General features: G+C 59.0%; 51 protein-coding genes (1 of these 51 cut by a window edge). 24 read left to right on the top strand and 27 right to left on the bottom strand.

Translation table 11 applies throughout. The annotated features are described in order from the left end of the window. The 4 genes from J0G10_RS28100 to rpsU form a co-directional block, all read right to left on the bottom strand. On the bottom strand, positions 1–2,166 hold the 5' portion of the coding sequence (locus J0G10_RS28100; protein WP_095050307.1) for a bifunctional diguanylate cyclase/phosphodiesterase. 1,581 nt of this gene lie to the left of the window's left edge; 2,166 of the gene's 3,747 nt are visible here — the first part of the coding sequence; its start codon is at positions 2,164–2,166; its stop codon lies beyond the left edge, outside the window. A gap of 126 nt (positions 2,167–2,292) precedes the next feature. Beyond that, complete coding sequence (gene rpoD, locus J0G10_RS28095) at positions 2,293–4,137, bottom strand: RNA polymerase sigma factor RpoD (protein ID WP_093441990.1); 1,845 nt, start codon at positions 4,135–4,137, stop codon at positions 2,293–2,295. Positions 4,138–4,204: 67 nt separating this feature from the next. Then, positions 4,205–6,169 carry a DNA primase gene (gene dnaG, locus J0G10_RS28090; RefSeq protein ID WP_093441982.1) on the bottom strand — a complete coding sequence of 655 codons (1,965 nt, stop codon included), beginning with the start codon at positions 6,167–6,169 and terminating at the stop codon, positions 4,205–4,207. Positions 6,170–6,654: 485 nt separating this feature from the next. Continuing rightward, on the bottom strand, positions 6,655–6,870 hold the full coding sequence (rpsU, locus tag J0G10_RS28085; RefSeq protein ID WP_002551877.1) for a 30S ribosomal protein S21: 216 nt from the start codon (positions 6,868–6,870) through the stop codon (positions 6,655–6,657). A 199-nt stretch (positions 6,871–7,069) separates the two neighbouring features. Between rpsU and tsaD the strand changes: the two genes are divergently transcribed. Further along, the gene (tsaD, locus tag J0G10_RS28080; protein ID WP_093441977.1) at positions 7,070–8,095 is read left to right on the top strand and encodes a tRNA (adenosine(37)-N6)-threonylcarbamoyltransferase complex transferase subunit TsaD; all 1,026 of its coding nucleotides are present in this window, start codon (positions 7,070–7,072) and stop codon (positions 8,093–8,095) included. A gap of 23 nt (positions 8,096–8,118) precedes the next feature. On the opposite strand, the gene plsY is transcribed toward tsaD, so the two are convergent. Further along, complete coding sequence (gene plsY, locus J0G10_RS28075; protein ID WP_095050308.1) at positions 8,119–8,688, bottom strand: glycerol-3-phosphate 1-O-acyltransferase PlsY; 570 nt, start codon at positions 8,686–8,688, stop codon at positions 8,119–8,121. Between the two features lie 74 nt (positions 8,689–8,762). Here plsY and folB point away from each other — a divergent pair, with 74 nt between their 5' ends. Together folB and folK are read left to right on the top strand one after the other, a co-directional pair. After that, positions 8,763–9,119, top strand: a complete 357-nt coding sequence (gene folB / locus J0G10_RS28070; RefSeq protein WP_064390789.1) for a dihydroneopterin aldolase — start codon at positions 8,763–8,765, stop codon at positions 9,117–9,119. Next, positions 9,110–9,625, top strand: coding sequence for a 2-amino-4-hydroxy-6-hydroxymethyldihydropteridine diphosphokinase (gene folK / locus J0G10_RS28065; protein ID WP_095050309.1), 516 nt, complete (start codon positions 9,110–9,112; stop codon positions 9,623–9,625). The genes folB and folK overlap by 10 nt, the downstream gene beginning before the upstream one ends. 83 nt (positions 9,626–9,708) lie before the next feature. On the opposite strand, the gene J0G10_RS28060 is transcribed toward folK, so the two are convergent. The 11 genes from J0G10_RS28060 to J0G10_RS28010 form a co-directional block, all read right to left on the bottom strand. Further along, positions 9,709–10,932 (bottom strand): multifunctional CCA addition/repair protein, encoded by a 1,224-nt coding sequence (locus J0G10_RS28060; RefSeq protein WP_095126220.1) that lies wholly within the window; start codon positions 10,930–10,932, stop codon positions 9,709–9,711. Between the two features lie 63 nt (positions 10,933–10,995). Further along, positions 10,996–12,558 (bottom strand): SpoVR family protein, encoded by a 1,563-nt coding sequence (locus J0G10_RS28055; protein ID WP_093441957.1) that lies wholly within the window; start codon positions 12,556–12,558, stop codon positions 10,996–10,998. After that, positions 12,555–13,826 carry a YeaH/YhbH family protein gene (locus J0G10_RS28050; protein WP_007910114.1) on the bottom strand — a complete coding sequence of 424 codons (1,272 nt, stop codon included), beginning with the start codon at positions 13,824–13,826 and terminating at the stop codon, positions 12,555–12,557. The genes J0G10_RS28055 and J0G10_RS28050 overlap by 4 nt, the downstream gene beginning before the upstream one ends. Before the next feature lie 121 nt (positions 13,827–13,947). Next, the gene (locus tag J0G10_RS28045) at positions 13,948–15,870 is read right to left on the bottom strand and encodes a PrkA family serine protein kinase (RefSeq protein WP_007910115.1); all 1,923 of its coding nucleotides are present in this window, start codon (positions 15,868–15,870) and stop codon (positions 13,948–13,950) included. 297 nt (positions 15,871–16,167) lie between these two features. Continuing rightward, entirely contained in the window at positions 16,168–16,497 is a 330-nt protein-coding gene (gene glpE, locus J0G10_RS28040; protein WP_016983139.1) for a thiosulfate sulfurtransferase GlpE, read from the bottom strand. A gap of 33 nt (positions 16,498–16,530) precedes the next feature. Then, a complete protein-coding gene (locus J0G10_RS28035; RefSeq protein ID WP_220557077.1) occupies positions 16,531–17,412 on the bottom strand; it encodes a symmetrical bis(5'-nucleosyl)-tetraphosphatase in 882 nt (293 codons plus the stop codon). Beyond that, the gene (apaG, locus tag J0G10_RS28030; RefSeq protein WP_095050313.1) at positions 17,412–17,792 is read right to left on the bottom strand and encodes a Co2+/Mg2+ efflux protein ApaG; all 381 of its coding nucleotides are present in this window, start codon (positions 17,790–17,792) and stop codon (positions 17,412–17,414) included. The genes J0G10_RS28035 and apaG overlap by 1 nt, the downstream gene beginning before the upstream one ends. Positions 17,793–17,905: 113 nt before the next feature. Beyond that, complete coding sequence (gene rsmA, locus J0G10_RS28025; RefSeq protein ID WP_095122616.1) at positions 17,906–18,724, bottom strand: 16S rRNA (adenine(1518)-N(6)/adenine(1519)-N(6))-dimethyltransferase RsmA; 819 nt, start codon at positions 18,722–18,724, stop codon at positions 17,906–17,908. Further along, entirely contained in the window at positions 18,721–19,710 is a 990-nt protein-coding gene (gene pdxA, locus J0G10_RS28020; protein ID WP_220557076.1) for a 4-hydroxythreonine-4-phosphate dehydrogenase PdxA, read from the bottom strand. Before pdxA ends, rsmA begins: the two co-directional genes overlap by 4 nt. Next, on the bottom strand, positions 19,707–21,023 hold the full coding sequence (gene surA / locus J0G10_RS28015) for a peptidylprolyl isomerase SurA (RefSeq protein ID WP_405122766.1): 1,317 nt from the start codon (positions 21,021–21,023) through the stop codon (positions 19,707–19,709). Before surA ends, pdxA begins: the two co-directional genes overlap by 4 nt. Beyond that, positions 21,004–23,817, bottom strand: a complete 2,814-nt coding sequence (locus J0G10_RS28010; RefSeq protein WP_095126217.1) for an LPS-assembly protein LptD — start codon at positions 23,815–23,817, stop codon at positions 21,004–21,006. The genes surA and J0G10_RS28010 overlap by 20 nt, the downstream gene beginning before the upstream one ends. A gap of 130 nt (positions 23,818–23,947) precedes the next feature. Between J0G10_RS28010 and J0G10_RS28005 the strand changes: the two genes are divergently transcribed. From J0G10_RS28005 to J0G10_RS27995, 3 genes are read left to right on the top strand one after another with little or no spacing between them, the layout of a single operon-like run. After that, positions 23,948–24,967, top strand: a complete 1,020-nt coding sequence (locus J0G10_RS28005; protein ID WP_220557074.1) for an aminoglycoside phosphotransferase family protein — start codon at positions 23,948–23,950, stop codon at positions 24,965–24,967. Beyond that, on the top strand, positions 24,964–25,635 hold the full coding sequence (murU, locus tag J0G10_RS28000) for an N-acetylmuramate alpha-1-phosphate uridylyltransferase MurU (protein WP_095050318.1): 672 nt from the start codon (positions 24,964–24,966) through the stop codon (positions 25,633–25,635). The genes J0G10_RS28005 and murU overlap by 4 nt, the downstream gene beginning before the upstream one ends. Position 25,636: 1 nt before the next feature. Continuing rightward, a complete protein-coding gene (locus J0G10_RS27995; protein ID WP_093441918.1) occupies positions 25,637–26,404 on the top strand; it encodes a TerB family tellurite resistance protein in 768 nt (255 codons plus the stop codon). Positions 26,405–26,527: 123 nt separating this feature from the next. Here J0G10_RS27995 and J0G10_RS27990 read toward each other — a convergent pair whose 3' ends face one another. Next, on the bottom strand, positions 26,528–27,511 hold the full coding sequence (locus J0G10_RS27990; RefSeq protein WP_095050319.1) for an alpha/beta hydrolase family protein: 984 nt from the start codon (positions 27,509–27,511) through the stop codon (positions 26,528–26,530). 73 nt (positions 27,512–27,584) lie between these two features. On the opposite strand from J0G10_RS27990, the gene J0G10_RS27985 reads away from it, so the two are divergent. The 10 genes from J0G10_RS27985 to trpE all read left to right on the top strand — a co-directional run bounded on the left by J0G10_RS27985 (position 27,585) and on the right by trpE (position 40,245). Beyond that, entirely contained in the window at positions 27,585–29,981 is a 2,397-nt protein-coding gene (locus tag J0G10_RS27985) for a PAS domain-containing sensor histidine kinase (RefSeq protein ID WP_095050320.1), read from the top strand. 85 nt (positions 29,982–30,066) lie between these two features. Further along, positions 30,067–30,696, top strand: coding sequence for a response regulator (locus J0G10_RS27980; protein ID WP_093441901.1), 630 nt, complete (start codon positions 30,067–30,069; stop codon positions 30,694–30,696). Between the two features lie 352 nt (positions 30,697–31,048). Beyond that, a complete protein-coding gene (locus J0G10_RS27975; RefSeq protein WP_095126215.1) occupies positions 31,049–32,173 on the top strand; it encodes an ABC transporter ATP-binding protein in 1,125 nt (374 codons plus the stop codon). A gap of 48 nt (positions 32,174–32,221) precedes the next feature. Beyond that, positions 32,222–33,265 (top strand): ABC transporter substrate-binding protein, encoded by a 1,044-nt coding sequence (locus J0G10_RS27970; RefSeq protein ID WP_038363355.1) that lies wholly within the window; start codon positions 32,222–32,224, stop codon positions 33,263–33,265. 198 nt (positions 33,266–33,463) lie between these two features. Further along, positions 33,464–34,711 (top strand): ABC transporter permease, encoded by a 1,248-nt coding sequence (locus J0G10_RS27965; RefSeq protein WP_093441896.1) that lies wholly within the window; start codon positions 33,464–33,466, stop codon positions 34,709–34,711. A gap of 12 nt (positions 34,712–34,723) precedes the next feature. Further along, a complete protein-coding gene (locus J0G10_RS27960) occupies positions 34,724–35,548 on the top strand; it encodes an ABC transporter permease (protein ID WP_008084123.1) in 825 nt (274 codons plus the stop codon). A 391-nt stretch (positions 35,549–35,939) separates the two neighbouring features. Continuing rightward, positions 35,940–37,088 carry an iron-containing alcohol dehydrogenase gene (locus tag J0G10_RS27955; RefSeq protein ID WP_095050322.1) on the top strand — a complete coding sequence of 383 codons (1,149 nt, stop codon included), beginning with the start codon at positions 35,940–35,942 and terminating at the stop codon, positions 37,086–37,088. 114 nt (positions 37,089–37,202) lie between these two features. Next, complete coding sequence (gene rpe / locus J0G10_RS27950; protein ID WP_007918813.1) at positions 37,203–37,877, top strand: ribulose-phosphate 3-epimerase; 675 nt, start codon at positions 37,203–37,205, stop codon at positions 37,875–37,877. Then, positions 37,874–38,692: a phosphoglycolate phosphatase gene (locus J0G10_RS27945; RefSeq protein WP_038363360.1), complete on the top strand. Its 819-nt coding sequence runs from the start codon at positions 37,874–37,876 to the stop codon at positions 38,690–38,692. Before rpe ends, J0G10_RS27945 begins: the two co-directional genes overlap by 4 nt. A 71-nt stretch (positions 38,693–38,763) precedes the next feature. Continuing rightward, positions 38,764–40,245: an anthranilate synthase component I gene (gene trpE, locus J0G10_RS27940; protein WP_095112702.1), complete on the top strand. Its 1,482-nt coding sequence runs from the start codon at positions 38,764–38,766 to the stop codon at positions 40,243–40,245. Between the two features lie 172 nt (positions 40,246–40,417). Here the strand turns inward: trpE and estP are convergent, their stop codons facing one another. After that, positions 40,418–42,325, bottom strand: a complete 1,908-nt coding sequence (gene estP / locus J0G10_RS27935) for an esterase EstP (protein ID WP_095050323.1) — start codon at positions 42,323–42,325, stop codon at positions 40,418–40,420. 408 nt (positions 42,326–42,733) lie between these two features. Between estP and J0G10_RS27930 the strand changes: the two genes are divergently transcribed. The 4 genes from J0G10_RS27930 (at position 42,734) to J0G10_RS27915 (ending at position 46,056) form a co-directional block, all read left to right on the top strand. After that, positions 42,734–43,327 carry an aminodeoxychorismate/anthranilate synthase component II gene (locus tag J0G10_RS27930; RefSeq protein ID WP_095050324.1) on the top strand — a complete coding sequence of 198 codons (594 nt, stop codon included), beginning with the start codon at positions 42,734–42,736 and terminating at the stop codon, positions 43,325–43,327. 9 nt (positions 43,328–43,336) lie between these two features. Beyond that, positions 43,337–44,386: an anthranilate phosphoribosyltransferase gene (gene trpD, locus J0G10_RS27925; protein WP_220557073.1), complete on the top strand. Its 1,050-nt coding sequence runs from the start codon at positions 43,337–43,339 to the stop codon at positions 44,384–44,386. Next, a complete protein-coding gene (trpC, locus tag J0G10_RS27920; RefSeq protein WP_095050326.1) occupies positions 44,383–45,219 on the top strand; it encodes an indole-3-glycerol phosphate synthase TrpC in 837 nt (278 codons plus the stop codon). The genes trpD and trpC overlap by 4 nt, the downstream gene beginning before the upstream one ends. A gap of 135 nt (positions 45,220–45,354) precedes the next feature. Continuing rightward, a complete protein-coding gene (locus tag J0G10_RS27915; protein ID WP_220557072.1) occupies positions 45,355–46,056 on the top strand; it encodes a lipoate--protein ligase family protein in 702 nt (233 codons plus the stop codon). 9 nt (positions 46,057–46,065) lie between these two features. Here J0G10_RS27915 and crp read toward each other — a convergent pair whose 3' ends face one another. Further along, on the bottom strand, positions 46,066–46,710 hold the full coding sequence (crp, locus tag J0G10_RS27910; RefSeq protein ID WP_008088598.1) for a cAMP-activated global transcriptional regulator CRP: 645 nt from the start codon (positions 46,708–46,710) through the stop codon (positions 46,066–46,068). Positions 46,711–46,947: 237 nt separating this feature from the next. Here crp and J0G10_RS27905 point away from each other — a divergent pair, with 237 nt between their 5' ends. After that, positions 46,948–47,370, top strand: coding sequence for an OsmC family protein (locus tag J0G10_RS27905; RefSeq protein WP_003228794.1), 423 nt, complete (start codon positions 46,948–46,950; stop codon positions 47,368–47,370). A 237-nt stretch (positions 47,371–47,607) separates the two neighbouring features. Then, positions 47,608–48,402, top strand: coding sequence for an adenosylmethionine decarboxylase (gene speD, locus J0G10_RS27900; RefSeq protein ID WP_095050328.1), 795 nt, complete (start codon positions 47,608–47,610; stop codon positions 48,400–48,402). Between the two features lie 120 nt (positions 48,403–48,522). Here speD and coq7 read toward each other — a convergent pair whose 3' ends face one another. The 6 genes from coq7 to hemJ all read right to left on the bottom strand — a co-directional run bounded on the left by coq7 (position 48,523) and on the right by hemJ (position 53,069). Next, positions 48,523–49,170 carry a 2-polyprenyl-3-methyl-6-methoxy-1,4-benzoquinone monooxygenase gene (gene coq7 / locus J0G10_RS27895; protein WP_008077993.1) on the bottom strand — a complete coding sequence of 216 codons (648 nt, stop codon included), beginning with the start codon at positions 49,168–49,170 and terminating at the stop codon, positions 48,523–48,525. A gap of 190 nt (positions 49,171–49,360) precedes the next feature. Continuing rightward, a complete protein-coding gene (locus J0G10_RS27890) occupies positions 49,361–49,699 on the bottom strand; it encodes a histidine triad nucleotide-binding protein (protein ID WP_003228789.1) in 339 nt (112 codons plus the stop codon). A gap of 57 nt (positions 49,700–49,756) precedes the next feature. Next, positions 49,757–50,545 carry an SDR family NAD(P)-dependent oxidoreductase gene (locus J0G10_RS27885; RefSeq protein ID WP_093441854.1) on the bottom strand — a complete coding sequence of 263 codons (789 nt, stop codon included), beginning with the start codon at positions 50,543–50,545 and terminating at the stop codon, positions 49,757–49,759. 61 nt (positions 50,546–50,606) lie between these two features. Then, positions 50,607–51,557, bottom strand: coding sequence for a DUF805 domain-containing protein (locus J0G10_RS27880; RefSeq protein WP_220557071.1), 951 nt, complete (start codon positions 51,555–51,557; stop codon positions 50,607–50,609). A gap of 78 nt (positions 51,558–51,635) precedes the next feature. Further along, positions 51,636–52,607 (bottom strand): NAD(P)H-dependent flavin oxidoreductase, encoded by a 972-nt coding sequence (locus J0G10_RS27875; protein ID WP_095050330.1) that lies wholly within the window; start codon positions 52,605–52,607, stop codon positions 51,636–51,638. Between the two features lie 33 nt (positions 52,608–52,640). Continuing rightward, a complete protein-coding gene (gene hemJ / locus J0G10_RS27870; protein WP_034155111.1) occupies positions 52,641–53,069 on the bottom strand; it encodes a protoporphyrinogen oxidase HemJ in 429 nt (142 codons plus the stop codon). 133 nt (positions 53,070–53,202) lie between these two features. On the opposite strand from hemJ, the gene argC reads away from it, so the two are divergent. Next, the gene (gene argC, locus J0G10_RS27865) at positions 53,203–54,237 is read left to right on the top strand and encodes an N-acetyl-gamma-glutamyl-phosphate reductase (protein WP_034155112.1); all 1,035 of its coding nucleotides are present in this window, start codon (positions 53,203–53,205) and stop codon (positions 54,235–54,237) included. A 168-nt stretch (positions 54,238–54,405) separates the two neighbouring features. Beyond that, positions 54,406–54,756, top strand: a complete 351-nt coding sequence (gene erpA, locus J0G10_RS27860; RefSeq protein WP_008077999.1) for an iron-sulfur cluster insertion protein ErpA — start codon at positions 54,406–54,408, stop codon at positions 54,754–54,756. Positions 54,757–54,827: 71 nt separating this feature from the next. Here erpA and J0G10_RS27855 read toward each other — a convergent pair whose 3' ends face one another. Both J0G10_RS27855 and J0G10_RS27850 read right to left on the bottom strand, forming a co-directional pair. Beyond that, complete coding sequence (locus J0G10_RS27855; RefSeq protein ID WP_095050331.1) at positions 54,828–55,919, bottom strand: anhydro-N-acetylmuramic acid kinase; 1,092 nt, start codon at positions 55,917–55,919, stop codon at positions 54,828–54,830. Positions 55,920–55,922: 3 nt separating this feature from the next. Then, positions 55,923–57,341 carry a peptidoglycan DD-metalloendopeptidase family protein gene (locus tag J0G10_RS27850; RefSeq protein WP_095050332.1) on the bottom strand — a complete coding sequence of 473 codons (1,419 nt, stop codon included), beginning with the start codon at positions 57,339–57,341 and terminating at the stop codon, positions 55,923–55,925. Positions 57,342–57,507 lie beyond the last annotated feature (166 nt).

Genomic DNA, 57,507 nt, shown 5'->3' with positions numbered 1-57,507 from the left:
TTCGCTTTCGCTGTAGCCGGTGATTTCGGTGAAAGCGCGATTGACCGCACTGATGTGTTGTTGGGTGTCGGTGATCAATACGCCTTCAGCGGTACTTTCGAACACGGTGGCGGCCTGCTGCAGTTTTTCCTGCATCAGATGCCGCTCGGTAATGTCGCGGGCGATGGTCAGCATGCAGTCATCTTCGCCAATCGGCAGCGGACGGCTGGATACTTCACAGAGGCGGATCTGCCCGTCACTGCGGCGGATATGGCAGGTGAAGTCACGGACGAAGCCGTCGCGATGCAACAGATCGAGCATCTGTTTGCGTTCGTTGAGGTTGACCCAGATTCCCAGATCCAGTGCCGAGCGATCCACCGACATGGCGCTATTGAAACCGGTGATACGGCTGAATCCTTCGTTGACCTCCAGCAGCAGGCCGTCGCTCTGGCGTGACAATAACAAACCGTCCGGCGAGGCGTGGAAGGCTTTGGCGAACTTCTCTTCGGAGGTTTGCAGTTGCTGTTGGGTTTCCTTGAGCTGGGTGATGTCGCGCACTACGACAACCAGCGCGGGGGTGGTATCGAGGTCGAACGGCTCGGCGGAAATCAGGCCAGTGAACAACTGGCCATTGTTGCGGCGAAACGGCATCTCCAGATTGCGAATGCTGCCCGCCTGCAAGCGCTGCAGCAATCCGGGACCGACGCCGGGTATCCCCCAGATATTCAGGTCAGTTGCGGTTTGCCCCAGCACTTCTTCGGCTTTCAAGCCGATTTGTTCTTCAAACGCTTCGTTGACCTCCAGCAGGCAGCCATCGGACAGCCGTGCAATCACTAGAATGTCCGGGCACTGCTGGAAGACCGAAGCGAACTTTTGTTCCGAAAGCCGCAGCGCTTCTTCAGTGCGCTTGATTTCGCTGATGTCGATCATCAAACCGCGCATCACCGGCTCGTGGCCATGTTCGATCAGGCTGACGATGTCGCGTACCCACAAACAGCGGCCATCAGCGGTGATAACGCGGTAATCGACGATGTGATCGCGACCCTGGCGAAGCGCTTCTTTGCAGTAATTCTGCGTACGGGTCAGGTCGGCCGGGTGAATAATGTTGTGCCAGAACCCGGGAATCAGCCAGTGCGATTGTGGATAGCCAAGCAAGTCTTCGGCGTGGGGCGACACATAGCTGTAGGTGAAGTCGCTCATCCGCGCTTCCCAGGCGATGGCCGACAGGCTCTCGACCAGGCCACGATAGTGGTATTCGCTGCTGCGCAGTTCCTGTTCGAGGTCGATACGTCGGGCGATTTCCGAACTCAGGCGGCGGTTGATGCGGATCACCACGGCGAGAATCGTCACCAACAGCAACAGACCTGGTAAACCGTAGATCAGCAGATCCGACCAGAATGTCCGATGATCAAGGACGTTGCCGACCCAGTGCTCCTGAATGCTGCTGATTTCATCAGAGCTCATGTCAGCAAGGACTTTGTCGAGAATTCCCACCAGTATCTTGTTGTCACGGGGGACGGCCATTGCCAGTTGGTAGCGATATGGGGTTTCGCCGCTGACGTACAGACCGTCGAGCTTGAGCTGGCGCAGGCTCCAGACGCTGGAGGCGAGGTCGCCGACGACGGCGTCCACTTCGTCGGTCGCCAACGCTTGTAATGCCGAACTGACATTGGGCATGGCCACCAGATTCAGATCGGGGTGGTGGGTGCGCAGCAGTTCGTGGGGCGCGTAGTTTTCCACCACGGCGATCTTCAAGCCGTACAGGTCGTCAAGTTTGCGCGGTTGTGCACCGCCGATGTGCGAGAGGATGACGATAGGGAAGTCGAGATAAGGGCGGGTAAACGACAGGTAAGTCTGGCGCTCCGGTGTGGACATGATGCCGGGCAGGAGGTCGATCTTGCCTGATTTGACCTGTTCGAGCACCACCGTCCAGCTCACCGGTTCGATGGGCGTCAATTTGATTGCCAGGCGTTGGCGAATCACGTCGATATAGTCGGCAGCCAGGCCCTGATAGCGGCTCTGGTCGTCGCGAAACTCAAAGGGCGGCCACGACGCATCGACACCCAGGCGCAAGTCCGGGTGAGCCGCCAGCCAGCTACGTTCTTCATCGGTCAGAGTCAGCGCGTCAGCCGTTGCGGTCCAGATCATCAGTGACAGCAAAAAAAGCACGGACGCCAATCTGGGCATAACGCTCTCGTTATGGCTCGGGGATGATTGTTTCGAGTGTAGACGGGGTATGCGGGGGAGGGGCGTTGCGAAGGATTTAATCTGCCATATAAACAAAACCCCCGGCCTGGGCCGGGGGTTCTGGTATCACTCGTCGAGGAAGGAGCGCAGATGCTCGCTTCGCGTCGGGTGGCGTAGCTTGCGCAGCGCCTTGGCTTCGATCTGACGGATCCGCTCACGCGTTACGTCAAACTGTTTGCCCACTTCTTCGAGTGTGTGGTCGGTGTTCATGTCGATACCGAAACGCATGCGCAGTACTTTGGCTTCACGGGCAGTGAGGCCGGACAGCACTTCGCGAGTCGCTTCTTTTAGGCTCTCAACAGTGGCGACATCGATTGGCGACTGCATGGTCGAGTCTTCGATGAAGTCACCCAGATGGGAGTCTTCGTCATCACCGATCGGGGTTTCCATGGAGATCGGCTCTTTAGCGATCTTCAATACCTTGCGGATCTTGTCCTCAGGCATTTCCATGCGTTCGCCCAGCTCTTCCGGGGTCGGTTCGCGACCCATTTCCTGCAACATCTGCCGGGAAATGCGGTTGAGCTTGTTGATCGTCTCGATCATGTGCACCGGAATACGGATGGTGCGGGCCTGGTCGGCGATCGAGCGAGTGATCGCCTGACGGATCCACCAGGTGGCATAAGTCGAGAACTTGTAACCACGACGGTATTCGAACTTGTCTACCGCTTTCATCAGACCGATGTTGCCTTCCTGGATCAGATCGAGGAATTGCAGGCCACGGTTGGTGTACTTCTTGGCGATCGAGATCACCAGACGCAGGTTGGCTTCAACCATCTCTTTCTTCGCGCGGCGGGCCTTGGCCTCACCGATCGACATGCGACGGTTGATATCCTTGATTTCTGCGATGGTCAGACCGGTTTCGGTTTCCAGCGCGATCAGTTTCTGCTGGCAACGAATGATGTCCGGTTGCACGCGACCAATGGCTTCGGCGTATTTGCTCTTGCCTTTGGCCAGGGCGTCGGACCAGCTTTCGTCGACTTCGTTGCTCGGGAACTGACGCAGGAAATCGGCGCGTGGCATACGTGCATCACGTACGCACAGTTGCATGATCGCGCGCTCTTGCTGACGCAGACGATCCAGGGCACTGCGGACACGCTCGACCAGGCCTTCGAATTGCTTCGGCACCAGTTTGATCGGCATGAACAGCTCGGCCAGTGCGAGCAACTCGGCAATCGCTGCCTTGTTGTTGCGACCGTGCTTTTTCAGGGCCTTGCGGGTGATTTCCATCTGGTCAGCCACGGCGCCGAAACGCTGGGCAGCGATGACCGGATCCGGACCGCTTTCGGCTTCTTCTTCGTCATCGGAAGATTCGGCTTCATCGTCGTCGGTGTCGTCGTCGGCTTTCGCCACTTTAGCTTCGACAGGCGGCGGCACTTCGGCAGGCGGCGCAATGCCGTCGTCCGGGTCGATATAACCGCTCAGAACGTCGGACAGGCGACCACCTTCGGTGGTGACGCGGGTGTACTCGGAGAGAATGTGGTCAACCGTGCCAGGGAAGTGCGCGATTGCGCTCATCACTTCACGGATGCCCTCTTCGATACGCTTGGCGATTTCGATTTCGCCTTCACGAGTCAGAAGCTCGACCGTACCCATTTCACGCATGTACATGCGCACAGGGTCAGTGGTGCGACCGATATCGGTCTCCACCGCTGCCAACGCGGCGGCTGCTTCTTCCGCAGCGGCCTCGTCGGTATCGGCGTCGGCCAACATAAGGGCGTCCGCATCCGGAGCACTCTCGTGTACGGGGATCCCCATGTCGTTAATCATGCGGATGATGTCTTCCACCTGCTCAGGATCTGAAATATCCTCGGGCAGGTGGTCGTTGACCTCGGCGTAAGTCAGATACTTCTGCTCACGACCCAGTTTGATCAACTCAATAATACGAGACTGCTGTTGCGCTTTTCCGGACATAACACCCTATCCACTGAAGGTCTTGGCGGGCAAAAAACAAGCCGAGGATTATACCTGAGCTATGACCTCACGCGCCAGTTGAGGTCGGGTTTGATGCGGAAACATTGCGACTTAGTAGGTCGCGCAGTTGGTTTTTCTCTTCAACGCTCAGTTCGCTTTGACGCGCTTTCCTGAGCAACTGTTCCAGATTTCGCTCGCGTTGGCGGGCTGACAAGCTAGTAATGGTGTCGAAAAACTGTTGTTCAAGGTTATCGCCGTCAATCAGCCACTCCTTTTCTGCCAAAGCCTTGAGCAAGCGTCCCTGTTCAGTGCCGTGCCATCGCGCGATCAACTGAAATGAGTTTAGCTTGGGATTCTTCTGTACAGCTTCGAGCAGGGCCACAAGTAACTGGGCGTTGGTCTGATTCTCGTCCGCAATGTGCCCGGCATCTTCGACGCGCTTGGCCAATTGCGGGTGATGAAGCAGTGTGCGCAGGGCGGTCAGGGTTGGCGACTCGACGCCAATCGGTGTGCGCGGGCGCTGCTGATCGCGATCACCGCCACGTTTGCCGTTCTTGTCCCAGGGCTTTTTGTCCCACTTCTTGCCACCAGCACCGGGCTTCTTGGGCGTCCACTCCTGCTGCGGCACATACATGTCCTGTGCCTGCGGCTGATGGTAGTCGCTGTAGTCAGGCATTGCGTCGTAATCGATGCCCGGATCGTAGGCAGGAGGCGCTTCCTGCGGTGCGCTTTGTGCCAGCTGACTGACGGTTTCGCTGCTCAGGCCGGTGATTTCGGTCAGGCGCTGACGCATCAGAATACGCAGGTTGGCGCCCGGCACTTTGTCGATCAGTGGTGCGGCGAGGGTGGCCATGTGGGCCTTGCCTTCGAGCGAGCGCGGATCGGCTTCTTCGGTCAATTGCTGGAAGAAATAATCCGCCAGTGGCTGAGCATGCTGATTGATCCGGGCCTTGAAGGCGTCAGTGCCTTCGGCGCGCACCAAGGTATCCGGGTCTTCGCCTTCGGGCAGAAACAAAAAGCGCGCCCGGCGGCCGTCTTGCAGGCTTGAAAGCGTTGCTTCCAGGGCGCGCCACGCGGCGTTGCGGCCGGCCTGGTCGCCGTCGAAACAGAACAACACGTTCGGTACGACGCGGAACAGGCGCTTCAAATGTTCTTCGCTGGTCGCGGTGCCCAGCGTCGCGACGGCATTCTTCAGCCCCTGCTGTGCGAGGGCGATGACGTCCATGTAGCCTTCGACGACGATGATTTCGTCGAGGTTGCGGTTGTTCTTGCGTGCTTCATAGAGGCCGTAGAGTTCCTGGCCTTTATGGAATACCGGGGTTTCCGGTGAGTTCAGGTATTTCGGCTTGTCGTCGCCGAGTACGCGGCCACCGAAAGCGATGATCCGCCCGCGGGTGTCGCGAATCGGGAACATTACGCGATCGCGGAAGCGGTCATAGCGTTTGCCGGTTTCGGCGTTCTCGATCAGCAGGCCAGCGTCGATCATGGCCTTCTGCTGCAATGTATCGCTGCTCAAGTGCTTGAACAGATTGTCCCAGCCCGGCGGCGCGAAACCGAGGCCGAAATCCCGGGCGATCTCGCCAGTCAGGCCGCGTCCCTTGAGGTAATCCACTGCAGCTTTGCGTGCCGGATGGCTCTTGAGCGCCTGCCGGTAAAAGTCGGCGGCGGCGGTGAGCAGCGGATACAGCGGCGAATCGGTCGGCTGCCGTGGCTTGCGCTCGCGGCCGCTTTCTTCGCGGGGGATTTCCATACCGGCGGCTTTGGCCAGATCTTCGACAGCCTGGGGGAAATCCAGGTTGTCGTGATCCATGAGAAAGCCGAGGGCATTGCCGCCGGCGCCGCAGCCGAAACAGTAATAGAACTGCTTGTCGGGGCTGACGCTGAAAGACGGGGTTTTCTCTTTGTGAAACGGGCAACAGGCGGTGTAGTTCTTGCCGGCCTTCTTCAATTGCACGCGCGAACTGACCACGTCGACGATGTCGGTGCGGTTCAGCAGGTCGTCAATGAAGCTCTGGGGAATCAGCCCGGCCATGGCGTTCTCGTCGTCTGCGCTGTAATAAGTCCGATGCGAAAGGCTGCCGGACGCGGGTCATTGCTTGAAGCACGCAAAATATGCGGCTCGACCGGTGTCGTCTGCGTAATCGCTGTCGGGAAGTGTATCTGCCGAAAATCCACTGACGTTAGTACTCATCAGTCGTCGACTATTTGAAAGTGTTGCGCTGAATCCGCTGACGGCCGGTTCAGGGCCTCGGATCGCTCAATAAAGCGGGCACGCATGCAGGTGCCTTGGGCTGATCGTCGTAAGAGGAATCAGTGGGTGTGCTCGTCAGTAGCCTTGAAAGGCTCGTCAGAAAAGACGTGCACCGCTGGCAAAAGAGCCAGGTCTGACGCGTGAAGCAGATTTGTCTCGGTCGCGTGTGCGGCTTCGACGGTGAAGCATCAAGCGTTTTACGCAAATGCCATTAGCCCGGCTGAGAGCCGGGCTTAGGCAAGAAGCTTGCTACGAACGTCTGTGTATTAGTACAGACGAACGGCGCGGCGCTGTTCGCGCTGAACTTTCTTGGCGTGACGCTTAACAGCGGCTGCTGCTTTGCGCTTACGCTCAGAAGTTGGCTTCTCGTAAAATTCGCGGCTACGAACTTCAGCCAGTACACCGGCTTTTTCGCAGGAGCGCTTGAAACGACGCAGAGCTACGTCGAAGGGTTCGTTCTCTTTAACTTTGACGGCTGGCATCCAGAGCTACCTTCATTCATTACCGGGGTCAACATCCTCGCGGCAAAAGAGCACTTGAAGACGTCGGTTTTTAAGGGTTGCGGATGTTAACCCCTCATCGCTCGGAATGCAAAGCCTCTGATCGAAAACCGCTGGTCGGGGCATCACGCGGCGACTATTATGCGCGCCTTCGAATTCAGCCTAAACAAGGCGCAAACCCATGCTAGTACTGGGATTAGAAACCTCCTGCGACGAAACCGGCGTCGCATTATATGACAGCGAACGCGGCCTGCTGGCCGACGCACTGTTCAGCCAGATCGACCTGCACCGCGCTTATGGCGGTGTGGTACCGGAGCTGGCCTCGCGTGACCACGTCAAGCGCATGCTGCCCTTGATTCGTCAGGTGTTGGCAGAAGCCGACTGCGTGCCGACCGAGATCGACGCGATCGCCTACACCGCGGGTCCTGGCCTGGTTGGCGCGTTGCTGGTCGGCGCTTCCTGCGCTCAGGCGCTGGCGTTTGCCTGGGGCATTCCTGCGCTCGGCGTGCACCACATGGAAGGCCACTTGCTGGCGCCGATGCTGGAGCCGAAACCGCCCGAATTCCCGTTCGTCGCTTTGTTGGTCTCCGGCGGTCATACGCAACTGGTTCAGGTCGATGGCATCGGCCAATACAGTCTGCTCGGCGAGACGCTGGATGATGCCGCTGGTGAGGCATTCGACAAAACCGCGAAGATGATGGGTCTCAATTATCCGGGGGGGCCGGAAATCGCCAAACTGGCCGAGAAGGGCGTCGCAGGACGTTTTACCTTCCCGCGTCCGATGTGTGATCGCCCGGGTCTGCAATTCAGCTTCAGTGGTCTGAAAACCTCTGCGCTCAACGCCTGGCAGCAGTGCGTCAACGCCGGGGACGACAGCGAGCAAGCCCGTTGCGACATCGCGCTGGCGTTCCAGCAGGCCGTGGTGGAGACTTTGACCATCAAGTGCAAGCGTGCCCTGAAGCAGGCCGGTATGAAGCGTCTGGTGATTGCGGGCGGCGTCAGCGCCAATAAGGCGTTACGTGTTTCGCTGGAAAAGATGCTCGGCGACATGAAGGGCGATGTGTTTTATGCGCGCCCGGAGTTCTGTACCGACAATGGCGCGATGATCGCGTTTGCCGGTTGCCAGCGTTTGCAGGCCGGTCAGCAGGAAAGTCTGGCAATCAGCGTGCAGGCGCGCTGGCCGATGGAGCAATTGTCGGCGTTGTGATGAGTGGCGCTCATGGCCGGTATTTAAAAATGCCGTTCGCGCCCGGCAAACAGGTCGCGTAGATTGCCGCGGTGGCGCCAGACGATCAGCAGTGTCAGCGCGCTCATCGGCAGCAGCGCTTCCGGTTCCTGCCAGGCCAGCAAAGGCAAGGTCAGGGGCGTAGCGATAAGGGCCGCCAGCGAGCTGGTGCGGGTCAGGTAGAACGTCAGCAGCCAGGCGCAGATGGCCAGCAGCGCGGCGGGCGGATACAGGCCCAGCAACATGCCGGCGGCGGTGGCAACACCTTTGCCGCCACGGAAGCGGAAATACAGCGGGAACAGGTGACCGATCACGGCGCACACGCCGATCCACGCCTGATCCTGCAGCGAAAGGCCGGCAGTCGAAGCGATCAGCACCGGCACCAGGCCTTTGCACAGGTCACCCAGCAAGGTCAGGATCGCCAGTTTGCGACCGGCCAGGCGCAGCATGTTGGTGGCACCGGCATTACCCGAGCCACTCATTCGCGGATCCGGGTTTCCGGTCAGGCGGCTGAGCAAAATGGCGAAGGACAGCGAGCCGAGCAGGTAGGCGAGAGTCGCCAGTAACCAAAACATGCTAACTATTCCGGGCGAGGACGCCCTGATTCTAACGGCGCATTGCGCCCTTGTCGTGCAGCGGAGAGAAGTGCTTGGACAGAGTGTTTATCGAAGGCCTGGAAGTCGACACCGTGATTGGTGCCTACGACTGGGAGCGCGGCATCCGCCAGTGCCTGCGGCTTGATCTGAGCTTCGCCTGGGATAATCGCCCGGCCGCGGCCGGTGATGACCTGACCCTGGCGCTCGACTACGCCAGCGTGTCCACGCGAATTCAGGCGTTTGCCGAGCAAGCGCAGTTTCAACTGGTCGAGACCTTTGCCGAACGTCTGGTTGAAGTGCTGATGAGCGAATTCAAGATCACTTGGGTACGCCTGAAGCTGACCAAGCCCGGCGCCGTTCCGGCTGCCAAGGGCGGCGTGGGTGTGGAGATCGAGCGCGGATGTCGCTGACTCAGGTCTACCTCGGGCTCGGTAGCAATATCGAGCGCGAAACCCATTTGCGCGCAGGGCTTGAAGCGTTGGCGACGTTTCTGGTGGATATCCGCTGTTCGGCGGTGTTCGAGAGCCAACCGGTGGGGATCAAAAGCGGGCCGTTCTTCAACTTCGTGGTGTCGGCGTATACCGATCTGCCGTTGATGGAGCTGGACCGACGCTTGAAATTCATTGAGGCGGATAACGGACGTTACGCGCCGGATCGCAAGGGCTTGCCGCTGGATATCGACGTGCTGTTGTATGGTGATCTGGCGGGGAATTTCGACGGACTGGTTCTACCGCGCGCGGAGATTCTGAAGAATGCTTTTGTGCTGTGGCCGCTGTCGCTGATTGCGCCGGATCGCGTGCATCCGGGTGTGGGAAAGAGCTTCGCGACTTTGTGGGCTGAAGCGCAGATTGATCAGGTGCTGGCGCCAGTGCCGTTCGAATGGCGGGGTGAGCAGTTAACCCCGCCGAATCTTTAAAAGCAAAAGATCGCAGCCTGCGGCAGGTCCTGCAGAGAAACGCATATTCCCGTGTGGGAGCAGCCGCAGGCTGTGATCTTGCTTCAGGCGTTCTCTTTGTAAGCCTTCAACGCCTTGAGCCGTTCACGCTTTAGCGCTTCGCCAAGCTCCGGCCCTTTGAATCCCTTCTCCAGCAACGGCTGCACCGCAACCTCTCGCGCAGCCTTCGCCGCACCGCGCAAATAATCCGCCTGTGGATAACTTCTCTGCTCCAGCCCTTTACGGCCTCGGGCGTCCATTTCGCATGCGGCGATAAACTCTTCAAACCGCTGCGGTCGGCGATACACGTCAAAACTCTGCAGCAGGTCAAGCAGCGTCGAGGCCTTCAACTCCAGCGCCCGGTGGCTGTGGGTGTGGTACTTGCCGACCAACAAGGCCAACTCCTGACAATCCTTTGGTGCCTTAAAGCGTTCGTTGACCGCTTTGATCAGCTTCAACCCCGTGTGCTCATGGGCGATGTGTCGCGGCCACTCTTCTTCCGGGGTCAGACCTTTGCCGAGATCGTGCAGCAGGCAAGCCCAGCGAACCGTCAGCGGTTGTTTGTGCCGCGCCGATTGCTCCAGGACGCTAAGGGTGTGCAGGCCGGTATCGATTTCCGGGTGATGCGCTTCAGGTTGTGGCACACCGAAAAGCGCGTCGACTTCCGGCATCAGTACTTTCAGCGCGCCGCAGTCGCGAAGCACCTGAATGAACACTTGCGGCTGATCTTCCATCAGTGCCCGGGAGATTTCTTTCCAGCTACGTTCGGCGGTCAACGCCTCCAGCTCACCGGACTCGCTGAGCTCATGCATCAATTCCAGCGTCTCCGGTGCGACGGTAAAACCCAGCCCGGCATAGCGCGCTGCGAAACGGGCAACGCGCAATACACGGAGGGGATCTTCGGCGAACGCCGGAGAAACGTGGCGCAGAATCCGGGCTTCCAGATCGCGCTGGCCATGGTAGGGATCGGTCAGATTGTGCTCATTGTCCTCGGCCATGGCGTTGATGGTCAGGTCGCGACGAATCAGGTCTTCTTCAAGCGTCACTTCGGGGCTGGCGTGAAAAGTGAAACCGCCATAACCGCGCCCGCTCTTGCGTTCGGTGCGAGCGAGGGCGTACTCCTCGCCGCTTTTGGGATGAAGAAACACCGGGAAATCCGCGCCGACCGGGCGATAACCCTGGGCGAGCATTTCTTCCGTGGTGGCACCGACTACGACCCAATCGATGTCAGTGACTGGTTTGCCCAGCAAGCGATCACGTACGGCACCGCCAACCTTGAAAATCTGCATAAAAAACCTCCGTTAGCCCGACAGAATAACCCTTGCGTCAGACTTTCGGAGGCCGGAACCGGATCAAAGATGAATGACGGCAAGGTCAAGTCGACCGTAATCCCCTTCGCTGTGTTCACTGCGGGGGGGAACGTGGTGGGTTTTCATGATCTGGTCGCCTTGCAGGGTTTCCAGATGGATATCGAAGCCCCACAGGCGATGCAGATGTTTAAGCACTTCGTCAGTGGAGTCTCCCAGCGGTTTGCGATCGTGCTGTTGGTGACGCAAGGTCAGTGAGCGGTCGCCGCGCCGATCGATGCTGTAGATCTGCACGTTCGGTTCACGATTGCCGAGGTTGTATTGCGCGGCCAGCGTTTCGCGGATGATCCGGTAGCCGGGTTCGTCATGAATCGCAGGCACCAACAAGTCGTCCTTCTGATCGTCATCCATGATGCTGAACAGTTTCAGGTCACGGATCACCTTGGGCGACAGATACTGCAGGATGAAACTCTCATCCTTGAAGCTGCTCATGGCGAATTTGATGGTCGACAGCCAGTCGCTCCCGGCAATTTCCGGGAACCAGTGACGATCCTCTTCGGTAGGTTCTTCACACATGCGCCGGATGTCGCGATACATTGCGAAACCCAGCGCGTAGGGGTTGATGCCGTTGTAGTAAGGGCTATCGAAACCTGGCTGGAACACCACACTAGTGTGCGAGGTGAGGAATTCCATCATGAAGCCGTCGGTAACCAGCCCTTCGTCATACAGGTCGTTCATCAGCGTGTAGTGCCAGAATGTTGCCCAGCCTTCGTTCATCACTTGGGTCTGGCGTTGCGGGTAGAAGTACTGGGCGATCTTGCGCACGATCCGCACGATCTCGCGCTGCCACGGTTCCAGTAACGGCGCGTGTTTTTCGATGAAGTACAGGATGTTTTCCTGCGGCTCGGCCGGGAAGCGTGCGTTGTCCTTGTCGCTGTATTTATCCGCGCCTTTGGGAATGGTGCGCCACAAATCGTTGATCTGCTTTTGCATGTGCTCTTCACGATCCTTCTGCCGACGCCGTTCTTCTTCGGCGGAAATCGGGTAAGGACGTTTGTAGCGGTCGACGCCGTAGTTCATCAACGCATGGCAGGAGTCGAGCAGGTCTTCTACTGCATCGATGCCGTGACGCTCCTCGCACTGCATGATGTACTGCTTGGCAAACACCAGGTAATCGATGATCGAGCTGGCGTCGGTCCAGGTGCGGAACAGGTAATTGCCCTTGAAGAAACTGTTATGCCCGTAACAGGCATGGGCCACTACCAGCGCCTGCATGCAGATGGTGTTTTCCTCCATCAGATAGGCGATGCACGGGTCAGAGTTGATCACGATTTCGTAGGCGAGGCCCATCTGCCCACGGCTGTACGACTTTTCCGTGCTGAGGAAGTGTTTGCCGTAGGACCAGTGGTGGTAGCCCAGTGGCATGCCCACCGAGGCATACGCATCCATCATCTGCTCGGCGGTGATCACTTCAATCTGGTTGGGGTAGGTATCCAGCGCATAGCGGGCCGCGATCCGGGCGATTTCGCGGTCATAGGTCTGAATCAGCTCGAACGTCCATTCGGAGCCGGTGGAAATGGGTTGGCGCTTCTGCTCTTTGGCGGTCATGTCACTAACCTGCGCTGGAAGAGTTCACGGAAGACCGGATAGATATCCCCGGCCGAGACCAGTTGCTGCTGGGCAAAAGTGTCAGAAAAGGCTTCGGCGATGCGTTCGTACTCGTACCACAAGGCCTGATGTTCGCGCGGGGTAATCTCCACATAAGTGTAGTACTGCACAAACGGCATGATCTGGTTGATCAGGATGTCGCGGCAGATTGGCGAGTCGTCGTTCCAGTTATCACCATCGGAAGCCTGCGCCGCGTAGATATTCCACTCGTTGCTCGGGTAACGCTCGGCCATGATCTCCTGCATCAGTTTCAGGGCACTGGAAACGATGGTGCCGCCGGTTTCCCGTGAATAGAAAAACTCTTCTTCGTCGACTTCCCGGGCACTGGTGTGGTGGCGGATGAACACGACGTCGATCTTGTCGTAGTTCCGTTTCAGGAACAGGTACAACAGGATGAAAAAGCGTTTGGCGATGTCCTTGGTCGCCTGGGTCATGGAGCCGGAGACGTCCATCAGGCAGAACATCACGGCTTTCGAGCTGGGGTTGGGCTGTTTGATCAGCAAGTTGTATTTCAAGTCGAAGGTATCGAGGAACGGCACACGATGGATGCGCGCGCTGAGTTTCTCGATTTCTGCCTCGAGCTCCTGAATATCGCCGAAGTTATCTGGCTCTTCGCGTCTTAGACGTTCAAGTTCTTCTTTCACTTCACGCAGTTTTGCCCTGCTGCTGCCGGACAAGGCAATGCGCCGAGCATGAGCCGAACGCAGCGTGCGGATGATATTTATCCGCGACGGGTTGCCTTCGTTGCTGATCCCGGCCCGCACGGTTTTGAAGGTGTCGGTACCGCTCAGGTTGCGTTTGACCAGGTTTGGCAGTTCGAGGTCTTCGAACATGAATTCGAGGAATTCTTCCTGAGTGATCTGGAAGACGAATTCGTCCATGCCCTCGCCGGAGTTGCCGGCCTTGCCCGGGCCGCGTCCGCCACCGCCTCCCGGCGGGCGAGCGATGTGTTCGCCGGCGGTGAACTCCTTGTTGCCAGGATGCACCACGGTCTGCTTGCCGCCACGGCCGTGGTGAAGCACCGGTTCGTCGATGTCGCGACCGGGAATACTGATCTGTTCGCCGTGCTCCATATCGGTAATGGAGCGCCGGCTGACCGCCTCTTCGACAGCCTTCTTAATGTGGTCACGGTAACGCCGCAGGAAGCGCTGACGGTTTACCGTGCTCTTGTTCTTGCCATTGAGACGTCGGTCGATCACATAACTCATAGGAAGCCCTCCGGGCAGCTTCAAGTTGTGAGCTTCAAGCTGCAAGTAAAAGCAGGTTCCCGGGCATCAGTGGGTTACGCGCTTTGTTCTTGCAGCTCGTAGCTAAAAGCTTGCAGCTGCTTCACTGCGACTTCCGTACCCGTAGGTACCATTCGGAAAGAAGCCGTACCTGTTTGTCGGTGTAGCCGCGTTCGACCATTCGAGTGACGAAGTCGTTGTGCTTTTGCTGATCCTCTTTGCTGGCCTTGGCATTGAAGCTGATGACTGGCAGCAGGTCCTCGGTGTTCGAGAACATTTTCTTCTCGATGACCACCCGCAGTTTCTCGTAGCTGAGCCAGGTCGGGTTCTTGCCGTTGTTGTTGGCCCGTGCGCGCAGTACGAAGTTGACGATCTCGTTGCGGAAATCCTTCGGATTGCTGATGCCGGCCGGTTTTTCGATTTTCTCCAGTTCTTCGTTCAGCGCGACGCGGTTGAGAATCTCGCCGGTTTCCGGATCGCGGTATTCCTGATCCTGAATCCAGAAGTCCGCGTACAGCACGTAGCGGTCGAAGATGTTCTGGCCGTACTCGCTGTAAGACTCGAGGTACGCGGTCTGGATCTCCTTGCCGATGAATTCGATATAACGCGGCGCCAGGTATTCCTTCAGGTAGCGCAGGTAGCGCTCGCGGGTTTCGGCCTGGAATTGCTCCTGTTCGATCTGCTGTTCCAGCACATAGAGCAGATGCACCGGGTTGGCGGCGATTTCATGCGGGTCGAAGTTGAAGACCTTGGAGAGGATCTTGAACGCGAAGCGGGTCGACAGCCCGTTCATGCCCTCGTCGACGCCTGCCGAGTCGCGGTATTCCTGGATCGACTTGGCCTTTGGATCGGTGTCCTTGAGGTTTTCGCCGTCGTAGACGCGCATCTTCGAATAGATGTTGGAGTTTTCCGGCTCCTTGAGGCGCGACAGCACAGTGAACTGTGCGAGCATCTTCAAGGTGTCCGGCGCGCAATGCGCTTTGGCCAGGGAGCTGTTGAACAGCAGTTTGTCGTAGATCTTCACTTCGTCGCTGACGCGCAGGCAATACGGCACTTTGACGATGTAGATCCGGTCGATGAACGCTTCGTTGTTCTTGTTGTTGCGGAAGGTGTGCCATTCCGATTCGTTGGAGTGGGCGAGCAGGATCCCGGTGAACGGAATCGCGCCGAGGCCTTCGGTACTGTTGTAGTTGCCTTCCTGAGTCGCGGTCAGCAACGGGTGGAGCACCTTGATCGGTGCCTTGAACATTTCGACGAATTCCATCAGGCCCTGGTTGGCCCGGCACAGCGCACCGGAATAGCTGTAGGCGTCGGCGTCGTTCTGTGGGTATTCCTCGAGTTTACGGATGTCGACTTTACCGACCAGTGCGGAAATGTCCTGGTTGTTCTCGTCACCCGGTTCGGTCTTGGCCACGGCAATCTGGTTAAGGATCGACGGGTACAGTTTGACCACGCGGAACTGGCTGATGTCGCCGCCGAATTCGGCCAGGCGTTTGGTCGCCCATGGCGACATGATGGTGTTCAGGTAGCGCCGCGGGATACCGAAGTCTTCTTCGAGGATCGCGCCATCTTCGGTGGCGTTGAACAGACCCAGTGGCGATTCGAATACCGGCGAGCCCTTGATCGCGTAGAAGGGCACTTTTTCAATCAGTTGTTTCAGCTTTTCGGCCAGGGACGATTTACCGCCACCGACGGGACCGAGCAGATAAAGGATCTGTTTCTTCTCTTCCAGGCCTTGGGCGGCATGGCGGAAATACGAAACGATCTGGTCGATGCATTCTTCCATCCCGTGGAAGTCTTCAAAGGCCGGATAGCGACGGATCACCTTGTTGGAGAAGATGCGTGACAGCCTCGAGTTGGTCGAGGTGTCGAGCAGTTCCGGTTCACCGATGGCTAGCAATAGACGCTCGGCGGCGGAAACGTAGGCGCTACGGTCTTTCTTGCACAGCTCCAGGTACTCTTGCAGCGAGAGTTCTTCCTGGCGTGTGGACTCGAAGCGTTGTTGGAAGTGGCTAAAGATACTCATGACGTCACCTCGCTCGATACGTGGAGCCGACGCCGGATCACTCAGTCGATGCTGGCAAGCAGCCGCAGTAGCAGCCGATTGTTTACCCCCCAGAACACTTCCACGATCGACAATCGTGAAAGTCACTCCCGATGACCCGTGCGCCGGTGTACCGGCTCTCCCCTGATTTGGATGGCCTGGGCTTAAGGATAGTTGGGAATTCGGGAGGTAAAGGCGAGATACGTAATTAGTTGTGGCAAGACCGTTCGTCTGCCCGCGCAGGCCCACGGCAGCCGGGGCCTGCGCGTGACAAAAAAATTATTCGGCGGTGCCTTGCGCAGTTTCCGCAGGATAAGTCGTACGCCACAACTCGAAGCCGCCGTCCATGCTGTAGACGTCGGAGAAGCCTTGGCTGATCAGGTAGGCCGCAGCACCCTGGCTGGAGTTGCCGTGGTAGCAGACGACCACGGTCGGTGCATCAAGGTCAGCGCCTTGAATGAAAGCGTGCAGGGAATGATTGTCCAGATGCTTCGAGCCGCTGATGTGCAGGGCGGCGAAAGTCGCCGGGTCGCGTACGTCGACGACGACGGCGCCTTGTTCACGCAGGGCCTGGGCCTGTTCCGGGGGGATTCGTTTGAATTCGCTCATGGCGGGTTCCTGTTGCTCGGCTGAAAGCGCAGTCTAACGCGGTGCGCTGACTGGCGAAGTTTGGGGGATAAGTGGTGCGACAGTTGGCGCGAGTCCGCCGTGTTCGTCGCATTTGCACGACAGCCGTTCGCCGCTGTCGACATTCATCAGGGTCAGGCTGCCGCCCCAGACACAACCGGTGTCGAGCGCCGAGATACCTGGCTCATGGATATTGCCTTCGAGTGCCGCCCAGTGGCCGAAGATGATGCGCAGGCCTTTAGTCTTGCGATCCTTGTGCTGAAACCACGGTTTATATCCGGCGGGTGCTGTGTCGAGGCCTTCCTTGCTCTTGAGGTCGAGTTTGCCTTCGGCGGTGCAGAAGCGCATGCGGGTGAAGTAGTTGGTGATGACGCGCAAGCGTGTCACGCCTTTGAGATCGTTGTCCCATTTCGCCGGATCGTTGCCGTACATGCCGTCGAGGTAGGCGAGCAGCATGTTGTCGTCTCGCAGGGCCGTTTCGACTTCGGCGGCGCACTTCATTGCGCGGCTCAGCGACCATTGCGGTGGAATGCCAGCGTGAACCATGGCGACATCGCGCTGCTCGTCGTAGTGCATGAGCTTTTGTTGGCGTACCCACTCCAGCAGTTCCGCGCTGTCCGGGGCATCGAGAATCTCGCGCAGGGTGTCGGACTTCTTCAAGCGCTCGATATTTCTAGCCGCTGCCAGCAAATGCAGGTCGTGGTTACCGAGCACGCAGACCAGCGATTCACGCATGCGATATAGAAAACGCAGGGTTTCCAGTGATTGCGGGCCACGGTTGACCAGGTCACCGACCAGCCACAGTCGATCAAGCTGTGGGTCGAACGCCACTTGCTTGAGCAGGCATTTCAGCGGTTCGAGGCAGCCCTGCAGGTCGCCGACGGCATACGTCGCCATCAGTGCAAAGACCCGGGCACGGCGAGGCGGAACGGCTTGATGATGGCGTCGAAATGTTTACCGTCGTCGGCGACCATTTGGTAAGTGCCTTGCATGGTGCCGACCTTGGTGGTCATCACTGTGCCGCTGCTGTAGGTGTGGCTTTTGCCGGCATCGATCAACGGTTGCTGGCCGACCACGCCAGCGCCGCGTACTTCCTCTACATGACCATCACCGTCGGTGATCACCCAGTGCCGCGAAAGTAGCTTGGCAGGGATTGCGCCATTGTTCTGCACAGTGATGGTGTAGGCGAAGGCGAAGCGGTCGTGCTCGGGTTGCGATTGGTCTGCCAGATAGCGGGTGACGACGCTGACATCGACCTGGTAACGGGAATCGGACATGCAAGAGGCCTTAAACGAAGCGGAACGCGGGGCGTAGCTGATGGGGATTCAGTCTAGGCAAGTATCGGGCAGTAAACCAGAGTGGCGTCCTGCCCGATAGCGTTCATCGTTTATCAGTCGGCGGCGGGGGAGGCCGGGACTTGTACCGCGAGCTGGTCGGCCAGACGTACGAACGCGGCCAGATCCAGTTGCTCCGGACGCAAGCTGCCATCGACGCCGGCGGCTTCGATCTCGGCATTGCTGAGCAGTTGCTTGAGAGTGTTGCGCAAGGTCTTGCGGCGTTGGTTGAACGCTTCGCGCACCACGCGCTCCAGCAGCTTGTGATCCTTGGCCGGGTGCGGCAGTACGGCGTGCGGCACCAAGCGGACGATGGCCGAGTCGACCTTCGGCGGCGGGTTGAACGCGCCCGGACCCACGTTGAACAGATGTTCTACACGGCAGTGGTACTGAACCATGATCGACAGACGACCCCAGTCACCACCACCCGGGCCTGCAGCCAGACGCTCGACCACTTCTTTCTGCAGCATGAAGTGCATGTCGCGAATGATGCCGGCATTGTTCAGCAGGTGAAAAATCAGCGGCGTGGAGATGTTGTACGGCAGGTTGCCAACCACACGCAGGCTGTTTGGCGCAGCGTTGAGCGTGTTGAAGTCGAACTTCAGTGCATCGCCCTGATGCAGGTTGAAGTTGCTCTTTCCGGCAAACTGCTGGTTGAGGATCGGGATCAGATCCTTGTCCAGTTCCACCACGTCGAGTTGTGCGCCGGAGTTGAGCAGGCCGGCGGTCAGTGCGCCCTGGCCCGGGCCGATTTCCAGCAGGCGATCTTCAGACTTGGCGCTGATGGAGCGCAGGATGCGGTCGATGACGCCGGCATCGTGCAGGAAGTTCTGGCCAAAGCGTTTGCGCGCCTTGTGTTGGTATTGCTCGGTCATAAACGGGTCTCGGCCATCTGGTAGGCGGTTTCCAGGGCGACTTGCATGCTGCCGGTATCGATCTTGCCGCTGCCGGCCAGATCCAGGGCGGTGCCGTGATCGACCGACGTGCGGATGATCGGCAGACCAAGGGTCACGTTGACGGCAGCGCCGAAGCCTTTGTACTTAAGCACAGGCAAACCCTGGTCGTGGTACATCGCCAGCACTGCGTCGCAGTGCTCCAGATATTTGGGGGTAAACAGAGTGTCGGCAGGCAGCGGGCCACGAAGGTCCATGCCCTCGCCGCGCAGGCGCTCTAATGTCGGTTCAATGATGTCGATTTCTTCATGGCCCAGGTGTCCGCCTTCACCGGCGTGCGGGTTGAGTCCGCAAACCAGGATGCGCGGGCGGGCGATGCCGAATTTATTTTGCAGGTCGCTGTGCAGGATCCGTGTCACGCGCTCCAGCCGTTCGGGTGTGATTGCGTCGGCAATCTCGCGCAGGGGCAGGTGAGTGGTGACCAGTGCCACGCGCAAACCGCGGGTGGCGAGCATCATCACCACTTGGGCGGTGTGGGTCAGGTCAGCGAGAAATTCCGTGTGCCCGGAAAAGGCGATGCCGGACTCGTTGATCACGCCTTTGTGCACAGGTGCGGTGATCATTCCGGCGAAATCACCCTTCAGGCAGCCATTGCCGGCGCGGGTCAAGGTCTCGAGGACGAATGCGGCGTTGGCTTTGTCCAGTTGCCCGGCAACCACGGGAGCGCTGAGTGGTGTGTCCCAGACATACAGGCTGCCTGCGGGTGCAGGAGCATCCGGCCAGATGCCAGGCGCAACATCCAGCAAAGTGACGGCCAGCCCCAACTGCGCGGCCCGCTCGGAGAGCAGGTCGCGGCTGGTGATGGCAATCAGGGGATGTGGCTGGGCTTGCGAGGCGAGCAGCAGGCACAGGTCGGGACCGATGCCGGCTGGTTCGCCGGGTGTCAGCGCGAAACGCTGGGGTTTCACTGCGCTGCCTGGTCTGCACCAGGGAGTTTGATCTCTACGTACGCTTCGTCACGGATCTGACGCAGCCAGGTTTGCAGCTCTTCGTCGTATTTGCGGTTACGCAGTACGGTCATGGCTTGCTGCTCGCGGGCCTGTTCAGTGCTGTCGGTGGCGCGACGGCCAAGGACTTCCAGAACGTGCCAGCCATATTGAGTCTGGAATGGCTTGGACAGCTGACCTTGTGGGGTCTTGGCCATCACTTCGCGGAATTCCGGTACCAGTGCGTTCGGGTCGATCCAGTTCAGGTCGCCGCCGTTGAGCGCCGAACCCGGGTCTTCGGAATAGCTTTTCGCCAGAGTGGCGAAATCTTCACCGGCCACGATGCGTTCATACAAAGATTGAACCAGCGCTTTGGTTTTCGCTTCATCACGAATCGGGCTTGGCTTCACCAGAATGTGACGAACATGCACTTCGTCACGCATCTGCGCTTCGCCACCACGCTTGGCCAGCAGCTTGAGGATGATGAAACCACCCGGTGTGCGTGCAGGTTGAGTGATGTCGCCGACGGCCATGCTGCTCAGCTCGCGGTCGAACGGCGGTGGCAGTTGCGCGGCTTTACGCCAGCCCATGTCGCCGCCTTCCAGAGCGTTGTCGCTGCCGGATTTGGCAACGGCCATCTGGCCGAAGTCAGCGCCTTGCTTGAGCTGCTGGTAAACCTCCATGGCCTGACGGGCAGCACTCTGAATCGCGTCAGAGTTGGCGCTTTCCGGCGTCGGGATCAGGATGTTGGCCAGGTGCAGCTCTTCGGACAGTTGCATTTTGCCCAGGTCGGAAGCGAGGAAGTTCTTCACTTCCTGCTCGGAAACCTGAATGCGTTCTGCCACGCGACGCTGACGCACGCGGCTGATGATCATCTCGCGTTTGATCTGATCGCGGGCGTCGTCATAGTTCAGGCCGTCGCGAGCCAGAGCAGCACGGAACTGCTCAACCGACATGTTATTGCGCTGGGCAATGGTGCCGACCGCCTGGTTCAGTTCTTCATCGGTGATGCGGATGCCGGAGCGTTCGCCGATCTGCAGTTGCAGGTTTTCGACGATCAGGCGCTCAAGCACCTGTTGATCCAGTACGCCAGGAGGCGGCAAGCCGCCGCCACGCTTGGCGATGGTCTGCTGTACTTCGTGGACGCGTTGATCCAGTTGGCTCTGCATGACCACATCGTTGTCGACGATCGCTACCACTTTGTCGATGGATTGAACTGCGGCGTTCGCCGCAGTACCCAGGAACAGCGCGCCCAGCATCAGCGGGCGCAGACAATCAGAAAGCTTGGTCTTCACGTTCACGATAACCTTGAATGCCTTTGTCGAGGAAGCTCTCTACCTTGGCGCCAGTGAGGCCGCCGAGTCCCTTCAGAACAATTTGGAGGAAGACGCCATGGTCGCCTTTTTCGTTTTGCGGAGCTTCCTGGCTGAACTCGTCATAGGAAACCCAGTAACGGTTGATCAGGCGCAGTTTCCAGCAGCAGTTGTCGTACTCGAAACCACCGAAGGCTTCCAAGGTACGGTTACGGTTGTAGTCATACTGCCAGCGGCTGATCGCGTTCCACTGTGGAACGATCGGCCAGATAACCGAGAAGTCATGCTGCTGGATCTTGTAGTAGTCCTTCACGTAGCCAGGTGTGCCCGGAGTGCCGTAGTCACCACCACCCACCGACCATTTGCCGGTGTTTTGGTCATAACGGACCTGGTCATTGCGATAGCGGTAGCCGGCGTTGATAACCTTGTTCGGGTTGTCTTCAGGCTGATAGTGGAACATCGCGCTGCCGGAACGTGGGCTGCGGCTGTCCGGATCCCAGTTGTAGTCGGCCGTGGTGCGCCAATCGCGGTTCCAGCGGTATTCGTATTCCAGTGCATATGGCGAAACGTTGGATTTCGCGTCGTCACGGGTTTTGGCATCGATACCTGGCAGTTGAACTTCGCGATCCTTGAAGTACAGAGCCTGGCCGACACTGATGCGTTGACGCTCGAAACCGTCGTCTTCGATCCAGCGGCTGGTCACGCCCAGCGACAGTTTGTTCTCGTCGCCGACACGGTCGGAGCCGGAGAAGCGGTTGTCACGGAACAGCGACGAGTAGTTGAAGGTGTACTCGCTGGTGTCGAATACAGGAATGTCTTCCTGATTCTCCTCGGGCACGTAGAGGTAGAACAGTCGCGGTTCCAGCGTCTGACGGTAGTTCTTGCCGAAGAAAGACGTGTTGCGGTCGAAGTAGAGGCCGCTGTCGATGCTGGCGATTGGCACGCCACGGTTCTGATTGCTACCGAACTTGCCACCTACGTAGTCGGTGCCTGCCGCAGCTGCAGCATTCTGCTGAGCAACGATCTGCGACTTACCGGTACCGTCCAGATCCAGCTGATACTGGGTGTACTGATACTTCAGCGATGGCTTCAAGAAGCCATAGGTCCAGTTCATCGGCAGGCTGACACCCGGCTTCAAATTCAGACGGTCGCCGTTGGCACGGGCCAGGCCTTGAACGTTGGTATCCAGACGCGGTGACGCGTTACCGTTTTCATCGATGAAGTTGCCAGTTTTCAAATCACGATCAAACCGCACAATCTCGGTCTCGTAATCGAAATTCAAACCTTCCGGATGATACGGCAGCTGACCATTGAAGGTGATCTGCGGCAGACGACCATACGGCGTGATGTTCGAAACAGTAGCCAATTGGTACTGCTGAGCATTCAAGCGAGCGGTATAGCTGTCGCCACGATAAGTAACCGCGCCCTGCTGGTTCACGAAGTCGCTGGATTTCACGCCAATCTGGTCAGTCTGCAGATCCTGGAAGTAATAAGGATCGCTGATCTTGGTGTAGTCGACTTCGGTGAGCACACGGGAGTCGAGACCACCCTTGTGCTGCCAGTTGTACATGTAGCGGGTTTTTTCGTAGTCGGTCTGCTTGCTGCGTTCGGTATCGTCATCGTTCAGATACGCCGCACCAAACTGACCTTCACTCGACTTGGTCAGGTAACGGAACTCACCCTCCACCAACATGCCACGCTTGCTCATGTAACGCGGGTACAACGTGGCGTCGTAGTTCGGTGCCAGGTTGAAGTAGTAAGGTGTAACCAGCATGAAGCCGGTGTCGCTGCCGCTGCCAATGGTCGGTGGCAGGAAACCCGACTGACGACGGTCGTCGATCGGGAAGTAGATGTACGGCGTGTACAGAATCGGAATGTCTTTTACGCGCAGCGTCACGTTGGTCGCGGTACCGAAACCGGTGGCCGGGTTCAAGGTGATGTTGTTGCCCTTGAGCTGCCAGGCGTTGCTGTTCGGTTCGCACGTGGTGTACGTGCCGTCCTTCAGACGGATGATCGCGTTTTCGGCACGCTTGGCGTACAGCGCGTTACCGCGGATGCGCGATTTGTGCATCACGTATTCGGCGTTGTCGACCTTGGCTTCACCGGTGTCTAGCTGCACATCGGCGTGGTCGCCGACAATCAGCGCGCCGTTGTCGCGGATACGTACATCGCCATTGAGTTCGGCGCGGCTCTCGGCCTGATACAGGCTGGCCTCGTCGGATTCGACCTGCATGCTGCCCTGACGCAGGACAACATCACCGGCCAGCGTACCGACTTGATCATCGGTGTTATAGCGCGAGGCTTTTGCGCCGATAAAGGTCGGAGCATCGCTTTTGTTCGTCTTGTCATTCATGCCAGGACGAATCGGTTCGATGTAGGCACCAGAGCAGTAAGGCCCGGTCTCGGCCAATTGGGCGGCGGTGAGCTTCTCGCGCGGAACCCAGTCGAGGTGACTGAAGTCTTCGCTACGGGATTTCAAACCGCGGCCCTTGGCTTCGGTGACCAGCGCCGTTTTTGGCGCTGTGTCGGCAGCCGAACCGTTCTCGGTCGCCGCTTCGCCGGTAGCACTGACGGCACTGCCGTCATGCACCGGACGCGGCGGCAACGCAGCAGCGGTTGATTTGGGCGCACAGGCCCAACCACCCGAAGCCGAGACGGAGCAGTCATACTGCTCGGCGGCAACAACGAATTGACTGGCCAGAGGTTGCATAGCCAGCAGACTGCCGGTTACCAACAACGGAAATTTTTTACGAAACGCGGGGGATTTCAATGCCATCTTATTAGTCCGGGCTTCCTGCGTGCCATCTGCCCGCGGTGTGGGCCGCACGCCTCTCGATGGTCTGAAAAAGATGCTGGATAATAAAGCATGACCCGCTTGACGGCTAGCGCCGTCGGAGACCCTTGCAATGCCTGACCAAGATGTACGCTTGCAACACCTGAAAGTTTGGCTCGATGAGCAGTTGGCAATCCTGTTTGCAGATCAGGGCTGGGGCACCGTGCCCCCGGCCACGTTGACTGCGGCCAGCAGCGACGCGAGTTTCCGCCGTTACTTCCGCTGGGAAGGCGAGGGGCGCAGCTTCGTCGTGATGGACGCGCCGCCCCCCCAGGAAAACTGCAAACCGTTCGTGGATATCGCTTTTTTGCTGGCGAAATCCGGAATAAATGTGCCGAAAATTTATGCCGAGGACCTCGAGCGCGGATTTCTTTTGCTCAATGACTTGGGTAATCAGACCTATCTCGACGTGATCGATGGCGAAAATGCCGACGCATTGTTCGCCGATGCCTTGCAAGCGCTGCTGGCTTTTCAGCAGTTGCCGATGGTTGCACCGTTGCCGAGCTACGACGTTGCCTTGCTGCGCCGTGAGCTGGAACTGTTCCCTGAGTGGTATGTGAAGCGTGAACTCGGTGTCGAATTCGATTCGACTCAGCAACAGCAGTGGCAGCAGGTTAGTGATCTGCTGATCGACAGCGCACTCGCTCAACCCAAAGTGCTGGTACACCGCGACTACATGCCCCGCAACCTGATGCTCAGCGAACCGAATCCCGGCGTGCTGGATTTCCAGGATGCGGTTTATGGCCCGGTGACCTACGACGTGACCTGCCTGTTCAAGGACGCCTTCCTCAGTTGGCCTGAAGAGCGCGTGCGCGGCTGGCTGGAAAATTACTGGCAGCAAGCATCGGCGCTGAACATTCCAGTGCAGCCCGACTTCGAAGACTTCCTGCGCGCCAGCGATCTGATGGGCGTGCAGCGTCATTTGAAAGTCATCGGCATCTTCGCGCGCATCTGCCACCGTGACGGCAAGCCGCGTTATCTGGCCGACGTGCCACGTTTCTTCTCCTATATAGAAGCGGTGATTGCGCGTCGTCCTGAATTGGCCGAACTGCAAGCGCTGTTCACCAGCCTGCGGGGTGGAGCAACAGCATGAAGGCAATGATTCTGGCGGCAGGCAAAGGCGAGCGCATGCGTCCGCTGACCCTGACCACGCCGAAACCACTGGTGCGTGCCGGCGGTGTTCCGTTGATCGAATATCACCTGCGCGCCCTCGCGGCCGCAGGATTCAACGAGATCGTGATCAACCACGCCTGGCTCGGTCAGCAGATCGAGGATTATCTGGGTGACGGTTCGCGATTTGGTGTGAGCATTCAGTACTCGCCCGAAGGCGAGCCACTGGAAACCGGCGGCGGGATTTTCCGGGCGCTGCCGATGCTTGGCGATGATGCGTTCCTGGTGGTCAACGGTGATATCTGGACCGATTATGACTTCAGCGTCCTGCACCAGCCGATCAACGGACTCGCGCATCTGGTCCTTGCGGACAACCCGACGCATCACCCGAACGGTGATTTCACGTTGGCCGACGGCCAGGTGATCGATGGCCAGCCCGACGCTGCAACCCTGACCTACAGCGGCATCGCTGTGCTGCATCCGCAACTGTTCGATGGCTGCACCGACGGCGCGTTCAAGCTGGCACCGCTGCTGCGCAAAGCCATGGCGGCTGGCGAAGTGAGTGGCGAACGCCTGAAAGGGCACTGGGTCGATGTCGGTACGCATGAGCGTCTGGCCGAAGCTGAAACATTGATAGAAGCGAGTCGCTGACATGTTGTGGCCAGGGACTCTGATTGGAGCCGGAGCGGGTTTTGCAATCGCCAGCATTCCGGGGGCCATGCTTGGGGCATTGTTGGGGCAGGCGCTGGATCGGCGTCTGCACTTGCAGAGCTGGGGACACTTGCGGGAAAAACTCGGCGGTCGGCCGATGCTGCGCAACGACGAACTGTTGTTTGTGTTGCTCGGGCGTCTGGCCAAGAGTGATGGTCGGGTTACCGACGGGCATATCCAGCAGGCGCGCAACGAGATGCGTGCGCTGGAGATGAGTGAGCCGGCAACGCGCCGCGCCATCGCGGCATTCAACCGTGGCAAGTCTGAAAATGACAATCTGCGCGGTTATCTGCGGCGCTTGAGCGCGCAGCCCCATGCGGCCGAGGGTGTCTTGCGTGCGTGCTGGCGGATGGTCTGGGCCGATGGTCGTGCCGGCGTCAGCGAGCGTGAATTGTTGGCGCAGTGGGGCAAATGGCTGGGCTGGACAACGCATCAGGTGCAGGCGCTGGCCAGTGATTACGAACCGGGCAAGCGTCCGATCGTCAGTGCTGCAGTGAGCTATCAGGAGGCGATGCGTTTATTGGGCGTGTCGGCGTCCAGTGAACCGGCGCAGATCAAGCGGGCCTATCGGCGCCTGCTCAGTCGTCATCATCCGGACAAGATTGCCGGAACGGGGGCGACGCCAGCGCAGGTGCGTGAGGCGACTGATAGAACCCGGGAGCTGCACAATGCTTATACGTTGATTCGTGAGCGGCGGGATTTTCGCTAAACGTTAGATGTGTATCGTCTGCGCTGGCCTCTTCGCGAGCAGGCTCGCTCCCACAATGGATTGTGTACGCAGATCCAATGTGGGAGCGAGCTTGCTCGCGAAGGGAGCGACGCGGTTTGTCGGTCAGTCTGTGTTCTGCGGATTCAGCCAGCCACGCACCCGGCGGAACAACTGTTCCTGCTCAGCCTTGTTGTCTGGCAAGGCTCTGAGCGCCACTTGGCTGAACGCCGAAGTCTTCAAGCGCTTGCTCGCCTGCATGCGCTCCAGCGCGGCGTTGCGATCCAGCGGCTTGTCCATGTAGAAAATATCTGCGGTCGGCAGCTTCAGGGTTGGCGTCAGCTCGGCCAGTGGCGGTTTGGCCTTGGCTGGCATCTGTGCATCGACCATGACGAATTTCTCTACCTGCGCCGTTTGTTTCTCGCTCAGGTATCGCGCGGCCCAATAGGCACCAGTGCCGTGTCCGAGCACGACAATGCTGCGTGCGCTCTGCTGTTCGGCGTAGGCAATCGCGGCGTCGATGCGCGCGAAGATGCGTTCGGCGTCAGCCTTGGATTGTTCTTCAGTGGTTTCGGCGACCACTTGATCCGCCACTTCGGCTTCACCGCCAGCGGCTTGTTCAATTGGCTGCGCGGTGGTGGAGTCCTTGCTACCCGACTCCGGTGCTTTCGGCGCAACCGGCGCTTCAACCACGCGCGGTGCGATGGCGTCGCTTTGCAGGTCGGGCAGGGTGATACTCAGGCTGCTCCATTGTGCATCCGGCAGTTTGCGCCGCAATGGGCCGATTGCCTGTGGCCAGTCAGCGGTTTCGCCGGCGCCAGGGATGATGATCACCGCGCCTTTGGGCTCGGCGGTGTTGGCCGGTTTCCACAGGGCGAGGAAGCTGTCGCTGCCCGCCTGCAATTGTTGCTGTTCTTGCGCCGGGACTTTACGTTCCAGTGCGGCGGCCTCTTCCTGACTACGCTCTAGCAGTGGCTGGCGTTCGGCCGGTTTTTCTTCTGCCGGTTTTTCCGCCGCAGGAGTGGGGTCGGCGGCGTTGACGGAAAACGCACAGGGCAGGATCAGCGACAGGCACAATGCTGGCATTGCCAGGCGGTAAACAGAGGGCATCGGTTATTCCAGGCCAGAAAGTATCCCGGCAGCCTAATGGGTTGGTCAGAATTTGTCAGTGTATGAGACTTCAATGAAGCGATTTTGCTGCCTGTGGGTTATCGGCTGTTTGTGGTTTCCCTTGATGGGCTGGGCGGCGCCTGCGCCCCCGGCCCACGTTGCGCAATTGTCGGCGGGCCAGCAGCAATGGCTGGCGCAGCACAATGAACTGCGCGTCGGTCTGGTCCTGCAAGCACCGTATGCGCAATACGACCGGCGTTTGCAGCGGCTGTCCGGGGCTAACGTCGAACTGATGAAGTTGTTGGCCAAGACGCTCAATGTCGAACTGAGCTGGCGTAACTTTCAGGATCTCGCACAACTGGAAACCGCCGTGCGCGAGGGCGAGATCGATATCGCTCCGGGCCTGAGTCAAACCCCGAGTGCGTTGCGTCTGTGGCAGTTTTCCGATCCCTACATGCGCGTGCCGCAACTGGTGGTCAGTGAGCAGAAGGCCAGTGGCGTGGTCGATCTGGAGAAACTCGACAGCCAGGTCCGCGTCGCCGTGCGCATGCCCAGCAGCACCGCGGACTATCTGCGCAGTAACTATCCACACCTGAACCTGCAAGGCGTGCCGCTAGAGCGTCAAGCCTTGCAGTTGCTGTTGACGCAGCAGGCCGCCTACGCCGTGGTCGACGAGGCACAACTCGGGCGGTTGTCGGTAGAGCCGGAGTTCGCCGAACTGGTGGTGGTGGGCGATATCGGCCTGCCGCAACTGCTGCGAGTCGGCTCGCGCCGCGATTGGCCGGAGCTGGCCGGCATTGTGCAAAGTGCTTTGCGCGCGATCCCGGCCAAAGATCTGGAGCAACTGCACAACCAATGGCTGCAACCGAAATACCCGCGACTGTCGGAGTCGCCCGGCTTCTGGCAGAACCTCAGTCTGTTGTTTGCGGTGATCCTGCTCAGTTGTGTCGCGATCGTGCTCTGGCAGCGCCGCCAACAGCACAGCCTTGAGCAGCGATTGCTGGCCGCCCGGGAAGACATCGCCTTGCGCGCAGCCAGCGAAGAAGCGCTGCGGTTGACGCAGTTCTCCATCGATCAAAGCACCGTCGGCATCCTCTGGGTCAATTGGGACAGCCATGTGCGCTACGCCAATCGTGCGGCGGAAAACATGCTCGGTTACCCCTCAGGCGGATTGATCGAGCGTCCCCTGATCGACTTCGAGCCGGGACTGCACATGGATCGCTGGCTCAATCTGTGGAAGCGCGCGCGGGCCAGCGAAGAAGGGCCGCTGAGTTTCGAAACCAGTTGCGTGCGCGCCGATGGCAGTGTTTTGCCTGCGGACGTGTCGCTGAGTTTCCTGCGCTTTCGCGACAGCGAATACCTGGTGGTTTACCTCACGGATGTCACCGAGCGCCGCCGTGCACTGGCGGCGTTGCAGGAAAGCGAGGCGCGTCTGCAAGGCATTGCGGCGAATGTGCCGGGGCTGGTGTTCCGTCTGGAGCGGGCACCGGTGACCGGGCAGATCGACTTTGCCTACATCAGCGAGGGCAGCGAAAGTCTGGTCGGTTATGCCCCGGCCACCATTGCCCATCGCGACATGGGCCTGCGCAGCCTGGTGCATCCCGAAGATAAGGCGAGTTATCACCGCACTCAGGATCAGGCGCTGGACACCGACAGTGACTGGTCATGGCAAGGCCGGATCCTCACGCGTCAGGGCGAGCAGCGCTGGGCCGAGATCAAAGCGATCACTCGCCAACTGGAGGACGGCGCGTACGTGTGGGACGGCATCGTCTGGGACATCAGCGAGAGCAAGCGTATCGAGCTGGAACTGGCGGCCTCCCGCGAGCAACTGCGCGAACTGTCGGCGCACCTTGAAAGCGTGCGTGAAGAAGAGAAGGCGCGAATTGCCCGCGAGGTTCACGATGAGTTGGGGCAGATGTTGACGGTGCTGAAACTGGAAACATCGATGTGCGAACTGGCCTACGCGCAACTCGATCCCGGTCTGAACGAACGGTTGAACAGCATGAAGCGCCTGATCGCGCAGTTATTTCAATTGGTGCGTGATGTGGCGACGGCGCTGCGACCACCGATTCTCGATGCAGGGATTGCGTCGGCAATCGAGTGGCAGGCGCGGCGGTTCGAGGCGCGTACGCAGATTCCATGCCTGGTGCAGGTGCCGGACAATCTGCCGGCGCTCAGTGATGCCAAGGCGATTGGCCTGTTCCGGATCCTGCAGGAGGCGCTGACCAATGTGATGCGCCATGCCCAGGCGCATACTGTGGAACTGACGCTGGCGCTGGAAGGCGACGAATTGTGTCTGACGGTCGCCGATGATGGCGTAGGATTCGTCGCTGCTGCCGGTCGGCCGACTTCGTTTGGGCTGGTGGGCATGCGCGAACGGGTGCTGATCATGGGCGGGCGGCTGACGCTGGAGAGTGAGCCGGGGGAGGGCACCAGTCTGGTGGTGCGGGTGCCGGTGAGTGAGGTTTGAAGGTTTGTGGTGTTTGGGCTGACGCTATCGCGAGCAGGCTCGCTCCCACAGGGATTGGTGTGTACCTGAAATCTGGAGAAAAGATTTGATCCGAGTACTGGTAGCCGAAGACCACACCATTGTCCGCGAAGGCATCAAGCAATTGATTGGCCTGGCCAAGGATCTGCAAGTGGTGGGCGAGGCGAGCAATGGTGAGCAACTGCTCGAAACCCTGCGCAATGTGCCGTGCGAAGTGGTGCTGCTCGACATCTCCATGCCCGGCGTCAATGGCCTCGAAGCGATCCCGCGCATCCGTGCTCTGAACAATCCGCCAGCGATTCTGGTGCTGTCGATGCATGACGAAGCGCAGATGGCTGCTCGGGCGCTGAAGGTTGGCGCTGCCGGGTATGCGACCAAGGACAGTGATCCGGCGTTGTTGCTCACCGCCATTCGCAAGGTCGCGGCCGGTGGGCGTTACATTGATCCGGATCTGGCGGATCGCATGGTCTTCGAAGTCGGCCTGACCGATGCGCGGCCGCTGCATTCGTTGCTGTCGGAGCGCGAATTCTCGGTGTTCGAGCGCCTGGCCCAAGGCGCCAACGTCAACGACATCGCCCAGCAACTGGCCCTGAGCAGCAAAACCATCAGCACCCACAAGGCGCGTTTGATGCAGAAACTCAACATCACCTCGCTGGCCGAACTGGTCAAATACGCGATGGAACACAAACTCCTCTAAAGATCACCGCGATCAAAACTGTAGGAGTGAGCCTGCTCGCGATAGCGGTGGATCATTCACTGCTGTGGTGGCTGATCCACCGCTATCGCGAGCAGGCTCACTCCTACAGGGGATCTCCATAGCGCCAGAAATTTTGAGCATATCTGTTAGCGACACGCGCTTTTGCTTGTTCTTGCAGCTTGCAGCTCAACCCTCGCCACTGCCTTATCCATTAGCGCCATCCTTGTAGGGCAATCCCTACCCCCAACCTTCCATCCGGCTGAGGCGATTCTCTCCTGCGCCCCGATTTGCGCGCCTGTCAGCAACCACTAGGCTTAATCCACAAGCAGTCATCAACAACAAAGGTGTGGGTATGAGCCAGGTCGAAACAAACGCAGGGGCCAGTGATGTGCTGGTCAGCTTTCGTGGAGTGCAGAAGAGCTACGACGGCGAGAACCTGATCGTCAAAGACCTCAACCTGGACATCCGCAAAGGCGAATTTCTCACCCTGCTAGGGCCATCCGGTTCCGGTAAGACCACTAGCCTGATGATGCTCGCCGGTTTCGAAACACCGACCGCCGGCGAAATTCTGCTGGCCGGGCGCTCGATCAACAACGTGCCGCCGCACAAGCGCGACATCGGCATGGTGTTCCAGAACTACGCGCTGTTCCCGCACATGACCGTGGCGGAAAACCTCGCGTTTCCACTGACCGTCCGTGGCCTGAACAAAAGCGATGTCAGTGACCGCGTGAAAAAAGTCCTCAGCATGGTTCAGCTCGACGCGTTCGCCTCGCGTTATCCGGCGCAACTGTCCGGCGGTCAGCAACAACGTGTGGCATTGGCCCGTGCGCTGGTGTTCGAACCGCAACTGGTGCTGATGGACGAACCCCTCGGCGCCCTCGACAAACAACTGCGTGAACACATGCAGATGGAAATCAAACACCTGCACCAGCGCCTAGGCGTGACCGTGGTTTACGTGACCCACGATCAGGGTGAAGCGCTGACCATGTCCGACCGCGTTGCGGTATTCCATCAAGGCGAAATCCAGCAGATCGCCCCACCGCGCACCCTCTACGAAGAACCGAAAAACACTTTCGTCGCCAACTTCATCGGTGAGAACAACCGCCTCAACGGTCGTCTGCTCAGCCAGAGCGGCGAGCGCTGCGTGGTCGAGTTGGGCCGTGGCGAAAAGGTCGAGGCGCTGGCGGTCAATGTCGGCCAGACCGGCGAACCGGTGACCCTGTCGATCCGTCCGGAGCGCGTCAGCCTCAACGGTTCGAGCGATCAATGCGTTAACCGCTTCTCAGGGAGGGTGGCGGAATTCATCTATCTGGGCGACCACGTCCGGGTGCGCCTGGAAGTCTGCGGCAAGACCGACTTCTTCGTGAAACAGCCGATTGCCGAGCTCGATCCCGCGCTCGCAGTCGGTGACGTGGTTCCGCTTGGCTGGCAGGTCGAGCACGTACGCGCACTCGATCCTCTTCTAGAGGCGAACTGATCGCCCCGGCAATACCAACACCAACCCTGCACGTGGAGAGAACAATAAATGTTGAGATCCCTGAAGTTCACCGCCCTGACCCTGGGCCTGATGGGTGCGGCAAGCGCAATGGCCGCTGGCCCGGATTTGACCGTGGTGTCGTTTGGCGGGGCGAACAAGGCGGCGCAAGTCAAAGCCTTCTATGCACCGTGGGAAGCGGCAGGTAACGGCAAGATCGTCGCCGGCGAATACAACGGCGAAATGGCCAAGGTCAAAGCCATGGTCGACACCAAGAGCGTGTCGTGGGATCTGGTCGAAGTTGAATCGCCAGAGCTGTCCCGTGGCTGCGACGAAGACATGTTCGAACAACTCGACCCGGCACTGTTCGGCAAGACTGAAGACTACGTCAAAGGCGCGATTCAGCCATGCGGCGTGGGCTTCTTCGTGTGGTCGACCGTACTGGCTTACAACGCCGACAAGCTGAAAACCGCGCCAACCAGTTGGGCGGATTTCTGGGACACCAAGAAATTCCCGGGCAAGCGTGGCCTGCGCAAAGGCGCCAAGTACACCCTCGAATTCGCGCTGATGGCCGACGGTGTGGCGCCGAAAGACGTCTACAAAGAGCTGGCGAGCAAGGGGGGCCAGGATCGTGCGTTCAAGAAGCTTGATGAGCTGAAGCCAAGCATCCAATGGTGGGAAGCGGGCGCACAACCGCCGCAATACCTCGCTTCCGGTGACGTAGTGATGAGTTCGGCCTACAACGGTCGCATCGCGGCGGTGCAGAAAGAATCCAACCTGAAAGTGGTGTGGAACGGCGGCATCTACGACTTCGACGCGTGGGCCATCCCGAAAGGTCTGGACGCCAAGCGCGCCGAAGCGGCGAAGAAATTCATCGCCTTCTCGGTACAGCCGCAGCAGCAGAAAACCTACTCGGAAAACATCGCCTACGGCCCGGCCAACACCCAGGCTGTGCCTCTGCTGGCCAAGGACGTCCTGAAAGACATGCCGACCACCCCGGAAAACATCGCCAACCAGGTGCAGATCGACGTCAGCTTCTGGGCTGACAACGGCGAGCAACTGGAGCAGCGCTTCAATTCCTGGGCTGCGAAGTAACCCGAGCATACGGACCGAGGGCTTTCCGGATGATCGTTCCCACGCTCTGCGTGGGAATGCCGCCCGGGATGCTCCGCGTCCCTGTGACGCAGAGCGTCACTGGATGCGTTACCACGCAGAGCGTGGGAACGATCAGTACCCAAAGTTCGAGGTAGCGTTCGCCACCTCTGTAACGATCAAAGATTTGCGGAGTACGTCATGGCCATCGCCGTTCCCCTGAACGAGGGCACCAGCCCCACCTTGAAGCAGAAGCTCAAGCGCGCCGAGCGGGTCAACCGCTGGAAAGCTCAAGCGCTGATTGCGCCGCTGGTGCTGTTTCTGTTGCTGGTGTTTCTGGTGCCGATCGTGGCGCTGCTCTACAAAAGCGTCGGCAACCCCGAAGTGGTCGGCGGCATGCCGCGCACCGTGGCGGCCATCGCCAGTTGGGACGGCCGTGGCCTGCCCGCTGAACCGGTCTACAAAGCTGCCGGCGAAGACCTCGCCGAAGCGCGTAAAAACCAGACGCTGGGCGATTTGTCCAAGCGCTTGAACATGGAGTTGGCCGGCTATCGCAGCCTGCTGACCAAAACTGCCCGGGCGCTGCCGTTCGCCAGCGAACCGGCCTCCTATAAAGAAGCACTGGAAGGCCTCGACGAGCGTTGGGGCGACCCGGCCTACTGGCAAGCGGTCAAACGCAACACCAGCAGCATCACGCCTTACTACTTGCTGGCAGCGGTCGATCACCGTATCGACGACCTCGGCGAAATCGCCCCGGCCACCCCGGATCAGGCGATCTACCTCGACATCTTCGCCCGCACCTTCTGGATGGGTCTGGTCATCACCGTGATCTGCCTACTGCTGGCTTATCCACTGGCGTACCTGCTGGCCAACCTGCCGTCGCGGCAAAGCAACCTGCTGATGATCCTCGTGCTGCTGCCGTTCTGGACATCGATCCTGGTGCGCGTCGCCGCGTGGATCGTACTGCTGCAATCGGGCGGTCTGATCAACAGTGGGCTGATGGCCATGGGCATCATCGATAAACCGCTGGAACTGGTGTTCAACCGCACCGGCGTGTACATCTCGATGGTGCACATTCTGCTGCCGTTCATGATCCTGCCGATCTACAGCGTGATGAAAGGCATCTCGCCGACCTACATGCGCGCGGCGATTTCCCTCGGCTGCCACCCGTTCGCCAGTTTCTGGCGGGTGTACTTCCCGCAGACCTACGCCGGTGTTGGCGCCGGTTGCCTGTTGGTGTTCATCCTCGCTATCGGCTACTACATCACCCCGGCGCTGCTCGGCAGCCCGAACGATCAAATGGTCAGCTACTTCGTAGCTTTCTACACCAACACCAGCATCAACTGGGGCATGGCCACCGCGCTGGGCGGGCTGTTGCTGCTGGCGACCGTGGTGCTTTATCTGATTTACAGCTGGCTGGTCGGCGCCAGTCGCCTGCGCCTGAGCTAAGGGGAATTCGAAATGCTGAGTCCTTACATGTCGCCCATTGAACGGGTGTGGTTCTACAGCCTGCGGATCCTCTGCGGCCTGATTCTGTTGTTCCTGATTCTGCCGGTGCTGGTGATTATTCCGCTGTCATTTAACTCGGGGAGTTTTCTGGTCTATCCGCTGCAGGGTTTCTCGCTGCAGTGGTACCACGACTTCTTCGCCTCGGCGGAATGGATGCGCGCACTGAAGAACAGCATCATTGTTGCCCCAGCGGCGACGGTGCTGGCGATGATATTCGGTACGCTGGCGGCGATTGGTCTGACTCGCGGTGACTTCCCCGGCAAAGCGCTGGTGATGGCGCTGGTGATTTCGCCGATGGTGGTGCCGGTGGTGATCATCGGCGTGGCGAGTTATCTGTTCTTCGCGCCGTTGGGTTTGGGTAACAGCTTCTTCTCATTGATCGTCGTGCATGCGGTGCTGGGTGTGCCGTTTGTGATCATCACGGTGTCGGCGACGTTGCAGGGGTTTAACCATAATCTGGTGCGGGCGGCGGCGAGTTTGGGTGCATCGCCGTTGACTGCGTTCCGCCGGGTGACCTTGCCGCTGATTGCGCCGGGGGTGATTTCCGGGGCGCTGTTTGCGTTTGCGACTTCGTTTGATGAGGTGGTGGTGACGTTGTTTCTCGCCGGGCCTGAGCAGGCGACGTTGCCTCGGCAGATGTTTAGCGGGATTCGTGAGAACCTGAGTCCGACGATTGCCGCTGCTGCCACGTTGCTGATCGCCTTCTCCGTCATTTTGCTGCTGACCCTGGAATGGCTGCGCGGGCGTAGCGAAAAACTGCGTACGGCTCAGGTTTAAGGGCCAGGTCAAAAGCCACCCCCTCACCCCAACGCTCTCCCCCATGGGGGCGAGGGGGAAGGGAGCAAATCTTCATGTTTTTCAAAACCTGAATCCGACTTGGTATCGCACGTCGGTGTATCTCCTCCATGCACCTCGGTCAGTCTTTTTACCTTCTGGGGAGAAGGGAGCATATCGTTGTGCTTTTCAAAATCCGAGTTCGACTAGGTATCGCACGTCGGTGTACCTCTTACATTCACCTCGGTCAGTCCCCTCTCCCTTTGGGAGAGGGCTAGGGTGAGGGGCTCTTGCTCTTGCGCTCGATAGGTCATTCACCACCTGAATAGCAGACAACCCCAAATCCCCAGCTAATCTTGTGCCCAGCTCCCACATCTATAAGAGGCTGCGCACGATGAGTCTGTCCCAGTTCAAAATCGCTCATAAACTGATCACCGGCGCCGCCGCCATCGAACAACTGGCCGCTGAGCTCACGCGTCTGGACATCGACAATCCACTGATCGTCACCGACGCCGCGCTGGTCAAGTCCGGCACCGTCGAGCTAGCGTTGGTGCAACTCGGTGGGCGCGACTACGAAATATTCGACCGTGTGCTGCCAGACCCGGAAATTGCCATCGTCGAAGACTGCATGCGTGTCTACCGCGAAGGCGGGCATGACGGTTTGATCGGTCTAGGTGGCGGCAGCGCCATCGACATCGCCAAGAGTGTCGCTGCCTACGCTGGATATCACGGCGCGCTGGAAGATCTGTTCGGTGTTGACCAGGTACCACGCAAAGGTCCGCCGCTGATCGCGATTCCGACCACCGCTGGCACCGGCTCCGAAGTGACCAACGTCGCGATTCTCTCGGACAAAGTCGCACAGTTGAAGAAAGGCATCGTCAGCGACTTTCTATTGCCGGACGTGGCGCTGGTCAGCCCGCAGATGACCCTGACCTGCCCACGCAGTGTCACCGCCGCCAGTGGCATCGACGCGCTGGTGCACGCCATCGAGTCCTATCTGTCGGTGAATGCCTCGCCGATCACCGACTCTCTGGCCCTTGGTGCCATCAAGCTGATCGCCAAAGCGCTGCCCAAGGCCTACGCCAATGGCGCCAACCTGCAGGCCCGCGAAGACATGGCCACCGCCAGCCTGATGGCCGGCATGGCGTTCGGCAACGCCGGGGTCGGCGCGGTGCATGCGCTGGCGTATCCGCTGGGCGGGCGCTTCAACATCGCTCATGGCGTGAGCAATGCGTTGCTGCTGCCGTATGTCATGACCTGGAACAAGATGGCCTGCGTCGAACGCATGCAGGATATTGCCGAAGCCATGGGGGTGAAGACCGCTCATTTGAGTGCAGCCGAAGCGGCAGACAAAGCTGTGCAAGCGATGACCGATTTGTGCGCGGCCGTGGAAATCCCGGCCGGGCTGCGTAGTTTCGGCGTGCCGGAAGAGGCGATCCCGGCGATGGCCGTGGAAGCCGCGGGCATTGAGCGGCTGATGCGCAATAACCCGCGCAAACTCAGTGCTGTCGATATCGAGAAGATCTACCGCGCGGCGTATTGAGTCAGCGCCGGTCATCCGTCATGGCATAACCCAATCATCGCGGTCACGGTGCGCGCTTGGAAACTTGAGGTATACAATGCGCGCCATCGTGATTTAGCTCAGAAAAGGTGCGTCATGCAGCCCTTCGTAATTGCTCCGTCGATTCTCTCCGCCGACTTCGCCCGCCTCGGCGAGGAAGTAGACAACGTTCTCGCCGCTGGCGCCGACTTCGTCCACTTTGACGTCATGGACAACCACTACGTGCCAAACCTGACCATCGGTCCGATGGTCTGCGCGGCATTGCGCAAGTACGGCGTTACCGCGCCGATCGACGCGCATCTGATGGTCAGCCCGGTGGATCGCATTGTCGGCGACTTCATCGAAGCCGGCGCCACCTACATCACCTTCCACCCGGAAGCCACGCTGCACGTTGATCGTTCGCTGCAACTGATCCGCGAAGGTGGCTGCAAATCCGGTCTGGTATTCAACCCGGCGACCCCGCTGGATGTGCTCAAGTACGTGATCGACAAGGTCGACATGGTCTTGCTGATGAGCGTCAACCCGGGCTTCGGCGGGCAGAAGTTCATTCCTGGCACCCTCGATAAACTGCGCGAAGCGCGGGCAATCATCGATGCCTCGGGCCGTGACATCCGCCTGGAAATCGATGGCGGCGTCAACGTCAACAACATCCGCGAAATCGCCGCTGCTGGCGCTGACACCTTTGTTGCCGGCTCGGCAATCTTCAATGCGCCGAACTATCAGGAAGTCATCGACAAGATGCGTTCCGAACTGGCGCTGGCGCGCCCATGAGCGGTTTTGAGCAGCTGTTCCCGGGAAAACTGCCACGGCTGGTGATGTTCGATCTGGATGGCACACTGATCGACTCGGTTCCGGACCTGGCAGCCGCCGTGGACACCATGCTGCTCTCCCTCGGCCGTCAACCGGCGGGCATCGATTCGGTGCGCGAGTGGGTTGGCAACGGCGCGCCAGTACTGGTGCGCCGTGCGTTGGCCGGTGGTATCGATCATTCGGCGGTGGATGACGTCGAAGCCGAGCACGCGCTGGAAGTGTTCATGCAAGCCTACGGCGCCAGCCATGAGCTGACCGTGGTCTATCCCGGCGTGCGCGACACTCTCAAGTGGCTGCACAAGCAAGGCGTGGCCATGGCGCTGATTACCAACAAACCGGAGCGTTTCGTCGCGCCGCTGCTGGATCAGATGAAGATCGGCCGCTACTTCAAGTGGATCATCGGTGGCGATACCCTGCCGCAGAAAAAGCCTGATCCGGCAGCGCTGTTCTTTGTGATGAAAATGGCCAACATCCCGGCCTCGCAATCGCTCTTCGTCGGCGACTCGCGCAGCGATGTGCTGGCGGCGAAAGCGGCGGGGGTCAAATGCGTGGCGCTGAGCTATGGCTACAACCACGGTCGACCGATTGCCGAAGAATCACCGGCGCTGGTCATCGACGATCTGCGCAAGCTAATTCCCGGTTGCCTAGGTTCGGCCGCTGAGATAACGTTGCCCGACGCTGCTCAATCCCATTCTGGAAACGCCATCGTGGTGGTCACTCGCAAACTCTGGATGAAAGTCATCAAGGCCCTGGCCCGCTGGCGTTGGCGCGCCTGACTTGTTCCTGGCCGGCCTGCCGGCGCGTTTGCATACCTGACTGATTTGCCCCTCACACCACGAGGCACCTTATGATCCGCGAAGAATTCCTGCGCTTGGCCGCTGACGGCTACAACCGCATTCCGTTGGCCTGCGAAACCCTGGCCGACTTCGACACGCCGCTGTCGATCTACCTGAAACTGGCCGACCAGCCCAACTCCTACCTGCTCGAATCGGTGCAGGGCGGCGAGAAATGGGGCCGTTACTCGATCATCGGTCTGCCGTGCCGCACCGTGTTGCGCGTTCACGACCATCACGTGAGCATCACCGTTGATGGCGTCGAGACCGAAAGCCACGATGTTGAAGATCCGTTGGCCTTCGTCGAAACCTTCAAGGCGCGCTACAACGTGCCGACCATCGCCGGTCTGCCGCGCTTCAACGGTGGTCTGGTCGGTTACTTCGGTTACGACTGCGTGCGTTATGTCGAGAAGCGCCTGGGCAAGTGCCCGAACCCGGATCCACTTGGCGTGCCAGACATTCTGCTGATGGTTTCCGACGCCGTCGTGGTGTTCGACAACCTCGCCGGCAAGATGCACGCGATCGTGCTCGCCGACCCTGCGCAGGCGGATGCCTTCGAACAAGGTCAGGCGCAACTGCAGGCATTGTTGGAAAAGCTCCGTCAGCCGATCACCCCGCGCCGTGGCCTGGACTTCAGCAAGCAACAAGCGGCTGATCCGGTGTTCCGTTCGAGTTTTACTCAAGACGATTACGAAAAAGCCGTCGACACCATCAAGGAGTACATCCTTGCCGGTGACTGCATGCAGGTCGTGCCGTCGCAGCGCATGTCGATCGACTTCAAGGCTGCGCCGATCGATCTGTACCGCGCTTTGCGTTGCTTCAACCCGACGCCGTACATGTACTTCTTCAACTTCGGCGACTTCCACGTCGTTGGCAGTTCGCCGGAAGTGCTGGTGCGGGTCGAAGACAACCTGATCACCGTGCGCCCGATTGCCGGCACGCGCCCACGTGGCGCCACGGAAGAAGCGGATGTGGCGCTGGAAGAGGACTTGCTGTCGGACGACAAGGAGATCGCCGAGCACTTGATGCTGATCGATCTGGGTCGCAACGACACCGGGCGCGTGTCGGAAATCGGCTCGGTGAAGCTCACCGAGAAAATGGTTATCGAGCGCTATTCCAACGTGATGCACATCGTCTCCAACGTCACCGGCCAGTTGAAAGCCGGGCTGACGGCGATGGATGCACTTCGAGCGATTCTGCCGGCGGGCACCTTGTCGGGCGCGCCGAAGATTCGCGCGATGGAAATCATCGACGAACTGGAGCCGGTCAAGCGTGGAGTGTATGGCGGCGCGGTGGGTTACTTCGCCTGGAACGGCAACATGGACACCGCGATTGCGATTCGTACGGCGGTGATCAAGAACGGCGAACTGCACGTGCAGGCTGGTGGCGGTATCGTCGCCGACTCGGTGCCGGCACTGGAATGGGAAGAAACCCTGAACAAACGCCGCGCGATGTTCCGCGCCGTGGCCCTGGCCGAGCAAACCCCGGAAGCCTGAACTCACGCAAAACCCCCTGTAGGAGTGAACCTGTTCGCGATAGCGGATTAACATTCAACGGATATGTTGTTTGAACCACCGTAATCGCGAGCAGGCTCACTCCTACATTTGATCTGTGTTCGGTCATAAAAAAGCGGCGCCTGTGAGAGCGCCGCTTTTTTTTGCCTGCGATTTAGAAGTCCAGAACGACCCCGACGTTAACGCCCTGCTGGGTAAAGTCATCATCCTTGCGCAGCGAGTAGCCGCCACGCAGCGCCAGATCCGCCGTGAGTTTGTGGCTGACGCCCAGGCTCAAACGGTTCAAATGACTCTGCGGCGTGTAGCCCTCAAGTTTGAAGTCATTCGCCGGCAAGGTGTTGAGCGCGATGTTGACCTTCTGCACGTCGTCTTCGTACTCACGCTCGTGAGCGTACTCGCCGAATACCTGGGTTTGCGGGGTGATGTTGTACTTGCCCTGCAAGCCCAGCCCCAGGCGTTTCGAGTCACGAGTCTGATCATCGAAAGTCAGCGCCGTGGCGCGGTTGCCCTTCTCTGAGTAGCCGTCGACATCGACGCTGGCGTAGTCGGCGCTGACGAATGGCGACAGGTGCCACTCGCTGCCCGGTTGGGCAATGTCGTAACCGACGCGGGCGCTGAAGGCCCAGAGGCTGCCGTCGGTGTCGCCTTTTTCAGCACCTTCGCTGACGCCCAGATCAAATTTGCGCTTGAGGTTGTCGTAGTCGAGTTTGCCACCGGTCAACGCCGCGTCAGCCCACCAGCGGTTCTGCTGGTACTGGGCAAATGCCGTGGCCATGTAGCTGTTGAGTTTGTAATCCGAGTCGTTGTGACCGGCCTCCAGATTCTGCCGGTAGAAACCTCCTGCCACACCGACACGCCAGGCTTCATTCAAGCGGTAGCTGCCGCCGACGTTAAGGTTGTAACCGCTGCCATCGGCGCTGGCGCCGCTGCTTTGGCTGTCGACATCAAGATGTTGGCCGCCCGCCGAAACAATGGCGCGCCATTGACCTACCGCTTGCCAGTTCTCCCAGTCCGCCTGCCATTGATTGCGCAGTTCATCCTGATGCGCACGCACGGTGGCGTGGGCCATTTCCGGTAGCAGCGTCAGCTCCCACGGCGCGGCGAGCAGGGAATAGGCGTAATCGGAGATCAGCTTTTGCCCGGCCTCGGTCGGGTGCACGCCGTCGTTGTAGATCAGCTTGGTCGGATCGGGCGTTGCACTGTTGATCCCGTATCGCGCGTTCTCGGTGCAACCGCTGCCACTGAAGCAGGTCGCGGTCAGGTTCTGGTCGGTCGCGAGGCCAAAGCGCCCAGGATCGGCAAACACTTCCGACAACAGGACCGGAATGTTCAGTGGAATGATTTCGGCGTTGATGCCTTGCAGGCGCGTGACCAACTGGCTGTTGAACTGAGTGGCGAGCTGGCTGCTGAAAGCTTGCAGCGGTGTACCGTTGATCGCTGGCGTCAGGCCAACATCAGGCAACAGCCAGACCATCACGTATTTGGCGCCGGCGGTTTGCAGGGTTTGCACGCTGTCGGCCAGTCGATCGGCGGCGGCGTTGGCTTGCGGCAGGCTGAGAATGCGACCTTGCAGGAAGTCGTTACCGCCGCCGGAAATGTAATACAGCGCCTTCGGGTCGGCGCGGAAGCCGTTCGATGGCAGGTAACCGGCGCGGGTGCGTTCGCCGGTAGCGGATTGCGTCGTGATCGAGTCGAGGATCTGGTCGGTGCGATAACCGCCTACCGCCCAGTTGTTACCGTCCGGCTGGCCGTTTTCGGCGCGCACGGCGGAGCTGGAGGAGGCTGTCTGGTCTGGCGAAAAGCCAAGGCGTCCGCCGAGCAACTGCGTGGAATTCAATGAATACAGTTCACCGCTGCCATCTTGATACACCGGCCCGGTCCGGTTGGTGTAACGCTCGGTGGAGCCGGCCGGTCCGCCAGTGTCGGTGAAGGTGCCTGCGTCGTTGAGGCTGTCGCCAAACACAATGAAACTGGAATAAGGATTGGGTGCAGCATTGGCCTGAGCGCAGGCCAGTGCGAGCAGGCAGCCGGCCAGCGGTACAAACAACGTCTGTTTGATCATGAGCAAGTCCGTTTAGTTATTGTTGTAGGTGAACGAAACGACAGTACCAAAAACTCCCGGCGTTTTGCCATCGGTCGCGAATCCTCCCCCGGTTTTATCTGCCGCAGCCCCGGCCATATTGCACGCTCCGCCCAGCTAAGTTACTGTGCCGGAACGTATGAACGAGACCTTCCCCGTGTTGATCACCAGCAAACTTCTGGATCAAGTCATCAAGGCACACGCCCGCTGGCGTTGGCGCGCCTGAATCTTTTCTGCCGGCCCCGCCGGATCTGTATCGCTTTGCCTTCCTTGCCTGTTTGAAATGCCGCTGTGCCGACGCATCTATCTGCGTCCGACATCGTGCAGCGCCCTGCGGGCAAGTGATCTGAAGGCTGTTTTCAAATCAGAATTCAAGAGGTTCGACACGCCATGTTGCTGATGATCGACAACTACGACTCCTTTACTTACAACGTTGTGCAATACCTCGGCGAGCTGGGTGCCGAAGTCAAAGTGGTGCGCAACGATGAGCTGACCATCGCTGAAATCGAAGCCCTCAAGCCTGAGCGCATTGTGGTTTCCCCCGGTCCTTGCACGCCGACTGAAGCCGGCATCTCCATCGAAGCCATCAAACACTTCGCCGGCAAGCTGCCGATCCTCGGTGTCTGCCTTGGCCATCAGTCCATCGGCCAGGCGTTTGGCGGTGACGTGGTGCGCGCCCGCCAAGTGATGCACGGTAAGACTAGTCCGGTATTCCACGAGGACAAGGGCGTTTTCGCCGGCCTCAATCATCCGCTGACCGTCACCCGTTACCACTCGCTGATCGTCAAGCACGACACGTTGCCCGATTGCCTGGAACTGACCGCATGGACCCAGCACGATGACGGTTCGGTCGACGAAATCATGGGCCTGCGTCACAAGACCCTGAACATTGAGGGCGTACAGTTTCACCCCGAGTCGATCCTGACCGAGCAGGGCCATGAACTGTTTGCCAACTTCCTCAAACAAACCGGCGGCACGCGCTAAGGACTTCCCATGAATATCAAGACAGCCCTGAGCCGTATCGTCGATCACCTCGACCTCAGCACCGATGAAATGCGCGACGTGATGCGCGAAATCATGACCGGCCAATGCACCGACGCGCAGATCGGCGCGTTCATGATGGCCATGCGCATGAAGAGCGAGAGCATCGACGAAATCGTCGGCGCCGTGTCGGTGATGCGTGAGCTGGCCGATCAAGTTGAACTGAAAACCCTCGACGGCGTGGTCGATGTGGTCGGCACCGGCGGTGACGGCGCGAACATCTTCAACGTATCCACCGCCTCTTCGTTTGTCGTAGCGGCAGCCGGTTGCACCGTGGCCAAGCACGGCAACCGCGCGGTATCGGGCAAGAGCGGCAGCGCCGACTTGCTGGAAGCCGCCGGCATCTATCTGAACCTGACGCCGGTGCAAGTCGCGCGTTGCATCGACAACGTCGGCATCGGTTTCATGTTTGCCCAGACCCACCACAAAGCCATGAAGTACGCCGCCGGCCCGCGCCGCGATCTTGGCTTGCGTACGCTGTTCAACATGCTCGGCCCGCTTACGAATCCGGCCGGTGTGAAACATCAGGTGGTGGGCGTGTTCACTCAGGCATTGTGCCGGCCATTGGCCGAAGTCTTGCAGCGCCTGGGCAGCAAGCATGTACTGGTGGTGCATTCGAAAGACGGCCTGGACGAGTTCAGTCTTGCCGCGCCGACTTTTGTTGCCGAGTTGAAGAACAACGAAATCACCGAGTATTGGGTCGAGCCGGAAGATCTCGACATGAAGAGCCAGAGCCTGCACGGTCTGTCGGTCGAAGGCCCGGAGGCGTCGCTGGCGCTGATCCGTGATGCTCTCGGCAAGCGCAAAACCGAAAACGGCCAGAAAGCCGCCGAAATGATTGTGCTCAATGCCGGTGCGGCGCTGTATGCCGCTGACGTGGCGAGTAGTTTGAAACAGGGTGTGGAGCTTGCGCACGACGCCCTGCACACCGGCCTCGCTCGGGAAAAACTCGAGGAGCTGGGTGCCTTTACCGCGGTATTCAAAGTGGAGAATGAGGGATGAGTGTACCGACGGTTCTGGAAAACATTCTGGCCCGCAAGGTTCAGGAAGTCGCCGAGCGTAGCGCCCGTGTGAGCCTGAGTGAGCTGGAAAGTCTGGCCAAGGCGGCCGATGCACCCCGTGGTTTTGCCCAGGCGTTGCTGGCGCAAGCCAAGAAGAAGCAGCCCGCGGTCATTGCCGAAATCAAAAAGGCCTCGCCGAGCAAAGGTGTTATCCGCGAGAACTTCATTCCGGCCGACATCGCCAAAAGCTACGAGAAGGGCGGGGCGACCTGTCTGTCCGTGCTGACCGACATCGATTACTTCCAGGGCGCCGATGCTTATCTGCAACAGGCCCGGGCCGCGTGCAAACTGCCGGTGATTCGCAAGGACTTCATGATCGATCCTTACCAGATCGTCGAAGCCCGCGCGCTGGGTGCTGACTGTGTGCTGCTGATCGTCTCCGCACTGGATGACGTGAAAATGGCCGAGCTGGCCGCTGTCGCCAAAAGCGTCGGTCTCGATGTGTTGGTCGAAGTGCACGATGGCGATGAGCTGGAGCGTGCGTTGAAAACCCTCGACACGCCGCTGGTCGGGGTCAACAACCGTAACCTGCACACCTTCGACGTCAGCCTGGAAACCACCCTCGACCTGCTGCCGCGCATTCCGCGCGATCGCCTGGTGATTACCGAGAGCGGTATTCTCAATCGTGCCGATGTCGAGTTGATGGAAATCAGCGAAGTGTATTCGTTCCTGGTGGGTGAAGCGTTCATGCGTGCGGAGAATCCGGGCACTGAACTGCAGCGACTGTTCTTCCCGGAGCGTGGCACTTCCATCAGCGGTTCGACCCTCGACTGATTCGCTCTAGACCGAGTCGAGACCATCGCGAGCAGGCTCACTCCCCCAGGGGAAATGCATTCCAATGTGGGAGCGAGCTTGCTAGCGAAGGGTCCATCGAAACCGCTAATGATTTCCATGTTGCCGGAGCCTGTTATGTCGCTGCCAACCTCCCTGACCATCGAAGCCGGTCTGCAAGCCGAACAAGACTTGCTGGCCTCGGTCTGCGCCGGCGACGCAGAATTCGGCCTTCTATTCTGGCAACCCAGCGATCGTGCGTTGGTCATGCCTCGCCGCCTCAATCGCCTCGCCGCGTTCGACCACGCCTGCGAAGTCTCAGCCGCCGCTGGCTGGCCCGTCCTGCTACGCGAAACCGGTGGCGAGCCCGTCCCGCAATCAGCGGCGACGATCAACATCGCCCTGATCTATGCGCCACCACGCAGCGAAGGCGACCTGAACCGCATCGAAACCGGCTACCACCGTCTCTGCGATCCGATCTGTCAGTTGTTGGAGGAGTTGGGCGGCACGTCATCGTTGGGTGAAATCGATGGCGCATTCTGCGACGGTCGCTTCAACGTCAATCTGGACGGTCGCAAAATGGTCGGCACGGCCCAGCGCTGGCGCCAGAGTCAGGGCGGGCAACGTCCGGTGGGCCTGGTGCACGGTGCGATGCTGATGGATAACGAGCGCGACTCGATGGTCGCGGCGGTCAATCGCTTCAATGAAGTGTGCGGCCTGGAGCAACGCGTGCGGGCTGAAAGCCACATCGGCCTGCATGAGAAATTCAACGCGCCACAGGCCTTGGCGCGTCTCGATGAGCTGTTTCGATTGATGCTGGCGCAGATCTACAGCGCCTGACTTTCGGGCTTAGCGCGTACCGAAGACCACCATGGTCTTGCCTTTCACATCGACCAGGTTGCGTTCCTCAAGATCCTTGAGCACGCGACCGACCATCTCCCGCGAACAACCGACAATCCGGCCGATTTCCTGACGGGTCACCTTGATCTGCATGCCGTCCGGGTGGGTCATCGCATCCGGTTGTTTGCACAGTTCCAGCAGGCAACGCGCGACTCGACCGGTTACATCGAAGAACGCCAGATCGCCGACCTTGCGCGTGGTGTTGCGCAGACGTTGTGCGATTTGTCCGCTGAGTACGTAAAGAATGTCCGGATCCTGCTGCGACAATTCGCGGAACTTGGCGTAGCTGATTTCCGCTGTTTCGCATTCAACTTTGGCCCGAACCCAGGCGCTGCGTTCCTGTTCCTGTCCCGCTTGCTCGAACAGGCCCAGTTCGCCAAAGAAATCCCCGGCGTTGAGGTAAGCGATGATCATCTCCCGACCGTCGTCATCCTCGATCAGGATCGTCACAGAACCCTTGATGATGAAGTACAGCGTGTCCGAGCGATCGCCCGCACAGATGATGTTGCTCTTGGCCGCATGGCGACGGCGCTGGCAATGCATCAACAGCTTGTCGAGATTCTTGATTTTGGGTGTGGGGGTAATAGCAACCATGGTTGTATCCCGAAAAGACTGCACGGTGATGTTTGATTTTTTATGAGGCGCTGAAGGCGGTCGCTACACGGGCTGACATGGGCGCCAGCGAATTGGCGCCAGCTTAACAGACACTTCGTCGCAAATTCGAGAAATTACCTACAGCGTGGAGGCATCCTGTCCTAGGAACGTTGCTCGCTGTCCGGGTAAAGCCCTGTGCTAAGCTGGCGACCCTTTTTTTACAGTGGAGTCTGGGCGATGAAGGCACGCATCCAATGGGCTGGCGAAGCCATGTTCCTCGGCGAATCCGGTAGCGGTCATGTCGTGGTGATGGACGGTCCGCCGGACGCTGGTGGTCGTAATCTGGGTGTTCGTCCGATGGAAATGCTTCTGCTGGGTGTCGGCGGTTGCAGCAACTTCGACGTGGTCAGCATCCTGAAGAAGTCCCGTCAGGCCGTTGAAAGCTGCGAGGCCTTTCTCGAAGCCGAGCGCGCGACCGAAGATCCGAAGGTGTTCACCAAGATTCACATGCATTTCGTGGTCAAGGGCCGTGGCTTGAAAGAAGCCCAGGTCAAGCGCGCCATCGAACTGTCCGCCGAAAAGTACTGCTCCGCTTCGATCATGCTTGGCGCGGCTGGCGTGGCGATCACTCACGACTACGAAATCGTCGAACTCGGTTGAACCGACATTCAACTATCATAAAAGCAGTGCAGACTCTGGCGATCCCCCGCTGACGTCTGCATAATGCGCCACTTTTTTCAGGGCAGTGATCGGTCAGCCGACGGATCAGCCGCCTGAACAGATAACCAAAATCGCCATCGCGAAGAGGTGTTAACCGTCCTACGCAGGTGCGTTGTTCGCACTTGACGGGCATGCTTGATCACGCGGCCGGGCCGCATACATAGAGAGTTTTTTACGGTGAAAAGCAAACTCAAGCTCCACGGGTTCAATAACCTGACAAAGACCTTGAGCTTCAACATCTATGACATCTGCTACGCGGAAACCCCGCAAGACCAGCAGGCTTACGTTGAGTACATCAATCAAGAGTACAACGCGAAACGCCTGACGCAGATTCTCACAGAAGTTGTCGAGATCATTGGTGCCAACATCCTGAACATTGCCAGTCAGGACTATGAACCTCAGGGCGCCAGCGTCACGATTCTGATTTCTGAAGAGCCGGTAACCCCGACTGAAAGCCAGATTGAAGAGTCGCCGGGCCCGTTGCCCGAAATTATCCTGGCCCACCTCGACAAGAGTCACATCACGGTGCACACCTACCCGGAAATTCATCCGGACGACGGTATTGCAACTTTCCGTGTGGACATCGACGTGTCGACTTGTGGTGTCATTTCACCGCTTAAAGCGCTCAATTTCCTCATTCACCAGTTCGATTCGGACATAGTGACTGTGGATTATCGTGTGCGCGGCTTCACCCGTGACGTTGAAGGCAACAAGCACTTCATCGACCACGAGATCAACTCGATCCAGAACTACCTCTCTGAAGACACCCGCGACGCGTACCAGATGACCGACGTGAACGTGTATCAGGAAAACCTGTTCCACACCAAAATGCTGCTGAAGAACTTCGAACTGGACAACTACCTGTTCGGCGACGCCACCAGCAATCTGTCCCTCGAGCAGCGTGCTCAGGTGACCGATCGGGTGAAACACGAAATGCTCGAAATCTTCTACGCGCGCAACATGCCTACTTAAGATTCCCGGGCACAAAAAAAAGGCGACTGTCTCAGGACAGTCGCCTTTTTTATTGCTGGAACAAAGCACCCTGTGGGAGCGAGCCTGCTCGCGATAAGGCCTTCAGCACCCACACAGATCTCAGATCCGATAAGTACTCTTGGTCATCACCTTCGCCAGAATACTCATCCCGAACTTCACCGGCGCCGGAAACCGAAAACCCCCAGCCTCCAGCGCACTTTCCGCATGATGTTCTTCATCTATGCGCATCTGCTCCAGAATCGCCCGGGATTTCTCGTCCTCAGCCGGCAACTGCTCCAGGTGTTCATTCAAGTGCTTGCACACCTGATGCTCGGTCGCCGCGACGAATCCAAGGCTGACCTTGTCGCTGATCAACCCGGCCACCGCACCAATACCGAACGACATCCCGTAAAACAGCGGATTTAAAACGCTGGTATGGCTGCCCAACTGATGAATACGTTGTTCGCACCAGACCAGATGATCAATCTCTTCTTCGGCGGCGTGCTCCATGGCCTCGCGCACCTGAGGCAGCTTGGCGGTCAGCGCCTGTCCCTGATAGAGCGCTTGGGCGCAGACTTCACCGGTATGGTTGATGCGCATCAGGCCGGCGACGTGGCGGGTGTCTTCGTCGCTCATTTGCGTGTCCGGCTGCAAAATCGCCGGCGACGGACGGTACGGTTGGCCACTGAAGGGCAGCAGGGTACGCATTGCGGCATCGGCTTGCAGCAGAAGACGGTCAATTGGCGAGTAGTGACGTTGGGTAGTCATTCTGACCTCCGGGAAGAATCTCGACGGCCAGTTTAACCGAATCGGCCGTGGAAGGTTTGCGCTGGGTCATTTGCTGCACGGTCATGCTTTTTTGTGGGAGCGATGCTGCTCGCGAAGGCGTGGTGTCAGGCACTGGTATATTGAACGTGCCGACGTCTTCGCGAGCAGGCTCGCTCCCGCAGGGGGCTTTTTAGCCCGGTGGCCAGTTCATCTGACGCTGACCGAGTACGTGCATATGAATGTGGTAGACGGTCTGCCCACCTTTCTCATTGCAGTTCATCACTACGCGGAAACCTTCTTCGCAACCCAGTTCCAGTGCCAGACGCTGCGCAGTGAACAGGATGTGCCCGGCCAATGCCTTGTCATCTTCGGTCAGGTCATTGAGGGTGCGCACCGGTTTTTTCGGGATCACCAGGAAATGCACCGGTGCCTGAGGGGCGATGTCATGGAAGGCCAAAACCTGGTCGTCTTCGTAAATGATCTTGGCCGGGATTTCCCGGTTGATGATCTTGGTGAACAGAGTATCCACTGCTGTTTTCTCCGCTGTTTGGGCTGAATCGAGTGTACCGCGTTGAATCCGGTTTCTTCAGCGCGGGCAGTAAGCTTTATTGACCATACCGACGATGGTGCGATTGAGCCAGCGCGAGCCCAGTCGCGGCAAGAACGCGAACCAGCGGTTGCGTCGTCCGGGAATGATGATTGCGCGGTTCTTGTCGAGGGCGCGTACGGTGTATAGCGCGACTTCCTCCGGGCTCATCATTAACTTGCTGTCTTTGAGTTTGTCGCTGTTCAGCTGCGCCGTGCGGAAAAATGCCGTGCGTGTCGGGCCGGGGCAGAGTACCGAGACCTTCACCGCACTTTGTTTCAGTTCAACCCGCAAGGCTTCGGAGAAGTGCAGCACATACGCCTTGCTGGCGTAGTAAGTGCTCATCCAAGGGCCGGGATTGAAGGCGGCCACCGAGGCGACATTGAGAATCTGCCCGCCACCCTGCAGCGCCATGCTGTTGCCGATGGCGTGGCAGAGACGGGTGAGGGCGAGGATGTTCACTTCGATCAGATCCTGCTCGGTCATCCAGTCCTGTGCGAGAAACGGGCCGCAGGTGCCGATGCCGGCGCAATTGACGAGCAAGTCGATCTGTCGGTCACCTTCTTCCAGTTCCAGCAGGAAGCCGGACAGACGCAATGGCTCGCCCAGATCGCAGGCGCGGAACAGTACCTCGACGCCAAAACGCTGGGTCAATTCGATCGCAATGCTTTCGAGCTGATCACGCTGTCGGGCCACCAGAATCAGGCTGCGGCCACGCCGGGCCAGTGCTTCGGCCATCGCCAGGCCGATGCCGCTGGAGGCGCCGGTGATCAGTGCGTAACGGGTCATGCAATTCTCCATCGCAACAGCTCCGCGCCGGCGACGCGGGTGTCACGGCGGGGAGCGCTGTTCATTCTTTCGCAGAGTCTACAGGGGCCTGCGCCGCTTCGGCTGCCTCGTCGGCGGAATCCGCAGGCGTTTCGACCTCTACTTCGACTTCATCAGTGGTCACCGAGCCACTTTCGTAGCTGCTTTCCAGATTGCTTTCATATTCCTGCTGGATGGCTGAGATGCCGCCGAGCATTCCACCGACAAAAATCAGTGCGAAGAACACGATCCACAGTGAGCACAGCACTTTCACGGCGGTGCTGTTTGGCGGCGGGGGAGGGCCGTAGCGATTGGCGCCGGTGTTGCCCGGTACGACCATGATCACCAGCGGGAAGAAGCTGCCCACGAACGGTACAAGGTTCAATAGCCAGAGCCAGCCCGACCAGCCGATATCGTGCAGGCGCTGGACGCTGAACAGAATGCTGACGATCAGGAAGGCGATAAACAGGAAGAACGCGAAGATTCCGCCGATGATCAGGCCGGTGGTGGAATCGCCGCTGACCAGGCCAAGCGCCAACAGGGCGAATACCCCGATAATGGGCAGCGTGACCAGGCTCAGTACCATCGTCCATGCAAGAAAACGCAGGCGACCTATGCGGCCTTCGACGCTGAACGGCTTGAGCGTGGCGAACGCCGGAACATGTTCCCCCACAGTGGCGCGAGGCGGTGCATACGGGGAGTCCGGTTCTGCCACCACAGTGGAGTGTTCCTGGACGTCCGATAGATTCAGTTCGATTGCCGTCTCTGCTTCAATGCGTGCATCAATCCCGGTTTTGCTCAGAGCTTGTAGATAAGCCTGTGCATCGTTGTGGGACAGGTCGCGTTTGAGTGCTACGGCGCGGCCATTGAACAGGCGTTCGATGGCCGCCACTTCACTTTTGAAAAGATCAGCCAGATTGAGCTTGGCCGTAGTGATATCGACACCGGGCTGCAAAGCACCGTCGAATACGATCTTGTAACGGGGTTCGCTCATGGCCGAGGCATCCTTGTCGCGAATGGTTTGAAAGGTCGTCAGTGTAAGGCCAGTCTTGAGTCGACTTGCCCGGTTTTTTTATTCGCGCGGCCAGCGTTTTGGCAATTGTGCTGCGTGTTCCTGGGCCTGCCGGTATTCAGCGTCCAGCCGTGCGATCAATTGATCCACGCTCGGCAGGTCATCGATCTGTCCGACGCCTTGTCCGGCCGACCACACAGTCTTCCAGGCTTTGGCTTCATCATTGATTGGCTTGAGCTTGTCACCGAAATTCACTTCGCCTTTGCCTTGCAGGGCGGCCATGTCGAAACCGGCCGCTTCCAGGCTCTGCCGCATAAAGCTCGCCGGCACTCCCGAGACCGCTGGAGTATGGATGATGTCGGACGCCTTGGCTGTCAGCAGCATCTCCTTGTAGGCGTCGGGCGCATGACTTTCCGTGGTGCCGATAAATCGCGTACCGAAGTAGGCCAGATCCGCGCCGAGCAGCTGTGCGGCGAGAATCTCATGCCCGTGGTTAAGACATCCTGCAAGCAGCAGGGTTTTATCGAAGAACTGACGGATCTCGGCGATCAGCGCAAACGGACTCCAGGTCCCGGCATGGCCCCCGGCGCCGGCCGCCACAGCAATCAATCCGTCGACGCCGGCCTCGGCCGCTTTCTCGGCATGTCGGCGAGTGGTGACGTCATGGAATACCAGGCCGCCATAACTGTGTACCGCGTCGACCAACTCCTTCACCGCGCCGAGGCTGGTGATGACGATCGGCACTTTGTGTTCGACGCAGATGTTCAGGTCTGCCTGCAAGCGCGGGTTGCTGTTGTGCACGATCAGGTTCACCGCGTACGGCGCCGGGTTGTCCAGTGTCGCCAGGCCCGCTTCGATCTGTTCCAGCCAGGCTTTGAATCCGCTGCTTTCGCGTTGGTTCAGCGCAGGAAAACTCCCGACCACGCCATTACGGCAGCAGGCGAGCACCAGCTCAGGGTTGGAAATCAGAAACATCGGCGCCGCCACTACAGGCAAACGCAGACGTTGTTCGAGCAAAGCGGGCAGCGACATTATGAACACCCCAAGGATCTGTACTTGTTGAAGTTAGAACGGCTTGACCACGACCAGAATTACGATAGCCAGCAATATCAGAACCGGCACTTCATTGAACCAGCGATAAAAGACATGGCTGCGGGTGTTCTCGCCACGGGCGAAACGTTTTACCTGCGCACCGCACATGTGGTGGTAGCCGATCAGCAAGACGACCAGGGTCAATTTGGCGTGAATCCAGCCGCCCATGCTGAAGATGCTCGGGTTGAGGTAAATCAGCCAGCCGCCGAAGATCAGCGTCGCAATCATCGCCGGGCCCATGATGCCGCGATACAGCTTGCGCTCCATGACACTGAAGCGCTCTTTGCTGATCGTGTCTTCGCTTTGCGCGTGATACACGAACAGACGCGGCAAGTAGAACAGCCCGGCAAACCAGCAAACGATGCTGACAATGTGAAAAGCTTTGATCCATAGATAGAGCATTTTTAGTTATTCCAGGTTCACGGTAAGCCGGATAGTAGAGGCTTGAGCGTCCGCACGTCACCTTGACGGTTGTCGCAGGGCCGCGCGGCCCCTATTATCGACGGCTTTCCAGTGGGTTCTTTGAGGGCAGGTTATGGTCAAGGTCGGTATCGTCGGCGGCACGGGTTACACCGGTGTCGAACTGCTGCGTCTGTTGGCGCAGCATCCGCAGGCAGAAGTGGTAGTGATCACTTCCCGATCCGAGGCCGGTCTGGCCGTGGCTGACATGTACCCGAACCTGCGCGGACACTACGACGGCCTGGCCTTCAGCGTCCCAGACATCAAGACCCTCGGCGCTTGCGACGTAGTGTTCTTCGCCACTCCGCACGGTGTGGCTCATGCGTTGGCCGGTGAATTGCTGGCAGCGGGCACCAAGGTCATCGACCTGTCGGCTGACTTCCGTCTGCAAGACGCTGAAGAGTGGGCCAAGTGGTACGGTCAGCCGCACGGCGCGCCTGAGTTGCTGGACGAAGCGGTTTACGGTCTGCCGGAAGTCAATCGCGAGCAGATCAAGAAGGCCCGCCTGATCGCGGTGCCGGGTTGCTACCCAACCGCTACGCAGCTGGGCTTCCTGCCGTTGCTCGAGGCTGGTCTGGCGGATACTTCGCGCTTGATCGCCGACTGCAAATCCGGCGTCAGCGGTGCTGGTCGCGGTGCGGCTGTCGGCTCGCTGTACTCCGAAACGTCAGAAAGCATGAAGGCCTATGCGGTGAAAGGTCACCGTCACCTGCCGGAAATTCGCCAGGGTCTGCGTCGCGCAGCGGGCAAGGATGTCGGTCTGACCTTCGTACCGCACCTGACTCCGATGATCCGTGGCATTCACTCGACGCTCTACGCGACCGTGGTTGATCGCTCGGTGGATCTGCAGGCGTTGTTTGAAAAGCGCTATGCCAACGAACCGTTCGTCGATGTGATGCCGGCCGGCAGCCATCCGGAAACCCGTAGCGTGCGCGGTGCCAACGTTTGCCGTATCGCCGTTCATCGTCCGCAGGATGGCGATCTGGTGGTGGTGCTGTCGGTGATCGACAACCTGGTCAAAGGTGCGTCGGGTCAAGCGGTGCAGAACATGAACATCCTGTTCGGGCTGGACGAGCGTTTCGGTCTGTCCCACGCCGGTATGCTGCCGTAATACTTTAAGCAGCACAGCCAAAAGGCCCGTTAAGCGGGCCTTTTTGCATTCTGAACAGTTCGTCGGGTTTATTGATATACCGTAACAATAGTTGACCGATTTTCTCGGACAAGCGGATAATGCGCGTCATCACGCATTATGGCGGCGTAACGCCGGGAGATAGTCAGCATGAGCGTCGAATCCTTCACCCCCACGGCTTTGCAATTCACCCACGGTGCCGCGCACAAGGTGAAGAGCCTGGTCGATGAAGAGGGGAATGATCGCTTGAAGCTGCGCGTATTCGTTACGGGCGGCGGTTGTTCAGGGTTTCAGTACGGTTTCACCTTCGATGAAGATGTGGCCGAGGACGACACCATCGTCGAGCGCGAAGGCGTGAGTCTGGTGGTGGATCCGATGAGCTTCCAGTACCTGGCCGGTGCTGAAGTGGATTACCAGGAAGGTCTGGAAGGTTCGCGCTTCGTGATCAAGAACCCTAACGCCACCACGACGTGTGGTTGCGGGTCTTCGTTCTCGATCTGATTGCTCCTCGCTCCAGATAACAAAACGCCGCAGAGCCTCACGGTTCTGCGGCGTTTTGCTGTGCTTAATCTTTAAGCGGGGTAGATAGCGCCAAGTATCCGCAGCCCGCGTGCGCCGGTGACGCTTGGGCGGTTGGCCGCGATGCCTTCTAGGCAGCAATGGGCCAGCCAGGCGAAGGCCATGGCTTCGACCCAGTCGGGGTCAACGCCGTGAGTGGCAGTGCTGGTGACTTTGGTGGTCGGCAGCAGCTCGGCCAGACGCTTCATCAGCGTGGCGTTGTGCGCCCCGCCGCCACAGACCAACAGTTCCTGAGTATCGGTTTGAGCGTTTTGCAAAGATTCAGTGATCGTCAACGCGGTCAGCTCAAGCAACGTCGCTTGCACGTTCTCGGCAGCAAAGGCTGGCAGGTGCGAGAGATGTTGTTCCAGCCAGGGCAGGTTGAACACTTCTCGGCCGGTACTTTTCGGCCCCTTGGTGACGAAGAACGGATCGCTGAGGAGTGCGTTTAGCAGTGTCGGCTCGACTGTACCTGTTTTAGCCCAGTCGCCATTGCGATCATAGTTTTCGCCGCGCTGCTGGTGAATCCAGGCGTCCATCAGCACATTCCCGGGGCCGCAGTCGAAACCGGCTACAGGTTTGGTCGGCTCAATCAGACTCAGATTGCTGAAACCGCCGACATTCAAGACGGCCTGGTTACCGGTACGCTCTTCAAATAACGCTTCATGAAATGCAGGTACCAGCGGAGCGCCTTGGCCACCGGCCGCCACATCACGACTGCGGAAATCGCTGACTACGGTGATACCGGTCAGTTCGGTCAGCAGAGCGGGGTTGCCGATCTGCACGGTGAAACCGCGTGCAGGCTCATGGCGAATGGTCTGGCCGTGGCTGCCTATCGCCCGAATGTCCTGCGGCTTGAGTCGCTGCTGATCGAGGAGGGTATGAATGCCCTGCGCAGCGAGTGTCACCCAGTTCTGCTGGGCAATCGCCGAGCGGGCGATTTCGTCAGGGCCGCTGGCGCATAAGCCAAGCAGCTCGGTGCGCAGGGATTCAGGCATGGGAATGTAATGCGTGGCGACCAGTTTGATCGCCGAGGTCTGTTCGATCAGGGCAATGTCCAGACCGTCGAGGCTGGTTCCGGACATCACGCCAATATACAGGGCCATGACTTAGCGCTTGCTCGAAGCCAGCATGGTGGCTTTCTCTTGATCCATGCGCGCCATCAGCGGCTGGCTCTGTGCAAGGAAGCGAGCGCGTTCGGCTTTGGCAATTGGATCAGCCATTGGCAGCTTCTGTCCCAGCGGATCGACGTGAACGCCGTTGACCTGGAACTCATAGTGCAAGTGCGGGCCGGTCGAGAGGCCGGTGGTGCCGATGTAGCCGATGACTTGGCCTTGCTTAACGGAACCGCCAGTCTTCACGCCTTTGGCGAAGCCTTGCATGTGGCCGTACAGCGTGCGGTAAGTGTTGCCGTGCTGGATGATCACCGTGTTGCCGTAGCCACCACGACGTCCGGCCAGCAACACTTTACCGTCACCCGCAGCCTTGATTGGCGTACCGCGTGGCGCAGCGTAATCCACGCCTTTGTGGGCGCGGATCTTGTTGAGAATCGGGTGTTTGCGGCCCATTGAGAACTTCGAGCTGATGCGGGCGAAATCCACCGGAGTACGGATGAACGCCTTGCGCATGCTGTTGCCGTCAGCGGTGTAGTAGCTGCTGTTGCCTTGCTTGTTGGTGTAACGCACGGCGGTGTAGGTCTTGCCGCGGTTAGTGAAGCGAGCGGACAGGATAGGTCCGGTGCCGACGGCTTTGCCGTTGACCACTTTCTGCTCGTAGATGACATCGAATTCGTCACCCTGGCGGATGTCTTGAGCGAAATCGACGTCGTAGCCAAAGACGCTGGCCATATCCATGGTCAGACTATGGGAGAGACCGGCACGGGCTGCTGATTGTGAGAGCGAGCTATTGATTACGCCATGGACGTAAGCAGTTCGAACGGTTGGTTTTGCGGTAACCCGGTTGAAGGCATAACCCTTGTCATTCTTGGTCAGGGTAATGGTTTCGACGTCGCTGACCTTGCTGTGCAAACTGGTCAGTTGGCCTTCAGGATTCAATTCGAATTCGAGTTTCTGGCCATGCTTGAGTTGGCTGAACTGTTTGGCTTGTTTGTCGCTGGCCAGGACTTCGTGAACGGAGGCAGCCGGCAGGCCGACCTTTTCGAACAGGGTCGACAGGGTATCGCCCTTGGCAACGATGACTTCGCGATGGCCAGGCGCTTTTGGCTTTTCGGCGGCTGGCGTAGGTGCAGCCTCTGCGGTTTGCGGGGTGTTTTCGCTACTGTTTTCGATTTGAGCAAATGGCGAAGCTACTGGCTCATTTGTGGCTTGAGCTGCGTCAGCAGCGTCTTGATCTTGTGTCAGTTGTTCAGCAGGACTTTCCAGTTCAAGGCTCAGGGTCGTCTTTTTGGCTTCAACATCACTGGAAGGGAATACCAGGAGTGCCAGGCTGAGAAGGGCGGCGATTCCACTTGCGGCGAGCAGGTGGGTCTTCGGGTAAAGCGGAGGCGCTTTAGACGGTTCTGTGGTCATAAGTAATTTTGACTTTGAAAAAAGATGAATTGGAAAAGATGAATGACATGATGAAGATGAAATAACTGTATAAAATATAACCAAATCATCTCTGAAGCAAGTCTGCAGACGCCGCGTTTGTGGATTGGTGTCCGTGCGCCGGGCAAAACTTGTAATTGGTGCACGA

The organism is Pseudomonas germanica (assembly GCF_019614655.1).
Classification (GTDB): domain Bacteria; phylum Pseudomonadota; class Gammaproteobacteria; order Pseudomonadales; family Pseudomonadaceae; genus Aquipseudomonas; species Aquipseudomonas neuropathica.
The sequence above is the reverse complement of the archived record's forward strand: the minus strand, read 5'-3'. Positions and strand labels throughout refer to the sequence as shown.

Excerpts from the sequence above, each read along its gene's own strand:
- rpoD (WP_093441990.1), bottom strand. The coding sequence starts at position 4,137 with ATGTCCGGAAAAGCGCAACAGCAGTCTCGTATTATTGAGTTGATCAAA.
- dnaG (WP_093441982.1), bottom strand. The coding sequence starts at position 6,169 with ATGGCCGGGCTGATTCCCCAGAGCTTCATTGACGACCTGCTGAACCGC.
- rpsU (WP_002551877.1), bottom strand. The coding sequence starts at position 6,870 with ATGCCAGCCGTCAAAGTTAAAGAGAACGAACCCTTCGACGTAGCTCTG.
- tsaD (WP_093441977.1), top strand. The coding sequence starts at position 7,070 with ATGCTAGTACTGGGATTAGAAACCTCCTGCGACGAAACCGGCGTCGCA.
- plsY (WP_095050308.1), bottom strand. The coding sequence starts at position 8,688 with ATGTTTTGGTTACTGGCGACTCTCGCCTACCTGCTCGGCTCGCTGTCC.
- folK (WP_095050309.1), top strand. The coding sequence starts at position 9,110 with ATGTCGCTGACTCAGGTCTACCTCGGGCTCGGTAGCAATATCGAGCGC.
- J0G10_RS28060 (WP_095126220.1), bottom strand. The coding sequence starts at position 10,932 with ATGCAGATTTTCAAGGTTGGCGGTGCCGTACGTGATCGCTTGCTGGGC.
- J0G10_RS28055 (WP_093441957.1), bottom strand. The coding sequence starts at position 12,558 with ATGACCGCCAAAGAGCAGAAGCGCCAACCCATTTCCACCGGCTCCGAA.
- J0G10_RS28050 (WP_007910114.1), bottom strand. The coding sequence starts at position 13,826 with ATGAGTTATGTGATCGACCGACGTCTCAATGGCAAGAACAAGAGCACG.
- J0G10_RS28045 (WP_007910115.1), bottom strand. The coding sequence starts at position 15,870 with ATGAGTATCTTTAGCCACTTCCAACAACGCTTCGAGTCCACACGCCAG.
- glpE (WP_016983139.1), bottom strand. The coding sequence starts at position 16,497 with ATGAGCGAATTCAAACGAATCCCCCCGGAACAGGCCCAGGCCCTGCGT.
- J0G10_RS28035 (WP_220557077.1), bottom strand. The coding sequence starts at position 17,412 with ATGGCGACGTATGCCGTCGGCGACCTGCAGGGCTGCCTCGAACCGCTG.
- apaG (WP_095050313.1), bottom strand. The coding sequence starts at position 17,792 with ATGTCCGATTCCCGTTACCAGGTCGATGTCAGCGTCGTCACCCGCTAT.
- rsmA (WP_095122616.1), bottom strand. The coding sequence starts at position 18,724 with ATGACCGAGCAATACCAACACAAGGCGCGCAAACGCTTTGGCCAGAAC.
- J0G10_RS28010 (WP_095126217.1), bottom strand. The coding sequence starts at position 23,817 with ATGGCATTGAAATCCCCCGCGTTTCGTAAAAAATTTCCGTTGTTGGTA.
- J0G10_RS28005 (WP_220557074.1), top strand. The coding sequence starts at position 23,948 with ATGCCTGACCAAGATGTACGCTTGCAACACCTGAAAGTTTGGCTCGAT.
- murU (WP_095050318.1), top strand. The coding sequence starts at position 24,964 with ATGAAGGCAATGATTCTGGCGGCAGGCAAAGGCGAGCGCATGCGTCCG.
- J0G10_RS27995 (WP_093441918.1), top strand. The coding sequence starts at position 25,637 with ATGTTGTGGCCAGGGACTCTGATTGGAGCCGGAGCGGGTTTTGCAATC.
- J0G10_RS27990 (WP_095050319.1), bottom strand. The coding sequence starts at position 27,511 with ATGCCCTCTGTTTACCGCCTGGCAATGCCAGCATTGTGCCTGTCGCTG.
- J0G10_RS27985 (WP_095050320.1), top strand. The coding sequence starts at position 27,585 with ATGAAGCGATTTTGCTGCCTGTGGGTTATCGGCTGTTTGTGGTTTCCC.
- J0G10_RS27975 (WP_095126215.1), top strand. The coding sequence starts at position 31,049 with ATGAGCCAGGTCGAAACAAACGCAGGGGCCAGTGATGTGCTGGTCAGC.
- J0G10_RS27970 (WP_038363355.1), top strand. The coding sequence starts at position 32,222 with ATGTTGAGATCCCTGAAGTTCACCGCCCTGACCCTGGGCCTGATGGGT.
- J0G10_RS27965 (WP_093441896.1), top strand. The coding sequence starts at position 33,464 with ATGGCCATCGCCGTTCCCCTGAACGAGGGCACCAGCCCCACCTTGAAG.
- J0G10_RS27960 (WP_008084123.1), top strand. The coding sequence starts at position 34,724 with ATGCTGAGTCCTTACATGTCGCCCATTGAACGGGTGTGGTTCTACAGC.
- J0G10_RS27955 (WP_095050322.1), top strand. The coding sequence starts at position 35,940 with ATGAGTCTGTCCCAGTTCAAAATCGCTCATAAACTGATCACCGGCGCC.
- rpe (WP_007918813.1), top strand. The coding sequence starts at position 37,203 with ATGCAGCCCTTCGTAATTGCTCCGTCGATTCTCTCCGCCGACTTCGCC.
- J0G10_RS27945 (WP_038363360.1), top strand. The coding sequence starts at position 37,874 with ATGAGCGGTTTTGAGCAGCTGTTCCCGGGAAAACTGCCACGGCTGGTG.
- trpE (WP_095112702.1), top strand. The coding sequence starts at position 38,764 with ATGATCCGCGAAGAATTCCTGCGCTTGGCCGCTGACGGCTACAACCGC.
- estP (WP_095050323.1), bottom strand. The coding sequence starts at position 42,325 with ATGATCAAACAGACGTTGTTTGTACCGCTGGCCGGCTGCCTGCTCGCA.
- J0G10_RS27930 (WP_095050324.1), top strand. The coding sequence starts at position 42,734 with ATGTTGCTGATGATCGACAACTACGACTCCTTTACTTACAACGTTGTG.
- trpD (WP_220557073.1), top strand. The coding sequence starts at position 43,337 with ATGAATATCAAGACAGCCCTGAGCCGTATCGTCGATCACCTCGACCTC.
- trpC (WP_095050326.1), top strand. The coding sequence starts at position 44,383 with ATGAGTGTACCGACGGTTCTGGAAAACATTCTGGCCCGCAAGGTTCAG.
- J0G10_RS27915 (WP_220557072.1), top strand. The coding sequence starts at position 45,355 with ATGTCGCTGCCAACCTCCCTGACCATCGAAGCCGGTCTGCAAGCCGAA.
- crp (WP_008088598.1), bottom strand. The coding sequence starts at position 46,710 with ATGGTTGCTATTACCCCCACACCCAAAATCAAGAATCTCGACAAGCTG.
- J0G10_RS27905 (WP_003228794.1), top strand. The coding sequence starts at position 46,948 with ATGAAGGCACGCATCCAATGGGCTGGCGAAGCCATGTTCCTCGGCGAA.
- coq7 (WP_008077993.1), bottom strand. The coding sequence starts at position 49,170 with ATGACTACCCAACGTCACTACTCGCCAATTGACCGTCTTCTGCTGCAA.
- J0G10_RS27885 (WP_093441854.1), bottom strand. The coding sequence starts at position 50,545 with ATGACCCGTTACGCACTGATCACCGGCGCCTCCAGCGGCATCGGCCTG.
- J0G10_RS27880 (WP_220557071.1), bottom strand. The coding sequence starts at position 51,557 with ATGAGCGAACCCCGTTACAAGATCGTATTCGACGGTGCTTTGCAGCCC.
- J0G10_RS27875 (WP_095050330.1), bottom strand. The coding sequence starts at position 52,607 with ATGTCGCTGCCCGCTTTGCTCGAACAACGTCTGCGTTTGCCTGTAGTG.
- hemJ (WP_034155111.1), bottom strand. The coding sequence starts at position 53,069 with ATGCTCTATCTATGGATCAAAGCTTTTCACATTGTCAGCATCGTTTGC.
- argC (WP_034155112.1), top strand. The coding sequence starts at position 53,203 with ATGGTCAAGGTCGGTATCGTCGGCGGCACGGGTTACACCGGTGTCGAA.
- erpA (WP_008077999.1), top strand. The coding sequence starts at position 54,406 with ATGAGCGTCGAATCCTTCACCCCCACGGCTTTGCAATTCACCCACGGT.
- J0G10_RS27855 (WP_095050331.1), bottom strand. The coding sequence starts at position 55,919 with ATGGCCCTGTATATTGGCGTGATGTCCGGAACCAGCCTCGACGGTCTG.
- J0G10_RS27850 (WP_095050332.1), bottom strand. The coding sequence starts at position 57,341 with ATGACCACAGAACCGTCTAAAGCGCCTCCGCTTTACCCGAAGACCCAC.